48 protein-coding genes, 1 tRNA gene and 1 other RNA gene (1 of these 50 running past the window's edge) are annotated in these 57671 nt (G+C 49.7%); 34 read left to right on the top strand and 16 right to left on the bottom strand.

What is annotated here, in order from left to right; translation table 11 throughout:
* Positions 1 to 235, top strand: partial view of a cyclic nucleotide-binding domain-containing protein gene (locus tag AB1656_14295; GenBank protein MEW6236552.1) — the final stretch only. The gene continues 359 nt to the left of window position 1, outside the view; 235 of the gene's 594 nt are visible here — the last part of the coding sequence; the start codon falls outside the window, past its left edge; it ends in the stop codon at positions 233 to 235.
* 184 nt (positions 236 to 419) lie between these two features.
* On the opposite strand, the gene AB1656_14290 is transcribed toward AB1656_14295, so the two are convergent.
* A complete protein-coding gene (locus AB1656_14290) occupies positions 420 to 1160 on the bottom strand; it encodes a carbohydrate-binding family 9-like protein (GenBank protein ID MEW6236551.1) in 741 nt (246 codons plus the stop codon).
* Between the two features lie 198 nt (positions 1161 to 1358).
* Here AB1656_14290 and AB1656_14285 point away from each other — a divergent pair, with 198 nt between their 5' ends.
* The 3 genes from AB1656_14285 to AB1656_14275 all read left to right on the top strand — a co-directional run bounded on the left by AB1656_14285 (position 1359) and on the right by AB1656_14275 (position 6235).
* Positions 1359 to 2693 carry a right-handed parallel beta-helix repeat-containing protein gene (locus AB1656_14285; GenBank protein ID MEW6236550.1) on the top strand — a complete coding sequence of 445 codons (1335 nt, stop codon included), beginning with the start codon at positions 1359 to 1361 and terminating at the stop codon, positions 2691 to 2693.
* Positions 2694 to 2885: 192 nt separating this feature from the next.
* Positions 2886 to 4541: a DUF262 domain-containing protein gene (locus tag AB1656_14280; GenBank protein MEW6236549.1), complete on the top strand. Its 1656-nt coding sequence runs from the start codon at positions 2886 to 2888 to the stop codon at positions 4539 to 4541.
* A 71-nt stretch (positions 4542 to 4612) separates the two neighbouring features.
* The gene (locus AB1656_14275) at positions 4613 to 6235 is read left to right on the top strand and encodes a sodium/solute symporter (protein ID MEW6236548.1); all 1623 of its coding nucleotides are present in this window, start codon (positions 4613 to 4615) and stop codon (positions 6233 to 6235) included.
* Positions 6236 to 6291: 56 nt separating this feature from the next.
* On the opposite strand, the gene AB1656_14270 is transcribed toward AB1656_14275, so the two are convergent.
* The 5 genes from AB1656_14270 to AB1656_14250 all read right to left on the bottom strand — a co-directional run bounded on the left by AB1656_14270 (position 6292) and on the right by AB1656_14250 (position 10378).
* Positions 6292 to 6933 (bottom strand): peroxiredoxin family protein, encoded by a 642-nt coding sequence (locus tag AB1656_14270; protein MEW6236547.1) that lies wholly within the window; start codon positions 6931 to 6933, stop codon positions 6292 to 6294.
* A 113-nt stretch (positions 6934 to 7046) separates the two neighbouring features.
* A complete protein-coding gene (locus AB1656_14265; GenBank protein ID MEW6236546.1) occupies positions 7047 to 7490 on the bottom strand; it encodes a DsrE family protein in 444 nt (147 codons plus the stop codon).
* A 55-nt stretch (positions 7491 to 7545) separates the two neighbouring features.
* Entirely contained in the window at positions 7546 to 8190 is a 645-nt protein-coding gene (locus AB1656_14260) for a flavodoxin family protein (GenBank protein MEW6236545.1), read from the bottom strand.
* A gap of 24 nt (positions 8191 to 8214) precedes the next feature.
* Positions 8215 to 8823 (bottom strand): TetR/AcrR family transcriptional regulator, encoded by a 609-nt coding sequence (locus AB1656_14255; GenBank protein MEW6236544.1) that lies wholly within the window; start codon positions 8821 to 8823, stop codon positions 8215 to 8217.
* A gap of 226 nt (positions 8824 to 9049) precedes the next feature.
* Positions 9050 to 10378: a Gfo/Idh/MocA family oxidoreductase gene (locus AB1656_14250; protein MEW6236543.1), complete on the bottom strand. Its 1329-nt coding sequence runs from the start codon at positions 10376 to 10378 to the stop codon at positions 9050 to 9052.
* Between the two features lie 379 nt (positions 10379 to 10757).
* Between AB1656_14250 and AB1656_14245 the strand changes: the two genes are divergently transcribed.
* The 4 genes from AB1656_14245 to AB1656_14230 all read left to right on the top strand — a co-directional run bounded on the left by AB1656_14245 (position 10758) and on the right by AB1656_14230 (position 14045).
* On the top strand, positions 10758 to 12116 hold the full coding sequence (locus AB1656_14245) for a cytochrome ubiquinol oxidase subunit I (GenBank protein MEW6236542.1): 1359 nt from the start codon (positions 10758 to 10760) through the stop codon (positions 12114 to 12116).
* Positions 12113 to 13231, top strand: coding sequence for a potassium-transporting ATPase subunit F (locus tag AB1656_14240; protein ID MEW6236541.1), 1119 nt, complete (start codon positions 12113 to 12115; stop codon positions 13229 to 13231). The genes AB1656_14245 and AB1656_14240 overlap by 4 nt, the downstream gene beginning before the upstream one ends.
* A gap of 242 nt (positions 13232 to 13473) precedes the next feature.
* Positions 13474 to 13755, top strand: a complete 282-nt coding sequence (locus AB1656_14235; GenBank protein ID MEW6236540.1) for a type II toxin-antitoxin system ParD family antitoxin — start codon at positions 13474 to 13476, stop codon at positions 13753 to 13755.
* Positions 13756 to 13781: 26 nt separating this feature from the next.
* Entirely contained in the window at positions 13782 to 14045 is a 264-nt protein-coding gene (locus AB1656_14230) for a type II toxin-antitoxin system RelE/ParE family toxin (protein MEW6236539.1), read from the top strand.
* 126 nt (positions 14046 to 14171) lie between these two features.
* Here the strand turns inward: AB1656_14230 and AB1656_14225 are convergent, their stop codons facing one another.
* Genes AB1656_14225 through AB1656_14210 form a run of 4 tightly spaced genes read right to left on the bottom strand, consistent with a single transcriptional unit; the run spans position 14172 to position 16881 of the window.
* Positions 14172 to 14354 carry a hypothetical protein gene (locus tag AB1656_14225; protein ID MEW6236538.1) on the bottom strand — a complete coding sequence of 61 codons (183 nt, stop codon included), beginning with the start codon at positions 14352 to 14354 and terminating at the stop codon, positions 14172 to 14174.
* 1 nt (position 14355) lies between these two features.
* Positions 14356 to 15420 (bottom strand): GDP-mannose 4,6-dehydratase, encoded by a 1065-nt coding sequence (locus AB1656_14220; GenBank protein ID MEW6236537.1) that lies wholly within the window; start codon positions 15418 to 15420, stop codon positions 14356 to 14358.
* Positions 15421 to 15441: 21 nt separating this feature from the next.
* Positions 15442 to 16530, bottom strand: a complete 1089-nt coding sequence (locus tag AB1656_14215; GenBank protein MEW6236536.1) for an EFR1 family ferrodoxin — start codon at positions 16528 to 16530, stop codon at positions 15442 to 15444.
* 27 nt (positions 16531 to 16557) lie between these two features.
* Positions 16558 to 16881 (bottom strand): 4a-hydroxytetrahydrobiopterin dehydratase, encoded by a 324-nt coding sequence (locus AB1656_14210; GenBank protein MEW6236535.1) that lies wholly within the window; start codon positions 16879 to 16881, stop codon positions 16558 to 16560.
* Between the two features lie 192 nt (positions 16882 to 17073).
* Between AB1656_14210 and AB1656_14205 the strand changes: the two genes are divergently transcribed.
* The 5 genes from AB1656_14205 to AB1656_14185 all read left to right on the top strand — a co-directional run bounded on the left by AB1656_14205 (position 17074) and on the right by AB1656_14185 (position 26861).
* Entirely contained in the window at positions 17074 to 18516 is a 1443-nt protein-coding gene (locus AB1656_14205) for a sulfatase (GenBank protein ID MEW6236534.1), read from the top strand.
* A gap of 34 nt (positions 18517 to 18550) precedes the next feature.
* A complete protein-coding gene (locus AB1656_14200; protein MEW6236533.1) occupies positions 18551 to 20809 on the top strand; it encodes an alpha/beta hydrolase in 2259 nt (752 codons plus the stop codon).
* Between the two features lie 170 nt (positions 20810 to 20979).
* Positions 20980 to 22263, top strand: a complete 1284-nt coding sequence (locus AB1656_14195) for a Gfo/Idh/MocA family oxidoreductase (protein ID MEW6236532.1) — start codon at positions 20980 to 20982, stop codon at positions 22261 to 22263.
* A gap of 438 nt (positions 22264 to 22701) precedes the next feature.
* On the top strand, positions 22702 to 24117 hold the full coding sequence (gene cysS / locus AB1656_14190) for a cysteine--tRNA ligase (GenBank protein ID MEW6236531.1): 1416 nt from the start codon (positions 22702 to 22704) through the stop codon (positions 24115 to 24117).
* A gap of 263 nt (positions 24118 to 24380) precedes the next feature.
* Entirely contained in the window at positions 24381 to 26861 is a 2481-nt protein-coding gene (locus AB1656_14185) for a transporter substrate-binding domain-containing protein (protein MEW6236530.1), read from the top strand.
* A gap of 115 nt (positions 26862 to 26976) precedes the next feature.
* Here AB1656_14185 and AB1656_14180 read toward each other — a convergent pair.
* The 3 genes from AB1656_14180 to ssrS form a co-directional block, all read right to left on the bottom strand.
* Positions 26977 to 27049 (bottom strand) — tRNA-Asn (locus tag AB1656_14180).
* Positions 27050 to 27298: 249 nt separating this feature from the next.
* The gene (locus AB1656_14175) at positions 27299 to 28579 is read right to left on the bottom strand and encodes a hypothetical protein (protein MEW6236529.1); all 1281 of its coding nucleotides are present in this window, start codon (positions 28577 to 28579) and stop codon (positions 27299 to 27301) included.
* Positions 28580 to 28675: 96 nt separating this feature from the next.
* Positions 28676 to 28854, bottom strand: a non-coding RNA gene (ssrS, locus tag AB1656_14170) — 6S RNA.
* A 373-nt stretch (positions 28855 to 29227) separates the two neighbouring features.
* Between ssrS and AB1656_14165 the strand changes: the two genes are divergently transcribed.
* The 9 genes from AB1656_14165 (at position 29228) to AB1656_14125 (ending at position 40252) form a co-directional block, all read left to right on the top strand.
* Entirely contained in the window at positions 29228 to 29740 is a 513-nt protein-coding gene (locus AB1656_14165) for a phage tail protein (GenBank protein ID MEW6236528.1), read from the top strand.
* A 36-nt stretch (positions 29741 to 29776) separates the two neighbouring features.
* Positions 29777 to 31021, top strand: a complete 1245-nt coding sequence (locus AB1656_14160; protein ID MEW6236527.1) for a hypothetical protein — start codon at positions 29777 to 29779, stop codon at positions 31019 to 31021.
* A gap of 234 nt (positions 31022 to 31255) precedes the next feature.
* Positions 31256 to 32503: a hypothetical protein gene (locus tag AB1656_14155; protein ID MEW6236526.1), complete on the top strand. Its 1248-nt coding sequence runs from the start codon at positions 31256 to 31258 to the stop codon at positions 32501 to 32503.
* Positions 32504 to 32542: 39 nt separating this feature from the next.
* Entirely contained in the window at positions 32543 to 34051 is a 1509-nt protein-coding gene (locus tag AB1656_14150; protein ID MEW6236525.1) for a menaquinone biosynthesis decarboxylase, read from the top strand.
* Complete coding sequence (locus tag AB1656_14145; protein ID MEW6236524.1) at positions 34051 to 34650, top strand: NUDIX domain-containing protein; 600 nt, start codon at positions 34051 to 34053, stop codon at positions 34648 to 34650. Before AB1656_14150 ends, AB1656_14145 begins: the two co-directional genes overlap by 1 nt.
* A 4-nt stretch (positions 34651 to 34654) precedes the next feature.
* Positions 34655 to 36109 (top strand): NADH:flavin oxidoreductase, encoded by a 1455-nt coding sequence (locus AB1656_14140; protein ID MEW6236523.1) that lies wholly within the window; start codon positions 34655 to 34657, stop codon positions 36107 to 36109.
* A 91-nt stretch (positions 36110 to 36200) separates the two neighbouring features.
* The gene (locus AB1656_14135) at positions 36201 to 37649 is read left to right on the top strand and encodes a hypothetical protein (GenBank protein ID MEW6236522.1); all 1449 of its coding nucleotides are present in this window, start codon (positions 36201 to 36203) and stop codon (positions 37647 to 37649) included.
* A gap of 91 nt (positions 37650 to 37740) precedes the next feature.
* On the top strand, positions 37741 to 39333 hold the full coding sequence (locus AB1656_14130) for a hypothetical protein (GenBank protein MEW6236521.1): 1593 nt from the start codon (positions 37741 to 37743) through the stop codon (positions 39331 to 39333).
* A 127-nt stretch (positions 39334 to 39460) separates the two neighbouring features.
* Positions 39461 to 40252 carry a ThuA domain-containing protein gene (locus AB1656_14125; GenBank protein ID MEW6236520.1) on the top strand — a complete coding sequence of 264 codons (792 nt, stop codon included), beginning with the start codon at positions 39461 to 39463 and terminating at the stop codon, positions 40250 to 40252.
* 76 nt (positions 40253 to 40328) lie between these two features.
* Here AB1656_14125 and AB1656_14120 read toward each other — a convergent pair whose 3' ends face one another.
* Complete coding sequence (locus tag AB1656_14120) at positions 40329 to 41174, bottom strand: hypothetical protein (protein ID MEW6236519.1); 846 nt, start codon at positions 41172 to 41174, stop codon at positions 40329 to 40331.
* A 574-nt stretch (positions 41175 to 41748) separates the two neighbouring features.
* On the opposite strand from AB1656_14120, the gene AB1656_14115 reads away from it, so the two are divergent.
* The 3 genes from AB1656_14115 (at position 41749) to AB1656_14105 (ending at position 43979) form a co-directional block, all read left to right on the top strand.
* On the top strand, positions 41749 to 42942 hold the full coding sequence (locus AB1656_14115; protein ID MEW6236518.1) for a DegT/DnrJ/EryC1/StrS family aminotransferase: 1194 nt from the start codon (positions 41749 to 41751) through the stop codon (positions 42940 to 42942).
* A gap of 204 nt (positions 42943 to 43146) precedes the next feature.
* Positions 43147 to 43446: a BON domain-containing protein gene (locus AB1656_14110; protein MEW6236517.1), complete on the top strand. Its 300-nt coding sequence runs from the start codon at positions 43147 to 43149 to the stop codon at positions 43444 to 43446.
* On the top strand, positions 43443 to 43979 hold the full coding sequence (locus AB1656_14105) for an O-acetyl-ADP-ribose deacetylase (protein MEW6236516.1): 537 nt from the start codon (positions 43443 to 43445) through the stop codon (positions 43977 to 43979). The genes AB1656_14110 and AB1656_14105 overlap by 4 nt, the downstream gene beginning before the upstream one ends.
* Before the next feature lie 333 nt (positions 43980 to 44312).
* On the opposite strand, the gene AB1656_14100 is transcribed toward AB1656_14105, so the two are convergent.
* Positions 44313 to 44627, bottom strand: a complete 315-nt coding sequence (locus AB1656_14100; GenBank protein MEW6236515.1) for a putative quinol monooxygenase — start codon at positions 44625 to 44627, stop codon at positions 44313 to 44315.
* Positions 44628 to 45098: 471 nt separating this feature from the next.
* Here AB1656_14100 and AB1656_14095 point away from each other — a divergent pair, with 471 nt between their 5' ends.
* Both AB1656_14095 and AB1656_14090 read left to right on the top strand, forming a co-directional pair.
* Positions 45099 to 47351 (top strand): hypothetical protein, encoded by a 2253-nt coding sequence (locus tag AB1656_14095; GenBank protein ID MEW6236514.1) that lies wholly within the window; start codon positions 45099 to 45101, stop codon positions 47349 to 47351.
* A gap of 90 nt (positions 47352 to 47441) precedes the next feature.
* Positions 47442 to 48014, top strand: coding sequence for a prepilin-type N-terminal cleavage/methylation domain-containing protein (locus AB1656_14090; protein MEW6236513.1), 573 nt, complete (start codon positions 47442 to 47444; stop codon positions 48012 to 48014).
* A 75-nt stretch (positions 48015 to 48089) separates the two neighbouring features.
* On the opposite strand, the gene AB1656_14085 is transcribed toward AB1656_14090, so the two are convergent.
* On the bottom strand, positions 48090 to 48659 hold the full coding sequence (locus AB1656_14085) for a prepilin-type N-terminal cleavage/methylation domain-containing protein (protein MEW6236512.1): 570 nt from the start codon (positions 48657 to 48659) through the stop codon (positions 48090 to 48092).
* A gap of 160 nt (positions 48660 to 48819) precedes the next feature.
* Here AB1656_14085 and AB1656_14080 point away from each other — a divergent pair, with 160 nt between their 5' ends.
* The 7 genes from AB1656_14080 to AB1656_14050 form a co-directional block, all read left to right on the top strand.
* On the top strand, positions 48820 to 50697 hold the full coding sequence (locus tag AB1656_14080) for a CHASE4 domain-containing protein (GenBank protein MEW6236511.1): 1878 nt from the start codon (positions 48820 to 48822) through the stop codon (positions 50695 to 50697).
* A gap of 26 nt (positions 50698 to 50723) precedes the next feature.
* Positions 50724 to 52364 (top strand): ATP-binding protein, encoded by a 1641-nt coding sequence (locus AB1656_14075; protein MEW6236510.1) that lies wholly within the window; start codon positions 50724 to 50726, stop codon positions 52362 to 52364.
* A 154-nt stretch (positions 52365 to 52518) separates the two neighbouring features.
* Positions 52519 to 53967, top strand: coding sequence for a leucyl aminopeptidase (locus tag AB1656_14070; GenBank protein ID MEW6236509.1), 1449 nt, complete (start codon positions 52519 to 52521; stop codon positions 53965 to 53967).
* A 550-nt stretch (positions 53968 to 54517) separates the two neighbouring features.
* Positions 54518 to 55444, top strand: coding sequence for an ABC transporter ATP-binding protein (locus tag AB1656_14065; GenBank protein ID MEW6236508.1), 927 nt, complete (start codon positions 54518 to 54520; stop codon positions 55442 to 55444).
* The gene (locus tag AB1656_14060) at positions 55441 to 56136 is read left to right on the top strand and encodes an ABC transporter permease (GenBank protein MEW6236507.1); all 696 of its coding nucleotides are present in this window, start codon (positions 55441 to 55443) and stop codon (positions 56134 to 56136) included. The genes AB1656_14065 and AB1656_14060 overlap by 4 nt, the downstream gene beginning before the upstream one ends.
* A complete protein-coding gene (locus AB1656_14055) occupies positions 56129 to 56740 on the top strand; it encodes an ABC transporter permease (protein MEW6236506.1) in 612 nt (203 codons plus the stop codon). The genes AB1656_14060 and AB1656_14055 overlap by 8 nt, the downstream gene beginning before the upstream one ends.
* Positions 56740 to 57671, top strand: a 932-nt coding sequence (locus AB1656_14050; GenBank protein MEW6236505.1) for an ABC transporter permease, incomplete at its 3' end; no start/stop codon positions are given. The genes AB1656_14055 and AB1656_14050, both read left to right, overlap by 1 nt.

The following is a 57671-nucleotide window of genomic DNA, read 5'->3' as shown; positions in this document are numbered from 1 at the left end:
CAAAACCCAAGCCCGTTACGATGCGTTTATCAAGCCGATGGCCCAAGACGCCCCGCCGGCGATTCGTTTCGAAGAGGAGCCGGAATTGGAACGGGAGCCAATAGATTTGGAACCGGAACTGGAATCAATAGAAATAGAGCCAGAATTGGAGCCGGAGCCAATAGAAGAAGAGCCGGATAAAGGAAAAATCCGGCGCATGGTTTCCATCGAGCGGCGAGAAAAGGATAGCCGGTGAAGCATTCTTCTATTAATATCTCAATGTTGCGCACGATGAAAGAAAACCCGCCGTTAAAACAGCGGGCTATTGTCGTTTGCCCCTTTAAAAGGGGCATTTGACAATAGCCCAACCTTTTAAGGCTGGGATGAAATTCTTGAACGATTTTTTCAATGATGTGAACGAACTGGCTGCGTAACATGAATTAATATTTCAAAAACGGTATATTCGCAGGCCGGTCGCCGAACTCGATATAGCCGAAGCGGCTGGGTTCGTGGAAGGAGGGCGTCAGCGTCGGCGACCAGGCGAGCAATTCCAGCGCTTTTCGGGTTGTTCGGTTATAGCGGTAGAAGGCGCCCCGCCATACGTCGCCTAATACCGGAGTTTTCGTTTGCAGGTCGGAAAAAGGAATCGCAACCTCCACTCTCCATTCTTTATCCTTCACGTTGGGATCGTTGATTTTTCCATCAACAATCACCGCCGATTTCATTTCCTGGGCGGTAAAACTATGATCCCCGTTGATTTTTATCGATAAACCATTTGAACCGACTTGATTCGTGATAATGGCGTCGAAGATGGTCCCTAATGGATTCCATTGCAGCTCGAAGTAGCGGCAGGGATCGTGGGGAGCGAGGAAGGCTTCGGCGACTTCTTCGTCCCAGAGACTGGCGTCGCGCTGCGTCAATGTCGCCTGGATATCGCTGTCGGTGCAGGTCCAGCCGAGATATAAACGCTTGTCGTCGTAAAAGAGGCGCAATTCCGTGGCTTCGGTTCCTTCTTTGGTTCCATTGTTAAGATAAAAGGGGGAGATAATCGCCGCCTGTTTCCATTGCGGTTCGTCGAAGACGGCGTCGATTTTCATTTCTCCTTCCTGATAGGGAATCACGATGCGTTTCGGTTCTTGATTAACGGGCAATACGGCTGCTTGAGGTTGATTCGAATTCATGGCGCGATCCTCGGCGATCATGGCGTGTAATTGGTATAGGCTTGATTTTATCGTATCAAATCGATTGCCGTTTGACAATGACGGGATTGTAAGCATCTATATGCCGCTTGACGGCGAATAAAGATCAAAGGTATTTTGATGAAATTCCGTTCTATAAATTGATTTGCAATGCTCACAAAACCGATTAGGAGGAAAATTATGATCCGTCGTTCTTCAAATTTTCTATATGGATTATTATCTCTCTTCATTTTCCCTTTGACCATTGTTGCGTCGGAAGATCGCATCGATTATTCGCCTCCTCAAGACGAACAACAGCTGCCCAAAGCCATGCGATCGGCGATGAAGGAGACTCCTTCTATTACCGTCGGCCAGGAAAACGCCGATCTCGTAGGACGCGACCAACGAGCGCTGCAAGCGGCGGTCGATTACATCGCCGGACTGGGCGGGGGAACTGTGGAGATCGGAGCGGGGGAATTCGTCATGTACGATTCTCTCCATCTGCGCTCCAACGTTGCCGTTAAAGGCGTAGCGGGAAAGACGATTCTGCGCAAGGCGGACGGCGTCTCGTCGCCGTTGGCCATCGATGGGGATTATGGAGAAGAACAGATTACGGTAGAAAATCCCGCTGGCTTCGAAGTGGGTTTTGGCGTTGCGATCACCGACGACAATGCTGGCGGCTTCCATACTACCGTGGCTAGAATCATTGGCCGCGACGGAAATCGTTTGGCCATCAGCAAGCCTTTGAACGCCGACTGCATGGCGAACAACAAAGCCTACGCCGCGACGGTCTATCCCGTCGTCAGCGGTTACGATACGGAAGGCGTTCGAATTGAAGGTTTGACGATCGACGGCAATAAGGAGAAGAACATCGCTCTTAACGGCTGCCGGGGAGCGGGAATCTTTCTCTATCGCGGCTTCGGGACGGTGATTCAGAATTGCGTCGTGCGCAACTACAACGGCGACGGCATTAGCTTTCAGCAATCCAACGACGTTCAGGTGATTGGCTGCGTCAGCGAGGAGAACGCCGATCTCGGCTTGCATCCCGGCAGCGGCTCCCAACGTCCAGTGATGCGCGATTGCGTCGCCCGCCGCAACGGCAACGACGGCTTGTTCCTGTGCTGGCGCGTGCGTCACGGCCTCTTCGAAAATATCGTTTCCGAAGAGAATGGACGTTACGGCATTTCCATCGGCCATAAAGATTCCGACAATTTGTTCCGCCATAATACGATCCGCCTCAACCATGAAGAAGGCGTTTATTTCCGCAACGAAACATTGGGCATGGCCGGCCATCGCAACCGCTTGGAAGAAAACGTCATCGAAAATAACGGAGAAAAGCCGGGAACGGCGGGCATCCGGGTGAGGGGTGAAACCAACGGCCTCGTCTTTAGCAAAAACCAAATCCGCGATACGCGCGCCAAAGATAAACAAACTCAAACCGTCGGAATTATCATCGAGGAAAAGGCGGGGGAAGCGGCGTTGGAAGACAATGTCATCGAAGCGGAAACTCAAATCGACGACCGAAGGAAGAAATAATAATTCGGATTGGGTGGCAAAGGCAAGACGAAGTCTGCCTTTGATCGATTTCTCAAGGGGTGGCAAAGTCCTAGCCCTTGCCACCCCGGTCGTAAAACAAATTACCTAAGATTTTTTTAAATTAATGGGAATGATCAAAGGCAGAAATAACCTGCCTTTGCCACCCTGTCAATCCGGGAGGAAGAACAAGTCATGAATCTGCCCGAACCTCAATCTTTAATATTCACATCATTAATGAGCGACATTGAAAAAGGTATTATCAAAATTCCTCAATTCCAACGAGATTTTGTTTGGAGTAAAGATAAATCAGCTAAATTATTGGACAGTATCGTCAAAGGATATCCGATCGGTACTTTCATATTCTGGAAGACCAAAGAAGAACTTCGGGCATTACGTAATCTTGGTGGATTGGATTTACCTGATACGCCGGAAGGGGATTATGTTCAGTATGTACTTGATGGACAACAACGCCTTACTACGCTATTCGCCAGCATTAAGGGATTGAAGATTTATCGCGAGGATCATGAAGATGATTATTCTGAGTTCTTTCTTGATCTCGAATCGAATGAAGATGAATCAATCGTCCTTACGGCCAGGGATGAAAACAATCATCATCATGTCATAAAACTACACGATCTTTTATATGGAAAACTTAAAGATCTTACGGCTTATCCTGAAACCTGCCAAGACAAGATACAGAAATTCAAGGACCGTATTAATGCTTACCAATTCTCAAGCGTCTTGATCAAAGAGGCTTCCATCGACGTCGCTACTGAAATTTTCACCAGGCTTAATGTGAGCGGAAAGCCACTATCTGTTTTTGAAATTATGGTTGCGAAAACATTTGATTCTATACAGGATTTCGATCTAGCTGAGAAATACGATGAACTCATCAGCGAACTAAAGGATGTAGATTATGGCACAATTCCTGATTCAGTGGTCTTACAAACGGTATCAATCCTTTTAATCAAAGAATGCAGGAAAAAAGAAATTTTGAGATTACCTCGTAATAAAGTAATAGATATTTGGCCTGATGCGATGGACGCCATAAAAAGCGCTGTCGATTTTTTTCGTAATACATTTCGCATCCCCGTCTCGCGGCTTCTGCCATATCCCAATCTGATAGTTCCGTTTGCATATTATTTCTATAAAACAAAACGAAAACCGATTGGACAAGCCTTGAATTATATGCAGGATTTTTTTTGGCGCGTTTCACTTGGAGGTCGATATTCACAAAGCGTAGATACCAGATTGTCTCAAGATATATTAAAAATGGATGCTATTATCCAAGGAGAACTACCAAAGTACGATTGGGCTGTTGATACAAGTGATGATTTCATTAATGAAAATGGGTGGTTTTCCGTTGGAAGGTCTTATATAAAAGCACTTTTGTGCATTCTTGCTTTTCATGAACCAAAATCTTTTATTGATAATTCAGTGGTTCGCTTGAGTAATGATTGGTTAAAGCAAGCCAATAGTAGGAATTTCCATCATTTCTTCCCCATATCATTTATGGAGAAAAAAGGAGAAGAATACAGATTTATTAATCATATAGCCAATATTACTATCGTTGATGATTACTTGAATAAAAGAGAAATTCGAGCACAAGCACCATCAAAATATATTAAAAAATTCTCAAAACAGAATAAGAATTTGGATATATGTATGAAAACACATCTTATCAATATAGAAAAATATAATATATATAATGATGATTATGATTCATTCTTTTTTGGACGTTGCAAAGCTTTCAGTCTTGAATTGAAGAAAAGAATCATTGAACAAGATATTGATTCTAAACAACCTGCTCTTTCAGCGAGTGAAACTCAAGAAATAGAATCAGAATGAATGAAATGATCCTATGAATTTTTCACAATAAAAAATAACTGCATTCGATTCTATCAGAAAAGAGTTTGGGTATGGACATCACCGTTTTAGCCGTAACCGCCGCTTATTTCATCGTCTCGCTGGGCTTGGGTTTTTGGGTGGCGAGGAAAGAGAAAAACGTCGCCGACGATTATTTTCTGGCAGGCCGCAAACTGCCTTGGTACGCCATCTCCATGTCCATGACTGGCGCCAACATTGGCACGGAGCATTTTATCGGCATGGTGGGAACCGCCTACGCCGTCGGACTGGCGCCCGCTACCTTCGAATGGGGAAACTTCATTCCTTATTCCATTTTGGCTTGGATATTCCTGCCTTTCTTCTACCGCAAGCGGCTTTATACTATTCCCGAATTTTTGGAACGGCGCTATTCTCCGGCTACTCGCTCCGTCTTCGCCTTGTTCAGCCTATTTCACATGGTGATGGTGGTTCTCGCTCCCGCTTTGTATGCGGGCGGACGAATCATCTACGAGATGACGCTGCAACGCCCCGTAGAATCCTTCAACTCCTTTTTTATCGGCGGCATATTGATGATATCGGCGGCGACGGCGGCTTACTGCATTTATGGCGGGCTGCTTTCCGTGGTCTGGACGGACGTTTTACAGGTGGTCATTCTTGTCCTTGGCGGCGCGCTGCTGCTCTTCATCGGTCTTCACAATGCGGGCGGTTTTCATAAGGTGATCGAAACCAACCTGGCTTACGACGCTTCGCGCTTCAGCCTCATTCAATCCGCCAATCATCCCGTCTCGCCGTGGCCGGGCGTGGCTACTTTCTGGCTGACCTTGTCGCTATGGTACGTCGGCGCCAACCAGTTTTACATTCAACGCTGCCTGGGCGCGAAAAGCGAATGGGACGCCAAGATGGGCGTCATCGGCTGCGCTTACATCAAATTGATTCTCCCTTCCATCATCGTATTCCCCGGCCTCGTCGCCTTCGCCAAATTCGGGCCGGGTCTGAAAGAAGACGCCGTTTACGTCAAAATGATTAACGAATTTCTGCCTCCGGTAGGGAAGGGAATCCTGCTGGCGGCGCTGATCGCGGCGATCATGAGCACTGTTTCTTGCGTCTTGAATTCCGCCTCCACGATCTGGTCGATGGATATCTATAAACGATATTGCCGCCCTAATGCAACCGATGCGGAATTGGTTTCGACCGGACGCTGGTCCACTTTCATCGTCATCCTCATCGGAACGGCGTTTGCTCCGCTGCTCCTGATGTGGGAAGGCGGGATATTCATTTACATTCAAGACATGGCCGCTTTTCTGGCGCCGCCGGTTACCGTTATCTTTCTGGCGGCATTCCTCTGGCGAAAGGCGCACGGGCGCGCGGCGGCGTTTACGCTGATTTTCGGAATCTTCAGCGGCGTATGCCTGAAAATCTTCGCAGAAACATGGGGGACGCAAGGCGTCGCGCAACTCAAGCCGTTGTTGAACCGGGCGGCGGTCAACTGGGCGATTTGCCTGGCGGCGCTCACGCTCGCCACTTATCTTATTCCCAAAAACGCGCAAGAGATGTACGATCCCGACGCCATCTGGAACGCCCAATGGGGAAGGCTGCCCGAATCAGAACGAGTTATGAATCGCGGCCGTCGCAACCTGATGCTCTGGTGGGCGGTGATGGTAGCATCGTCCGCTAGTCTGTTTATTATTTTTAAATAGTATTCGAACGTTTTTTAGGACGCCTTTACCATCGCAACGTTGTAGTAATATGGATTCTATTCTTTCATTTCAGCAAGAACTTTCAGTACATCGTCGGCGCTGGCGCGATCCCCGTGGGTTTTACTTACTTTTTCGAAGCGGATCGCTCCTTGTTGGTCGATGATAAAAGTCGAGGGATAAGCGGTTTCCTTTGGGGCGTTCCAACGCAAGCCATAGCTGACGGTAAACTTGAAATCTGGGTCGATTAGGAAGAAGAAGTTATCGGGGATGTTTTGTCTGCTGAAGAACTCTTCGGCATGTTCAACAAGATGGTCTGCTGGTCCGGGATAAACGAACGCAACGCGCGCATTGACAGATCTAAAATCATCGGCGCGAGCAATGAACTTTCCAACTTGCGTCGCGCATATCGGACATTGATAACCAGGCCAACCGCGTAGTATCACGAGCGCCACAGGTCCTTTAGTTAACTGCTTTGAAAGTTGAAACGTTTTTTTGTCGAGTGTGGGCAACGAAAAATCCAACGCTTTTTCTCCCACAACGGGCGGTAGCGATCGGTTGGGCGATGATGTTTCCATAATCTGTTCGGCTGCGCTACTCGTTTGAGGGGAAGCATGTTCGCTGGAATTAGGCGATTCGGCGCAAGAAGAGAGAAAAACGAGGGAAAATACAATCACGGCATTGAGAATATTATGAGTCATCGAATATTATCCTTTCGCAATTGGATTTGTTGAACGCTTCTTTCTTTGGAAAGCGGCAAAATTGACATAAGAACTCCCTTTAGCAAATAGTCCCTATCATCCAGAGGCGGGATTTAAAATGTCAGTATTTTATAGTTTTCTTTTAGAAAACTCGTCAAAGGTTGGCCCATCGCCTTCACTTCAATCCCCAATCCACGTAGCGTTTCAGTAACGCCGTAAGAGTCGGCGCATACGATGCAAGCCTGAACAATCACGCCATCCTCCATCATCTTTTTAATTTTGGCTTGAAGATCCTTGTCTCCCGCCAGGAGTCTGGCCGAGGGTCCCCATACGATCAATCGCACTTCGTCGAACCATTTGTTTTGCAAGGCGGCATGTGAGTACATAAGACAAACCCGGTGGGCTACATCCGGATCGCCGCTTGTCCATACCACCGCGAGACGAGAGTCGTTTGGGTTTGGTTTTGAAGATGATTCCTTCACTTGAGCGAAAGAGGAGACGATATAAAACATGGCTAGGATCGTCCCGCTAAGATAGAATAGTTGTTTTTTATTCATGGAATTGCCTCCTAGAGAATAATTTGGATTTAAATCTATTCCTGAGTCCGCCACGTTACATTCCCATGACGGGAGTATGCAAGCGTTCGCTTAGTTTCATGCCCAACTCGCGCGCCGCTGTCCGAGATTGCGGCTGTTTGGTTAGCGATGGAGTAATTTCTTCGGTAATCTTCGCGCCCGGACCATAGAAAAAGTGAATAGCGCCGGATTGGCATGTCTCTCCATATCCGCAGATGAAACAGGAGGCCGCTCCTTTAGCCTCAACCTCCCCGACGCACTCGATTTGGTTATATTTATAGAAGTTGCGGATGACTTCAATAACTGGCTTGGGATCGTTGCTGCCAACGCCTACAGCCACGCCCAACTTGCCTGCCATAACTTGACTGTCGCGGTGACGGAATTGATACCACCGTTCCATGAAACAGTGAGTAAGACTGTTAAGATTGTTGAAGTAATTCGCTCCGCCAATGACATATGCGTCGGAATCGACGATCGTCTGGCGCATTGGCGCCAAATCGTCTTTAAGACGGCAAATGTTCGTCTCGACGCATCCCAAACACGCTAAACACGGTCCGATTTTTTTTCCGGCCAACGAAACGAACTCGGTTTCGCACCCTTCCACTCCGGCTAGAACTTCTTGTACCAACTGGTCGGTAGTTGATCCTTTGCGAGGACTGCCGCTGATTCCTAGTACTTTCATAAAAGTTCCTTTCGTACTATTCGATTATTGAGATGAATTGCTAGTTTGTCGTTGTTCTGCTCTGAGGAAAGTCATGAGCGTTTCAAGGCAGGTCTTTAATGGGCCTTCCTCCTTTTTTAGCCGCGACATCATGATCCCGCCTTCGATGGTTGACACAAACACTTGCGCTAGATCGGCGGCTGGGATGTCCGAACGGAATTCCCCAGCCTGTTGGCCAGACAAGATTACCGCTTCGATTCTTGTTATCCATTCTTGGAACAGGTCGCTCACGCATACGGCATATCGATTGTCGGCGTCGCTCATCTCAAGAGCCGTATTGCCGAACAAGCACCCGCCTGTAAATCCCTTCTTGCGATGTCTATCCAACACAAAGTCGAGAAACTTGTGTATACTAATTGTTGGCGTTGAAGTGAACAACAATTCATCGAGCGATTCCAGGAATCTTGTCTTGGCGCGTTCCAACACGGCCAGTCCAAGATGATCTTTATCGGTGAAGTGATAGTAAAGCGACCCCTTCTTAATACCAGCAACGGCCAAAAGTTCGTTGAGGGAAGTAGCGCCAAAGCCCTTCGTTTGAACGAGTTTGGTCGTTTCATCCAAAAGTCGTTCTTTTGTCAATTTTCCGGAGCGCATTATTTCCTCTTTAATATAAACCGACTGGTCGGTTTATAAATAATATACGATTTTTTGTGTTCATGCAAGGAGAATTAATAAAATTATTCTTCCTTTTTTGCGTTTTCTTTGATTAAGCGATTTTTCCAAAAAATAATGGAGGGCGGTGATTACGGTGTTATCCGTTTTTTGGTTTTGCCACTTTGCTTTTTCATAGGAGTGGAGAGTAATACTTTGGCAATTGGAATTACAATTCGTACAGCTTCCACGGCGAGCGCAGGGGGCGGCATAGCAGGCGATTGGCGATATCGTTGCCGGAGAAGCGTTCTTCTTTGGGGTCCCAATACAGTTTCTTACCTGTCTGAATGGCGATGTGGCCTAGTTGGCAGAGCGACGTCGTACGGTGGCCTACCTCGGCGTCCTCAAGAGTTTGGCCGCGCGATTTTACGGCGTCGATGAAATCCTGCTTATCGCTCTTGAGGGGCAAGTGAATTTCGCCGTCTTCGATTTTGGATTGAAGGATGGCCTCCGAGGACGCCGTCAGTTTCTGGCCGGTATAATCGGCCTGTATCCAGCCTTCCGAACCTTCGAAACGCACGAAAGGTTGGCTCGTTTCGTATGTCAACTGAACGCCGTTCGCAAATTTATAGACCGCTTCGAAACTTAAAAGCACGTTCCACAAGCCTTCGGCGGGATATTCGCCGCGTCCTTCCACTTCCACCGGCCCCGTGCGTTCCGTCCCATTACCCCATTGGGCGATGTCGTTGAGATGGGCGCCCCAATTGGTCACCATGCCTTCGCAATAGTCGCGCACGCGCATCCAGCCGGGGCGGGAATAATCCTTACGCGGATGGACGCGGTTCAGCGTGTAGGGGGCGCGGGGCGCCGGTCCCAGCCACATCTCGTAATCCAGTTCGTCCGGAACGGGCATATCCGGCTGCGGCGGACAGGCGGCATCGCCCTTGGGAACGCCGGTTTTGATTTTCTGCACTTCGCCGATGCGTCCATTGAGGACCAGTTCGCATTGCCGATGAAAAACCGGCAGCGAGCGGAATTCGCTGTCAGTGCGGAACACGCGCTTCTTTCTCGTTACGAGATCGCTGAGATATCGCCCTTCCTCGATGCTCAGCGTGAGCGGCTTCTCGCAGCATACATCCTTGCCCGCGTTGACGGCGGCTACGGATATGGGGACGTGCCAATGATCCGGCGTCGAGATCATCACGGCGTCGATATCCGGTCGCGATAGCGCGCTGCGGAAATCCCTATAAGCGGCGCAGCCTTTATAATCGGCGTTTTTAGCTTCGGCGTAATGCTTTTCCACCGTCTTAAGTGCATTGTCCAACCGCCAGGAGTCCACGTCGCAGACGGCTGTTACTACCGTATCGGGCGATTCCAAAAAAGGCTTCAGGTTGGCGTAAAGCGCCTGCCGTCCCATGCCGATCATGCCGATGGAGATGCGTTCGTTAGCGCCTGCCCAACCCCGGCTAGGAAGAATGAGGGGCATCGTCAGTCCAGCGGCGCCAGTAGCGCTTTGATGCAAAAAATTTCTACGAGATAAAGGAGTGTTGGCGTTCATTTTTTGTTGGCTCGCCGTGATTCTAGAAATCGCTCTATTTTATTGGAGAGTAAAAGCCTGTTTCATTTTCATTGGCTGCCATCCATCTTCTTAAATAGCCGCCGATTCGTCAAGAGAGATGTCGGTTTGGCGGCGCGCATCACATTTTCCCTGCGTTTAGTCTGAGTCGATCATCGATAAAGAAGTTAAACGAACTGACAATCGAAACGTTGCCACGACCGAGAACCTTTCAAATAGAGCCGCGTTCCATTCTTGGTTTTTTTCCGCCATCCCGGTATTATCAATATAATTATGCCGTATCGAATCGATTTTCAGACAAGAATAAATACTTCTCCTAGATTTGCGATCTTATCGTATTCTTGCCGGAAAGGAAAAGAGGATGCAATATCCCATTTGGGACGTACCCCTTTTGGGCGGAGGGATGGTCATCGCCATCGTCGCCATCACGCACGTCATGGTCGCCCATTTCGCCGTCGGGGCGGGGCTGTTCACCGCGGCGACCGAATATCGAGCCTATAAGCAGAACCGTCCTCTCCTAATCCGTTTTCTCAAGGATTACAGCCGCTTTCTCGTTCTGCTTTCCTTCGTATTCGGCGCGATTACCGGCGTGGGGATATGGTTTTCCATCGCTCTGGTCAGTCCGGAAGCGACTTCGGCGCTGATCCACCAATACGTTTGGGGATGGGCGACGGAATGGGTTTTCTTTATCGTCGAAATTGTTTCGGGATATGTTTATTATTACACTTGGGACCGCATGGATCCTAAAAAGCATTTGATCGTGGGATGGATTTACGCCATCTCCGCCTATATGAGCCTGGTCATTATCAATGGAATTCTCTCCTTCATGCTTTCCCCCGGCCTATGGCTGCAAACGCATTCGTTTTGGGATGGATTTTTCAATCCCACCTATTGGCCTTCGCTGGGATTGCGTACGATCAGCGCTTTCGCCATCACCGCCATCTTCGTTGCCATCGCCGTGAATATGAATAAAGGCTACAGCCGCGAGGAACGGCAGGAGATTATCAACGAAAGCAGCCGCTGGCTGGTTCCGCTGGCTTCGATGCTTCCGATTTCGTTATGGTATTTTTACCAGGCGCCGGATGCGGCGAGACAATTGGTCATGGGCGGAGCTATCGCCATGACGCTGTTCTTTTTGTTCGGCATAGCCGCCTCGACGCTAGTGGGTTTGTACGCCTATATTGGACTGGTTTTAAAAAAACGGTACATCAACCTGGAAACATCGATCCTGTTGGGCGCGATCGCGTTTATTGCAACCGGCTCGATGGAATTCGTTCGCGAAGGCATCCGCAAGCCTTACGTTATTTACGATTACATGTATTCCAACGGGATTCTCAAAGCGGACGAAGCGGCGCTCAATGAGAAGGGGGTGTTGGGATGGGCGCCTTGGACGGCCGTCGCGATGGGCGTGGAGGCGGGAACGATGACGCCCGTCCAACGCGGCGAGGCATTATATCGGGCGCAATGCCTGCGCTGCCATACCGTGGATGGAACCAACGGCATTGTTCCTCTCATCAAGAACTGGCCGGAAGAGTCCATAACGCACGCGCTGGAAACGCTGCACGTGGAGCAGTATTATATGCCGCCCTTCATCGGACCGGAAAAAGACAAAAACGATTTGACGCTCTTTCTGCGGGAGTTGGCGGAAAAAGGTTCCGCCGTCCTTTCCCGCAACGCTGGCGCAACGAAAGCGAACACGAATAAGGAGGACCGCTCATGAACGTTCCCGTACCGCCGCCCGATGCGTTGGGAATTCCTTCTCCGGCCTTTATCTTCCAATTTCTGATGTTGTTGACGTACACGCTGCACGTTGTCTTTATGAATTTCGTTCTCGGCGGTTTTCTCATCATCACGATCAATGAATGGATTTTCGGCAAAAATCCCGCCGCCGCCAAAGCGGATTCCCTGCTTTTGAAAATGATGCCGGTTGCGCTTTCGCTGGCGATTACGATGGGCGTGGCGCCGCTATTGTTCGTGCAAACGCTCTATGGAAACTTTTTTTATTCCGCCAACGTCATCATGGGATGGCATTGGATGAGCATCTTGGCTTTGGTTATGATCGCGTTTTACTTGATTTATATCGCCATCGCCAAGAGACCGGAAGGCGCGACGAGTTCATTATGGACAAGCCTCATCGCAATCGTCAATACGATACTCTTTTTTATGGTCGCTTTTCTTTTCACCAACAACGCCGTTCTTACGGAGAATCCAGCTTATTGGGCGAACATCTATTCAGGCGCGAAAAGCGTCGCCGCGCCCGATTCCAGTCTCTGGCAGCGCTATCTGCATAATATCTCCGGCGCATTGGCCGTAGCGGGAATGTGGTGCGCGGCGGTTGCGCGTTATCGCCGCCGATACGATCCCGCAGATGCTGAGACTACGCGCTGGCTGCATCGTTCGGGGCTGTTATGGGCTATCGGCGGGACGCTGGCGGCGATGGCTACGGGCTTTCTTTACCTTGTCTTCCTTGGCGGCGACCGCATCAAAGCGTTTATGAGCATAGACGCGTTGTTTATAGGTTGGGCGATTTCCGTTGTAGTTACTTTCGTATTGCTCGTATTCTTGATAATGGCTTTGATGCAGCCTGAAAAATCCATCTTTTTATGGAGCGGCGTAGGATTAATGTCTGCGGCGCTTTTCGGCATGGCGATGGGCAGGGAACACTTGCGGATGGTTTCGCTGAAGCCCTATTTTACGATGGATCAACTAACCTTGAATCCCAGCTATTCCAGCCTGGCAATGTTTTTGATTACGTTCGTTTTGGGACTATTGGTTTTGGGGTATTTGATTCGACTTGTCTATGCGCTGCCGGAAAGTACGGAAGATGATACATAGATCGTAGGATGGATCAAAAAACGAGACTTGGGGACAGGGAGACAGGGGGACTGGGGGATTTGTCGCCCCGTCGCCTCTGGTTACGATCTAGTCTCCATGTCTCCATGTCTCCTTGTCCTTTCGCCTGCAACCGGAGCTTCAATGCAAACGGCTTTGAATAGAAAAAATCTTGCAGGTTAGTAATAATGGTTATATACTATTTAATATTGGACTACATATAGTTAGGTTGAAGAGGACATGACATGGCTGCTACTCGAAGTTTCGCTTTAGGAGATAATTACGACCGTTTTATCGATGCTCAAGTGAAACAAGGCCGTTTTGGCAACGCTACGGAAGTGGTTCGCGCCGGTCTGCGCATGTTGCAGGACTATGAAACCCGCATGCGTGAACTTCGTCTGTTGATTGATGAAGCCGATGCCTCGCTTGCCGCTGGGAAGGGAAAATCCTATGACGATCCTGTTGAACTTATCGAAGCCATCGTGAAAAGAGGACAAGCAAAATCGAAAACAGCGACTGGAAAGTAATTTTCGCGCCGGAAGCAGAGGAGGACTTGGCAAACATCTATGAAGAAATTGCAAAGGATAGTCCGATCTATGCGGAACGCTTTGTCGATGACCTTGTTCGGCAGATTTACAAACTAGCGCACATTCGCATGGCAGGCGCGCCCCGGGATTGGATACGCCCCGGTTTACGGGCTTTTCCCTATAGGAAGCGTTGTTTTTATTTTCGGATTGAAGGGGAAAAACTGATTCTTCTTCGCGTCTTGCATGGCGCACAAGATATTGAAAATCAGTTTGGCGAAGAATATCGTTAATCAATCTGGCTAAATTGCGATGAAGAATCAAGACGATGCAATCCTCTCGCCAACCGCATGGAATTTATCTCATAGGTGAAGCCGGTTGACTAGGGTGAGTTCAAAGTGAAGCGCAGCCCGCCATTACTATTCTTCATCCAGCTGATCCCAGGTAAAAAATCTGGAACTGGCGACGTATTTCTGTTCGCCGCGCGATGCGATGACGCGCCAGACCATGAATTTTTTAAAGCCCTCGGCGATCCAGCCGATGCGGCCCGCCGTTATCATGAAGAACCGCAGCAGCACCAGTTTCATCGTGGTCATGCGCATGTTATTGTCCCTCCAGCGTCCGCAGGTCCGCATCCACCATCATTTTGACTAAATCCTCGAATTTTGTTTTCGGCTGCCAGCCAAGTTCGGCGGAGGCTTTGGAGCAGTCGCCGCAGAGCAGATGGACTTCGGAGGGGCGGAAGAATTTTTCGTCCTTGACGACGTAATCCTCCCAATTCAAGCCGACATGAGCGAAAGCGTGCTGAGCGAATTCCTTGACGGAATGAGTCTCGCCGGTAGCGATGACGTAATCGCGGGGGCGATCCTGCTGCATCATGAGCCACATCGCCTGGACGTATTCGCCCGCGAATCCCCAATCCCGCTTGGCGTCCAGGTTGCCGAGTTCGAGTTTTTTCAGGCGGCCCAGTTTGATCTTGGCGACGCTATGGGTGATTTTGCGGGTAACGAATTCGTAGCCGCGGCGGGGGCTTTCGTGGTTGAAGAGAATGCCGGAAGCGGCGAAAAGGCCGTAAGCTTCGCGGTAATTGCGCGTCAGATCGAATCCAGCGACTTTGGAGATGCCGTAGGCCGAACGGGGATGGAAGGGCGTCTCTTCGGTTTGCGGCGTTTGCTTGACGCTGCCGAACATTTCGCTGGAACCGGCGAAATAGAAGCGGCATTCGGGGACCAATTCCTTGATGGCCGACAGCATGAAATGGGTTCCGTGAATGTTGGTGTGAATCGTAGAAAATTCGTCCTCGAAAGAGTAACTGACGAAGCTTTGAGCCGCCAGATGGTAGCATTCGTCCGGCCTTATTTGCTGGACGATTTTAAAAAGGCTGGCATAACTTTCCATGGACGCGCCGTGCAATTGCAAGCGGTCCAGAAAATCGCGCAGCCGCCATAATCTCCGTTCGGGGTCTTCAAAAGCCACGCGGCGGACGAGGCCGTGCACTTCATAGCCCTTTTCCAATAATAATTCCGCCAGGTAAGAACCGTCCTGGCCTGTAATTCCCGTAATCAACGCCTTTTTATTCACAACGGCTCCCGATGCGATTGGTTTTTTATCATTAGGATGGGAAACGATGGCAACAGTGTAGTAAACCCCGCCGTCTTTTTCAACCATGAGGAGAAGCAAATCAACGAATCATTTTCGCGTCGCGGGCGCGATGTCTTTTATGGACGTATGCGGTTCGCGATAACGGCGATAGAGACGGGTGAGCGTCGTATAGGAAAAGAGATTATTTATAAAGGAATTGCGAGTGAGAAAGTGGAATCCATAATAGCCGACAATTAAAGCGAGATAGAGATTCAGTAAATCGAAGACTTGTTGAAAAAAGGAATTATGAAGAAACCACTCATTGACGGGAGACCATCCAAACCGTCGCAATAGAATAAACACAAGCGGAATCGAAGCGATTTTATAAAGAACGACGGCCCAGGAATGGCTCGCTTCGACGGCTCGTTCGGGACAATACGCCATACAGCGCATGCAACTTTCGCATTTGTATTTCCAAAACGGGCGGGGTTGAGAGGCGCCAACCATTTTGATCGCTTGAACGGGGCAGCGTTCGGCGCACAGTCCGCATCCGTTGCATCGATTGCTGGCGAGAAAGAGTTTGGCCAGGTAGAATCGTCCGGCTAATAAGTAGATCAGAGAAATCGGAGATAAAAGGATTCCCCAGATTAATTCATAGAGATTGTTCCAGGTAAACCATACTTTCCGGCAAGAAAAAATTTTATCTGCGAATCGAAGCGCCGTTGGTTCGGCGCGTTGGATGATGGCGTCAACGCTCGACGTCTTCAAACCAGAATGGAAAGCGATCCAGTTGGAAGGCATATCCAAACTCAACGAGCCGCGGACGCGATAGCCTTTAAAGAAGAGAATCAAGGCGAGAAGAAACGTTCCCGTTCCACTAATTCCGGGCGTAAAAACGGGGCCGAATTTCAGCCCTGCCCGCGTGGCCAGGCAGAAGGCGTGGGCGCGCTTTTTTCGGGGCAAACGGGCGGCGAACCGCAATGCCAGCCAAGGAGTGGTGAAGCCGTGCGTCGGCGCGGCTACGCCGACCAGCGTTTCCGGATCGTCATCGATTTCGTCTTGGGGACGCAGGCGATCGATGAGAACAAGGCGGGATTCCATCCCTCGCGCTTCGGCGGCTTGGCGAATCCAACAGGCGGCGCGGTAGGTGTTGCCCGTGCCGCTGAAGCAATAGAGGAGCAGTCGTTTATAGGACATGATGATTTCGATTAAAGTCAGCTGGCGTTATCTTGGCAAGGCGTCGATTTTGGCGGCGAGAATAAAATCGCTGACGCTAAGGCCGCCGATTTTATGCGTCCAGACGGTTACATCGACCTGGTTGTAATGGACGCAGAAATCGGGATGATGTCCAGCGTCTTCGGCGAGGTCCGACATTCGGTTTACGAATTTCATCGCTTCGATGAAGTCATTAAATAGAAAACGTTTGTGAATTTTTTCGTCGCGCTCGTCCCAGCCAACGATTTTTTGCAGAAATTCGGCGATGCGTTGTTTCTCCATTTTGGGAATATTGCCTTGGCAGGGTGCGCATTTTTGATCTTTCAGTTCCATCCGCTGCATCCTTTTCTATTAATCGATGACGATTAGTATATCTATCCCCGATGAACTTGATAATGGACAGGAAAAATCGGAAAGAAGTAAATCAAAATCTTATTGTCCATTAACGAAAAAAACATTTTGTGATAGTAATGAATGAGTATCTCCAATAGATTTTTTTCCTTACCAGGAAAGGGGAGATAGAAGATGGACAAATCCTCTTCAATTTTCTCGCGGCGGCGGTTCATAAAAACAGCGGGCGCGGCGTTGCCGTGCATAGCCGTATGGGGAAAAGCGGCGGCTGACGCGCCTTCCCGGCCTAATATCGTTTTCTTGCTGACGGACGACCAGCGCTGGGATGCGCTGGGCTGCATGGGGAATTCCATCATTCAAACGCCAAACCTGGACCAATTGGCCGCCGAGGGGACGCTCTTTACCCATAATTTCTGCACCACGTCCATCTGCATGTCCAGCCGGGCGAGCCTGTTTACCGGCCTATATACCCGCTGCCACGGCATTGACGACTTCTCTTTGCCCTTGCCGCCGGAGCGTTTCGCCTATACCTATCCGGCGCTATTGCGCAAAGCGGGCTATCGAACGGGATTCATCGGCAAATGGGGATTGGGAGGAAAACTCCCCGCCGAGGAATTCGATTATTTCGAAGGCTTCGAGGGACAGGGGAAATATTTCCACGAAATCGACGGGAAACAAGTTCATTTAACCAAAATTTTAGGAGATAAAGCGCTGGATTTTATAAAGGGCTGCTCTAACGATAAGCTGTTTTGTCTGTCGGTCAGTTTCAAAGCGCCGCATGTGCAGGACGAAGATCACCGCCAGTTTCTATACGAGCCGGATTTGGAAGAACTCTATCAAAAAGATCAAATTCCCCTTCCAAAAACCGCTGATGATAAATTTTTCCAAGAACAATCCGAATTCGTCCAAAAATCGGAAGGGCGCATCCGCTGGGACAAACGCTTCGCCACCCCGGAGATGCGCCAAACCTCCGTCAAAGGATACTACCGCCTCGTGACCGGCGTCGATCGCGTTTTAGGAAAATTGAGGGCAGCTTTGCAGGAAGCGGGATTGAGCGATAATACCGTCATCGTCTTTACCTCGGATAACGGATTCTACCTCGGCGAGCACGGCCTGGCGGGCAAGTGGCTGATGCACGAGGAATCGATTCGCACGCCGTTGATTATTTTCGATCCGCGTCAGGACGCCGAGCAGCGCGGGCGGAAAATATCTGCCATGACGCTGAATATCGATGCTGCGCCCACGCTGCTCGATCTGGCGGGCGTGGAAATTCCCTCTTTTCTGCAAGGGCGAAGCCTATTGCCTCTTTTGCGCAACGAGAAAATGGATTGGCGGCAGGAATGGTTTTACGAGCATTTCTTCGGTTATCAAGGAAAAATTCCGCGCACGGTGGGCATTCGCACGGATCGCTGGAAATACGTTCGTTATATCGATCCCGATCCGGCGGTGGAAGAATTTTACGATATTCAAGACGATCCCTTGGAAGAGAATAATCTCATCGCCGTATCCGAATATCAACCGCTGATCGGAGCGATGCGGGATCGCGTTCAAGCGTGGGAGAAGCAGCTGCAAAATTGGAAATTGGACCCATCCTATCATTGGGGGGATCCTTTATAAATTTTAATTGCAATTAAGACGAGGGGAGCCGATCATGAAAAGATTATTGTTTTGGAGGACGATGGTTATTCTCTGCCTTCCGGTCATTGCGTTGGCGGGGGAGGAAGCGGTGGACGCGAAGCGCAAAGAGACGCTCGATCAAATGTTGAAGATGTTTCCCAAGAGCGAAGCGTGGGAAAAGTGGCTGCAAGCGAGCGGCGAGCTGCCGCCTGATTTCGACGCGTTGCCCACCCGCCCCGATCTTCCCGATCCTCTGCGGTTCGAAAATGGGGAAGAGGTAAAGACGCCGGAACAATGGCGGCAACGGCGGGAAGAGACGCTGAACCTTTTTTATCATTACGTCATCGGAACCGTTCCCCCGCCCCCCGGCGAAGTGCGCGCCGCCGAACAGAAACTGCGCCATGAAAATAAGGCGTCCATTCTGGATTTAGTTTTAGAATTCGGCTCCGAATTCAAGGCCAAACTGCATGTGGAGCTTTTCATTCCCGCCGGCAACGGGCCATTTCCTGTTTTCATCACCCAAGACAATCATCGCCGTTGGGCGCAAATCGCCGCCAGCCGGGGCTACATCGGCTGCGTCTACGCCGGGGCGGATTCGAACGACGACACCGGCGCGTTTATCCCGCTATGGCCGGAATGCGATTGGACCAAGTTGACGCGGCGGGCGTGGGCGGCGAGCCGCTGCATCGATTACTTGTACACCATGCCAACCGTGGATAAAGGAAAAATTGCCCTAACCGGCCACTCGCGCAACGGCAAACTATCCCTCATCGGCGCCGCTTTGGACGAGCGCATCACGGCGGTTATTTCCAGCAGTTCCGGCGCGGGAGGCGCTTGCTCCTATCGCTTCTTTTCCGAAGCCCAATTCGGCGAGGGCATCGAATTCATTACGCGCAGTTTTCCCGATTGGCTGCATCCCCGGCTGCGATTTTTTGCGGGCAGGGAAGAGAAATTGCCCATCGATCAACATCAACTATTGGCCTGCATCGCGCCTCGTCCCTGCCTGATCGCGACGGCGTTGAATGATGACGTGGAGAGCGTTTGGGCCATCGAGCGGAATTTTTATTCCGTAAGGCGAGTTTATTCCCTGCTCGGCGCGGAAAAAGCCTTGGCGCTGTACTACCGGCCAGGGACGCATGAAACCACGGCGGAGAACATCGAGCGCTATCTGGATTGGCTCGACGCCCGCTTCGGCCGCGGCCAATTGGATGTAGCGGACGCGCCCATCTACCCAGTGGGCAAAGTCAGCGCCAGCGCCATTTTCCCGGCAACCCAGCCCGCCAATCTGCCACTGTTGCAAACCCTCGACGGGAAGGCCATCGCCGCTAAAGAAGAATGGGGCGAAAAGAAAAAGGGGATTATGGCCCGCATCCTTTCCTTTATGGGCGAAGCGGCTCCTTACGCCAATCAGCCAGCAGGGGAATATGGATCGGAATATGCCTATGTCGCGCAAAAACTGGGGCGTCATAGTCTGCCGGAAGGGATCGAAAAAGTTAGTTTGAATTTCGGCGATTATATTGCAGGTGACCTCTATTACCCGGCGGATGCGAAAACGAATGCCAAAACCATTCCCGCTATAGTCTGGTTGCATCCTCTCTCTAACTCCAATGGCTATGTGGCAGGCTACCGCCGGGGCGAGAACATTCATCTCAAACTGGCGCAAGCGGGTTTCGCCGTTTTTGCCTTCGATCATATCGGCAACGGCGAACGTCTGATGGAGGTTTCCCATTTTTACGACCGTTATCCCGAATGGTCCTTGTTTGGAAAAATGGTGCGCGACGCTTTGTCGTCTTTAGATGCTTTCAATGGATTGGATTGGGTGGACAAGAGAAGGATATATGTTTTTAGTTATGGTCTCGGCGCAGCGGTAGGGCTTCACGCCGCCGCCTTGGACGAGCGGATTGCAGGCGCGGTATCCATCGCTGGGTTTACGCCAATGCGCTTGGATACGGTGGAGAAGGGAACCGGCGGTTTGGCGCGCTGGTCGCAATGGCTGCCGCTGTTGCCTAAAATGGAAGCGTTCATTGGACAAGAGACCCGCGTTCCCTACGATTATCATGAAGCGCTGGCGTCGATCGCTCCCCGGCCGGTTCTGGCGGCGGCGCCTCGGATCGACGGCCAGCATCCCATCGCAGACGTAAGGGCATGCGTCGAGGAGGCGAAGCAGGTTTATACCCTGTTCGGCGTTCCCGATAATTTGCAGCTAATGGAACTGGACGACTACAACCATCTATCGCCGGAAATTCAAGATGCGGTTATTGTGAAGTTTAAACAGATGATTGGCATGGAATAAGGAAAGTAATTCATTATCGGATAAGGAGACTCATTGTTGTGATATTTCTTGAGAAATGCCGCTCAGACAACTTGCCGATTCGATAGCGTCGTTTGAGAATAGCGGAAAGCATAATTTCGGATTTTATGGGGAGTCGCCCTTAAACGAATATCAGGAAGGGAAAAAGTGAAATGACGATGATTGAAGAGAAAAATATTTCGCGAAGAAGATTTATGAAGAGAGGCGCAACCGCTGCGGCCGCCGTCGCCTCCTTCAATGTGCTGCCCTCGAAAGATGCGCGAGCGGTGGAGCCTATTACCGTCGGCCTTATCGGCTGCGGGGGACGCGGGAAAAGCGCCATCAAGGAATGCCTGGGATCGGCGGACGAAGTAAAAATCGCCGCCGTAGCGGATCTCTTCCCCGATAATCTGGCCAAAGCCAAAGAGATTTTGGAGGAGATGGACAGCAAAGTTCCGGACGACCGCTGTTTTACCGGCTGGGACGCTTATAAAAAAGTAATGGAAACCGACGTTACTTACGTCATTATCGACGTTCCTCCCGTGTTCCGGGCGGAAATGCTGGAAGCGGCTATCAACGCCAAGAAGCATGTCTTCATGGAAAAACCCGCCTCCGTCGATGCTCAAGGCATCCGCCGCATCATCGCCGCCGGCGAAAAAGCCAAAGAACTGGGGCTTTCCATCGCCGCCGGAACTCAGCGCCGCCATCAGGGCGATTACATCGAAACTATTAAGCGCTTGCATGATGGCGCCATCGGCGAAATCATGGCCGCCCAGGCGTATTGGTGCGGAGGTCCCATTGGTTTCAGGGAACGCCAACCGAGCTGGTCGGATGTGGAATTCCAGATTCGCAACTGGTATCACTTCTTATGGCTGTCAGGCGATCATATCGTCGAACAGCACGTGCACAACCTTGACGTTATCAACTGGATTATGGGAACGCATCCTATAAAAGCCTACGGCTGCGGCGGCTGCGCCTGGCAGAAGCGGGGAAATATTTGGGATCATCACGCCATCGACTTCGAATACCCCAACGGCGTTCATATGACGAGCCTTTGCGGCCAGACGCCGCGTCCTGAAGGCCAAAGCTGGGTAAAGGAATCGGTGCAGGGAACGAAAGGCGTCTCCAATTGCGCCAACTGGATCAAAGGATTGAGCGAATGGAAGTATGAAGGGCATCATCAGAATGCGTATATCCAAGAACATACTGATCTGATCGCCAGCATCCGCTCCGGCAAGCCGATCAACGAAGCCCGCAACGTAGCGGAGAGCACGATGACGGCGATTATGGGACGCATGGCCGAGTATCAGAACAAGGAAATGACGTGGGAAGAAGCCATCAATTCCAACGAGAATTTGATAATCCAACCGTTGGAACTCGGCCCCAACGAACCCACGCCCGTCGCCATTCCCGGCGGCAAGGAATATACGGGTAAAGAAGGATGGAATCCTGGATGATCGCCGTATGATAATGGTTTATACAATGAGGCTCATGCAATATTGATAAAGTCCGTTTTTAAATTCTCCCCCCAAGCTGGGGGGAGTTAGAGGGGGGTTGATTTTATTAGACTTAAAACAACCCCCTCCTAACCTCCCCCAGGCTTGGGGGAGGAATAATGGAATTTTGCATGAGCCTCAAATACTATTGGAAAAATGCGGGGCGGAATTCAATCCGCCCCTCGTTTTTTCCGCGATGCTTTGCGCATCGCTCCCAGGCGCCTATAATAATAAAATTCCTCTCCCAAGATGGGGAGAGGTTAGGTGAGGGTTGATATAATTAAACTTATTATTCCCTCACCCTGGCCCCTCTCCCAGCGGGAGAGGGAAATAATACATAACAATCTGAATTGGAAGCATTATTTTCATTATCCATATTCCATATATCCGAGAGGCATCATGTCCCAACCTGTATCCGCCATTCATTTTCATAATACCGAATCCAATCGCAAGGAGCCGTTTCAGCCTCTCGAACCGGGCAAGGTTCGCATGTATACCTGCGGGCCGACGGTTTACAATTACGCTCATATCGGCAACTACCGCGCTTATCTTTTCGAAGACCTCTTGCGGCGGTATCTGAAATACCGGGGATTTCAGGTTAATCATATAATGAATATTACGGATGTGGAGGACAAAATCATCCGCGAATCCGGGGCTAAGAACGTTTCGATATTTGAATACGTAAAGCCTTTCATTCAAGCATTTTTTGAAGACCTTGACGTTCTGAATGTCGAACGAGCCGAACATTATCCCCACGCTACCGATTTTATTCCCCAAATGACGGAGATCATTCGCGTTCTGCGGGATAAGGGATATACCTACGAGAGAAACGGTTCTATCTATTTCAAAATTTCCCAATTCGAAAAATACGGACGCCTGTCCGGCGTTAAGCCCGATGGGGTGATGTCGGGCGCTCGCGTCGATTCCGACGAATACGAGAAGGAGGACGCGCGCGACTTTGTCTTATGGAAAGCCCGGAAAGAAGGGGAGCATTTTTGGACGACGGAATTCGGCGAGGGGCGTCCGGGATGGCACATCGAATGTTCCGCCATGTCCATGCACTATCTCGGCGAGCAGTTGGATATTCACTGCGGCGGCGAAGACAATATCTTTCCCCATCATGAAAACGAAATCGCCCAAAGCGAGGCCATGACGGGCAAGCCTTTCGTTCGTTATTGGCTGCATTGCCGCCATCTGTTAGTGAACGGCGAAAAAATGTCCAAATCGAAGGGGAATTTTTTCACGTTGCGCGACCTGCTCGTGCAGGGGCATCATCCAATGGCGATTCGTTATTTCATCGTCGCCAGCCATTACCGCAGCCCTATCAACCTTTCCGAAGAAGCATTGAAAGGCGCGCATTCCGCCTGGTCGCGCATTATGGATTTCCGTAACCGGATGAAAGAGACGATAGAAGGTGGAGAGAATGGCGTTTTCTCGCAACCGTTGGAGGCGGAACTCCAAACCTGCATGAACCGATTCGAGGAACGCATGGACGACGATTTGGATTCGCCGAGAGCGGCGGCGGCGGTATTCGATTTCATCCGTGAAGCCAACAAAATCTTCGACGACGCTCCCATCGCCAAAGAACAAGCGCAGAAGGTGTTGGAAGCGATGAACCGCATTGACTCCGTCTTCGGCGTAGCGAGAGAAGATGAGGCCGTTCTCAACGAAGATATCGATCGGATGATCCAGGAAAGGCAGGAGGCGCGAAAGCGAAAAGATTTCGCCGCCGCCGACGCCATCCGTGACCGACTGACTGGCATGGGGATCATTCTCGAAGACACCCGTGAAGGGGTGCGCTGGAAACGACGGTAACGCTGGATCACACTTATGTACTTTTTTCCAGTTTGATGGATACCGTTTCGCCAAACGTGTTCGGAAATGACGTGAGAGTTTATTTCCTTCGGTTCAATTACATGAAGCCCATCCCATATTTTTTGCTTTTGAACCAATCGCCATGTTATAATTGGTTATATGGCGCCGGTTGATTTATGGGGCTTCGAAAATGGATTTTCCGATTCTTCATGCCTTTCGTATGGTTTTCATCGTTAAGGTTTCTTTGAAGCGAGCAATGAACGATGACTAATCGAATAACTCATTTTTCCCTGATGACGGCATTGTATGCGTTTTGTTTTGGCGATCTCTCAATTGGCGTTGAAATTCCGTCGGCTTCGCCGTCTCCCCGGCTTCAGGTTCAAGGCGATTTTAATTTTCCTCCTTATGAATTTCTTGACGATAAGGGGGAGCCAACGGGTTTCAATATCGATTTAATTCGAGAAGTCGCCGAGGTTATGAACTTGGATGTGGAAATTCATCTTGGTTCTTGGAACAGCGTCCGGGAAGCGTTGGAAAAAGGGGAGATTGATATTCTGGCGGGAATGTTTTATTCCCCACAAAGAGACAAAACGGTTGATTTTTCCATCCCGCATACGATTGTAACCCACGCGATTTTTATTCGAAAAGATTCGCCTCCCATCCGAACGGAACAAGAGTTGAATGGAAAAGAGATCGTCGTACAACGCGGCGATATCATGCATGATTATGCGTTGGAAATGGGATTCGCCGATCGTCTTACCGCTTTGGAATCGCCTGGCGATGCGCTTAAACAGCTGGCGTCCGGGAAATACGATTGCGCCTTAGTAGCGAAATTTCAGGGATTGCATCTAGCCAAGCAATATCGAATTAAAAATATTGTAACCGTAGGTCCTCCTCTTTGTTCGAGGGAGTATTGCTTTGCCGTGAAAGAGGGCGATACGGCCTTATTGGAGAAATTGAACGAGGGATTGAATATCCTCAAATCGACCGGCGTATACAAAACTATTTACAGTAAGTGGTTTTCGATACTGGAACCGGCGGGGATTTCTCTCTGGAAAGCCGTCGAATACGCCGCTATGGCGTTGATTCCCCTCCTCCTTCTTCTCATCTTCGTTTTTCTCTGGTCTTGGTCCTTGAAAATCCAAGTGCGGCAGCGCACGAAAGAATTGGAATTGGAATTGAAGGAACGGAAGCGGACGGAAGAAGCCTTGTTTGATGAAAAGGAACGGCTCGCCGTCACTTTACGGAGCATCGGCGATGGAGTAATCGCCGTCGACACAATAAAGAGAATTGTTTTGCTCAACAAAATGGCTGAACAATTTACGGGATGGCGTGAAGAAGAAGCGAAGGGAAAGGATATCGACGTTGTTTTTCGCATTATTCACGAAAAAACGAGGAGGCGCGGCGTCAATCCCATCGATAGCGTATTGGATAAGGGGAGCAATGCGGGATTGGAGAATCATACAATTCTTATCGCCAAAGATGGAACCGAGCGAGTCATCGCCGACAGCGGCTCTCCGATCAAAAATATGGCGGGAGAAACGATTGGCGTCGTGCTTGTCTTTCGCGACGTTACGGAAGAGAGAAAAATGGAGGCGGAACTATTCAAAGCGCGAAAATTGGAATCCATAGGCCTCCTGGCGGGGGGAATTGCGCATGACTTCAATAATTTGCTTACCGCAATTCTCGGAAACCTATCCATTGCTAAATTAGATATCGATTCCTCTGATAGAATCTATAAACCGTTAAGCGACGCGGAAAAAGCATGCCTTCGCTCCCAAAATTTAACCCGGCAGCTTCTGACTTTCGCCAAAGGCGGCGCGCCTATACGAAAAACATCATCGATCAAGGAACTGGTAGAGGATTCCGCCACTTTCGTTTTGAGCGGTTCGAATTCGCGTTGCGAATTCTCCGTCGCCGATGATTTATGGACGGTGGAAGTGGATGAAGGCCAGATTAGTCAAGTCATTCAAAATATTGTCATCAATGCGGATCAAGCCATGCCGAATGGCGGCGCGATTCGCATTCGGTTGGAGAATTATTCTTTCCACTCCCAAGGCAAATCTTTGTCTTCGCTGATGCAGGAAGGGGATTATGTGAGAATATCCGTAAAAGACAATGGCATCGGTATTCCACAAGAGTATCTCTTTAAAATCTTCGATCCCTATTTCACTACGAAACAAAAAGGGAGTGGTTTGGGTTTAGCCACAGCTTACTCGATTATCCGTAAACATGACGGCGCCATTACCGTCGATTCGAAACCAGGCGATGGAACCGAAGTCGTAGTTTATCTTCCCGCTTCTCCGCAAGCGATTATCGCCAAAGAGACGGTCGAAGGATCGCTCTATCGCGGAGAAGGGAAAATTCTCGTTATGGACGACGATGCATCCATTCAAGATGTCGTAAGGCAAATGTTGGAGCATCTCGGCTTTGAGACGGATGCCGCCGATGATGGAAAAGAAGCGGTGGAAAGGTATAAGAAGGCATATGATTCCGGTCGTCCCTTTGGCGCTGTGATTTTGGATTTGACGATTCCGGGCGGGATGGGAGGGAAGGAAACCATTGAGAAACTGCGGGAAATCGATCCTGGCGTGAGGGCCGTCGTTTCCAGCGGATACTCAAACGATTCCATAATGGCGGAATACGATCGGTTTGGTTTTTCCGGAGTCGTCTCCAAACCGTATAAACTGGAAGAATTGAGCGAAGTCATGCGGCGTTTATTTCAACTGAAAAACGCTATATAGGAACGATTGAGCAAACGATTCACGCAATTCAACTATGGATTCCACAAAGCGGTGATGAGTTTATTGTTTGTCTGTGTTTATGGGGATATAGAGAAGAAAAGTCGTAAAAGAAAAGCTCCTCCGGTAGGACTCGAACCTACAACCCATCGGTTAACAGCCGATTGCTCTACCGATTGAGCTACAGAGGAACAAAATTTCGGTTTCAAATTGACTATGTTATACAGGTGGAAAATTATAGGTTTTCCCATCTTTCAGTCAAGACTCGGAATGGCCGATTCCCGCATTATGAGAAAAGTTCTTGAAATATTTTTCAAGCGAATTTTATTCGATGGGGATTGTCGTCATAAATCGAATAAAATTAACGTGATAATTTTGGGTTATGGATATTCGGCGCTCCAATATTCTTGAAGAGACAGCGCGAAAATCCTTCTCTTTTATTACCTCGTTCCAGTTATTTTTTTGTAGAGCCTGAATAACGGATTGGAACGGATGGAATCCAAATCATGGCGCAAGGCGGCGTTATCGTGTTGCAGTCGGTTGATTTCTTCTTGGCTTTCTTTTAGGCGATTTTCGCGGTCTTGGAAGCGGGCTTCGAAGAAAGGTGGGGAAGCGCTGCGTTTTTCAGGCCGTTGCAGCCAATTCAGCAGTGGTTTTATTTGATCGTCATTGGAGATGAGTAAAGACGCTTCTTTCGCTCCTCGGCGCTTGGCGGCGATATCCACTCGTTCCAGAACGATTTCTGTAATTAATTCTCTCAATCCTTTCTCGTCCTCGTAATCCAATACCCAACCGGCGTTGTGTTTATGAATCCATTCGGCCCAAGGCGATTGGGGGGTTGTCAAACAGGGAGCGCCCGCCCATAGCGCCGTTCCCGTACGCAGATCGGAAGACAAGCGCCGTTCTTCCGTAGGGCGCGAGAGGTCGATGGCGACGGCGGCGCGCTTTAGTTCGGCGGCGTATTCGCTGAAACATAACCGGCCCAGCCAGGAAACGTGAGGATGATCGGCGTATTCGGCGTATACGGAATCTTTCTCGCCGCCCCCGGTTCCTCCTGAGATGACGAGTTGCCCGCAGCGCAGGCGCGTCAGAACGTCGAGGATAATGCGAAAGGGGGTGGTTCTTTCTTGCCAGGGCCAGAACATGCCGCCCCAGAAGAGTTGCGGCTCGTCTTCGACATGGCCTTGGCGCGATGTCGGCATTTCGTGGAGGAGAAAAGGGACGACGGCGAGGCGGTCTGCGTTCGGCGATAGTCCCGCCCAGGTCAACCAGGCGGAATAATAACTCCGTTGCCGTTCCAGAGCGCATAAAAAATAATCGGCTTGGGATAGAGTATCGACTTTCTCGACGATGTGGTTATAAAAATTTTCGCGGTCTCTCCAGTAATATTCCAGAATTAAGGGACCGGGCAGATCGACGATGACGGGGATATCCAGCGGCTGCTTCAAAAAGGTCAATGGCTGCCACTGCTCGAACAGCGCCGCGTCGCAGCGCTGGTTTTGTATTTCTTGATGCAAAAATTCCGGCTTGAAGAAGCGGATGGGAACCTGACTTTGCGCCATATCGGGATGGCGCAGAGATTCAGGCAAAAAATAAAGGCAAGTAAAACCTTTACGGCGCAGAGCTTCGCCGAGACCCCAGACGCGGACACCGCCCCCGGCGCAGGGACGGCTGAAACAGGGCAGATTTTCCGTAGTAACGATGGCGATATTTTGAACCATGAATTTGAGCATCTGGGCGTTGGTATGGATTCATCCTAATGCAAAGCGCAGAATAAGAAAAGCGGCGCCTCCTTTATAAGAAGGGCCGCTTTTCGTAACCGGTCCGCTTATGCCGTGCGTTGAGGTTTCTTGAGACCTGTCATAAACAGGTGGGCTCCCAAAGACAACCGCTCCGTCTTCCCGCCAGGGGCCTGACGTATGGTTTCGACAGGGATCCCAAATTGTTTCTATAGCCTCGAAGACATTCTCGAACGTCACGAACACAGCAGAGCCTGTTTATCTCTGTCGCCGCGAATTCTTCTTTTATTTTATCACGTTATATAGTTCTATTCAAATCATTTTGCGCGAGCAGACGCCGATTCGATAAAAATTCATGGCGCGTCAATGGAGTCGAAAAAGTTGCCGCCTGAAACGCTCTCGTTCCCGATCGCTGCTTCATGAATTCTTATTGGCTTCCTCTTTATGTAATATTCTTTATTATAGGGACTTTGCCGAGCGATGGGAGCATAGGCGATTTCGATTTATTTTCGCCTTTTACTTCGTTTTACGAAATAGGATGGACAATCTTGGAAATTCAAGACTAAAATCTATAGAAAGTGCTTTAAGTCGAGAACTAAAAAGAAGTTTTCATTTGAAAGGAGACGGGAAATGTCTAGAAAAAAATGGTTGTTTGCGTTTGGCGCGTTGTTGGTTGCCGCTATGATGGGTGCGTGGGCTATGGAATCGAATGTCGCGCCGCAGGAATTCAATCCCAACGATCCCAAAGATTATCCCGTACTGACGAATATCACGATCGATATTAAGGGCATTTCCGAAATCGGCCAAATTTTCATGTTGGAAGGAATCGAGAATACGACTTCGGCGGTGTACGGCAAAACGGGATGGGATGCCGGCGACACATCGTACGCCCGTTTGGTTTTGCACGGCGTATTCGATAAAAAAATCCGCGATTGGCGCAACGGCGTCATTGATGGAACGGTTACGAAAAGAGATATTTGGTTGGATTTAACCAATTCGAAAAATCAAAAGATCCTTCGCGTTATATTCAAAAACGCTTTTCCCGTTAAATATTCTCTGCCGCCATTCGCCATCGACAGCACGACCCGCTACATGGAACGGCTGGAACTCGTTTACGATTATTTCACGATCACGAGCATCTAATAACCGATAGGAATCCAAGGGGAAAGAGGCTCAACTATGAAAAACTATTATCGTATCTTCCAATGCGCTTGCCTGGCGATTATGGCTGGGACGGCGGGTGCAGCTGCGCCCACCGCCGTGGATATGGAAATCGTCAATGGCGAATCGGCGATCTATATTCTGTACAGCGATGGAGTAATGCAGACGGTCGGTAAAGTCATTAGTTTAGGCTATCCCGGCTCCATCAAGGCGGTGGATTTCGAATTGACGAAAACGGAAAAGGGTTATTACATCCTTGAGGAGGACGGGACAGTCTATCCCTTCGGAGACGCTATCCTTTACGGTTCCCCCAGTTCGACGAAGAAAAAATTCGTCGATATGGAATTGCCGCCGGAGCGGGCGGGGTATTTTCTGCTGCGGGAAGATGGCCATATCGAAGCCATCGGCGATGCGATTTCGTATGGGGAACTACTGCTAAATAACGCCGCCGATCTCGAACTCGCTCCCGATGAACTTGGGTACTACGTTCTTTATCAGGATGGAACCATCGCGTTTTTCGGGACGGCCGTCAATCGAGGCTTCGCGCAAGAAGGCGGCGCCAAAGCGGTGGATTTGGAAATCGTCTCCGATGGATATTACGTCCTTTACAATAATGGGATCATTCATTATTTCGGGCAGGTGGATCCTTTGCCGTCCGAATTGCCGCAATCGGCGAAATACGTCGATATGGCTTTGACGGCACAAGGATACCGCACGATAACGGCGGATGGCGATATCCAAAGTTATTTCCGGTTGGACGGCCAGGGACAGATCAGCTGGTATGCGAAAGCGGAAAAGCGCGTCGTCCAGCCATTGGCGACTTCTACTCCTACCCAAACGCCAACAGCCACGCCTACGCCGACGAAGACGCCCAAGCCGGGCAGCAGCTATTTCGACCTGAAGATAGCGGGATTCAGCGAACAACTCTTGGCGAAACTGCCGCAAGGAAGCGCGATTCCCGCCGCGATGAACACCGGCCAGGCGAGCTTGGCGGGAGGCGGAACTTTTCTCGCCGCGTCGGATAGCGAGGAACTGCCAGCGCGCAGGATTTTATTCTTCAGCGCCAACGATTTTTCCAATAGCAATAAAACCGGCGCGGCCTTCGCCGAGTTGGTTTCCGCGCGCGGCGCTGCTGAGATTCGCGGGATATCGTTCAGCAAGTTGGGAATGATCGTAACCGTCAAGGATGATTCTTCCTATTCGCTCATATTGATCGCCGGCCCCTATGAAAGTTCGACGGTGCAGGATTTTATGATGAACTGAATACGAATGAATGATGAATGATGAATGATGAATGATGAATGATAATCGCCTTTGACAAGAAAGCATTTCGGGGAATGCTGAAATAAATAGGGGTGAACGAGGAATATGGATGGAGTAATAATGCGGCTCATCCTGCCATTATAAGTTTTTTTCGAATTGAATCAGGAAGGTAGGATGGGTCGCGTTTTTCGACCCATCGTTTTTTTGGAAATATACTATTTTTAGGAGTGAATAATGAAATCAGTATTCATTTTAGGAGCTGGCGCTTCCAGAGAAGCCGGGGGGCCTTTAATGAATGATTTTTTTGACAAGGCGGAAGGCGTCTATGCTAAGAACTTATCCAATCCACAATTTGAAGAGTCCAAACGTTTCTTTGAGAATGTGTTTAATGCTCTAAATCAATTAAAAATAATTTATGCCAAATCAAATATTAATATACATAATATTGAAACGGTTTTCGGTTTACTTGAAATGAAAAGCGTGTTAAATGAATGTTGTGAATGGGATATAGATACGAATGAACTGCATGATTCATTGATTGCTCTAATTATAAAAACTCTTTCTGGCACGATTATATTTAAATCTAAAATTAATCCAGGTGATAATCGTGGGAAAGCATATTTTCCTCCTGACCCATATATAGGATTTATTGGAACGATAATTCATGCGGCAAAAAAATATAATTCTGAATCATGGTATGATGATATTTCATTTATTACATTTAATTATGATCTTTCTTTGGATTTTGCATTAGCATGCGAACTCAAAAAGGATTATCTTAGCAATTTTAATGTAAAATATGAATATCATTTAACAAATTCTATAGAGGGAAATAAAATATCATTACTGAAACTTCATGGTTCAATGAACTGGATACCTTGTCGTGAATGTTACAAAGACAAGGTATCTAACTTTATCAATATAGTCGATCCACAAGAGATTATTACACATAATTATAAATCTGAGGGCAAAAATATAAAAACAATTTCGAACGAATTCTTTGAAGGGGAATATCTAAAAATAGATGATTTTTTGAAACGTACTAAAAATATTACTTGTAACCATGAACAGTCATCTCCATTAGTTCCCTTTTTGATCCCACCAACATTAGAGAAGATTTCTTTTCACAAACAAATATCTAATGTATGGAAAAAAGCCGCTAGCGTTATATCAAAAGCCGAAAATATTTTTGTTATTGGTTATTCATTGCCTGAGACAGATACTTTTTTTAAATATTTGTACGCCTTGGGTTCTATTGGCAAAACAAGAATAAAAAGATTTTATGTTTATGATCCTAACCCAGAAGTTCACGAAAGATTTAGGTCTCTTATTGGCGAAATGGTTTCGGGAAGATTTAAAGGAATAAAATGTAGTTTTCGGGAATCAATTCATCATATTGATCCAAGAACTGCGTATGATAAAGATAAAAAAATCAATGAAGATTCTATTGAAGATGCTTTAAAAAAAGCCTATAACTTGTAAATTTAAATTTTAGCGAAAAAGTATCAGAAAGGTTAGGCGATGGCCTATAGCAATCTTAAAGATTTTGTTCTGCGCTTGCATCGGGAAGGCGAGTTGGTAGAGATCGATTATCCCGTATCGCCTCGGCTGGAAATCACAGAAATCACCGACCGCGTTTGCAAGGCGGGCGGACCGGCGCTGTTGTTTACCAATCCCGACGGCTATGACATTCCAGTTCTCATCAACGCCTACGGTTCGGAAAAGCGCATGGCGATGGCGTTAGGCGTGAAGCGCTTGGACGAAATCGCCGAACGCATCCGCGCCTTGACGCTCTTCAAGCCGCCGCAGCGGTTCGCGGAAAAGGTCGCCGCTCTGTTTCAGCTGAAGGAACTGGCGGATTGCGCTCCCCGGCGGGTAAATGACGGACGCTGCAAGGAACTTGTTTTCAAGGAAGACGCCTCGCTGGAGAGGCTGCCCATTCTCACCTGCTGGCCCAAAGACGGCGGACCGTATATCACGCTGCCGCAAGTGTATACGCGCGATCCGGAGACAGGCATCCGCAACGTCGGCCTCTACCGCGTACAAGTCTTCGACGGCAAAACGACGGGGATGCACTGGCAAATTCACAAAGTTGGCGCGTCCCATTTCCGCAAGCATTTCAAAAAGAACCAGCGCATGGAAGCCGCCATCGCTCTAGGCGGCGATCCGGCGCTGCTCTACGCCGCTTCCGCTCCCTTGCCGCCCAATGTGGACGAACTGTTCTTTACCGGCTTCCTGCGCCAGGCGCCGGTGGATTTGGTTCGCTGCGAGACCGTGGACGTGGAGGTTCCCGCCGATGCGGAAATCGTCATCGAAGGCTATATCGATCCGCTGGAAAAGCGCATGGAAGGGCCATTTGGCGACCATACGGGCTACTATTCCCTCGCCGAACCTTATCCCGTCTTTCACGTTACCTGCATCACAATGGCCAAAGATCCCATTTACCCCACAACTGTTGTGGGGATGCCGCCGATGGAGGACGCCTTCATCGGCAAAGCCACCGAGCGCATTTTCCTGCCGCTCATCCAGATGACTTTTCCCGAAATCGTGGATATGAACCTGCCCATCGAATCGGGCTTCCATAGCCTGGCCATAGTCTCCATCAATAAAGCCTATCCCGGCCATGCTTTTAAAACCGCCCATGCGATATGGGGAACAGGCTTATTATCGTTGACGAAAACGGTGATCGTCGTCGATGCTCACGTCAATGTACACGATTACGCCGAGGTTCTCTGGCGCGTCGGCAACAACGTTGCGCCGCAAAGGGATTCGCAATTCGTTCAAGGGCCGGTGGACGCGCTGGACAATTCCTCGGAAGCCCCTTGCTTCGGTTCGAAAATGGTAATCGACGCCACCCGCAAACTACCGGAAGAGGGATTCTCCCGCGCTTGGCCGCCCGATATCGTAATGACGAAAGAGGTGAAACAGAAAATCGACTCGATTTGGGAGGAACTGGGGCTGCCGATTTCCCTCAACGAATCGAAGCGAAGAACTTTCCGCATCACTCCAGCGGACGAGGCGGCGGATTGATGGCGGCGGAAAGAATCCTCGTAGTCCCGCGTTCCTATCTGGGCGAGTTTCTCGCGTTCCGGGGTTTTCGTCCCGCCTCGGCGGCGAGTCCGGAGGCGTGGATGGAAGCGGCGCTCTTCCTGCCGCGCCCGGAAATGGAGACCGATCCTTCTTATAAGCAAATCATCCCTTATATTCTTCTGCGCCATGAGGAAAGCGTATTTCGCTACCGCCGCACCAAGCGGGCGGGCGAAAGCCGATTGCATCATCTCTATTCCATCGGCGTTGGCGGGCATATCAATCCCCGCGACGAAAACCTTTTCACCGAATCTCATGAGGTTTTGGAAGAAGCGGCCATGCGCGAATTGCATGAAGAAATGGAGGTTGGAACCGCGCCATCGCTGCGTCATGTCGGCTTCATCAACGACGACGATTCCGAAGTGGGGCAGGTTCATCTGGGCGTGGTTTACGAAGCCCTGCTGCCCAATAAGCAAGTAAAAATTAGGGAAAGCGCTCTCAGCCGGGGGGAATGGGTGGAGATTGGGCGCTTGCAGGATGGGGCGGAATATGAAACCTGGTCGCAGTTCATCATCAGCGATTATTTGCTGCGGGAGAGATGAGTACATGGCCGCCGCGCCTCATTATCCTAGAGTATCGCGCTACAAAACCGCCGAAGCGTTTCGTACCCATTTGCAGGAATTGAGTATCGAGCTGCCGCTCGACGAAAAAATCCTGACCGCCGCCGAAGGTTCGCCCTTAGCTCAGCCGATAGAAATATTTGGTAGACTCATCGGTAACCGCTGGTGCATTCATCCGATGGAAGGATGGGACGGCGAATCAAACGGAATGCCCTCCGAGCATACCTTGCGCCGCTGGCGGCGTTTCGGCGAGTCGGGAGCGAAAGTGATTTTTGGCGGCGAGGCTTCCGCCGTCTGCCATCAAGGCCGCTCCAATCCCTATCAGCTTCTCGCCGTTCCCGCCAATAAGAACGGATTCGCCGCGCTGCTCAATGTTCTAAAGCAGCAGCATAAACAGTTATATGGAACGGCGGACGATCTGCTGATCGGTTTGCAGTTGACGCATTCGGGACGCTTCAGCAAACCCAATTCCTCAGATCGCCCGGAACCGCGCATTCTATTCCATCACCCTATTTTAGATAAAAGAGTCGGCGTCGCGCCGCATGACGATTCCGCGATCATGACGGATGGCGAAATCGAAGAACTGATCGAACGTTACGCCGATGCGGCGAAGATGGCTTACGATGCCGGCTTCGATTTCGTCGATTTGAAGCATTGTCATGGCTATCTGGGCCACGAGTTTCTCAGCGCCCATACCCGCGAAGGGCAATACGGCGGCGCCTTCGCCAACCGCACTCGCTTTCTGCGAAACTTGGCGCAAAGAATTCGCGCCGAAGTTCCAGGTTTGCATTTGGCCGTGCGTCTGAGCGCCTTCGATCTTATCCCATTCCGGCCAGCGCAGGACGGCGTTGGCGTTCCCGAACCCTACGAACACCTTCTTCCCTACCGTTACGGTTTCGGCGTCGACGTCTTGAATCCTCTACAATACGATCTGTCGGAAACTTTCCAATTTTTATCGGAAATGGAAGAGTTAGGGATCGAATTGGCGAATATTACCGGCGGCAGCCCTTACTATAATCCTCACATCCAGCGCCCGGCGTTGTTTCCGCCATCGGACGGCTATGAACCGCCGGAGGATCCGCTGACCGGCGCGGCGCGATTGATCCAGGTTGCGCGCATAATCAAGGCAAAGTTTCCTCGTATGAAAATTATTGGAACGGGATATACCTACTTGCAGGAATTTTTGCCCCACGCCGCCCAAGCCGCCGTACGCGAGGGATGGACGGATATGGTTGGCATAGGCCGCATGGCGTTGATCTATCCCAATCTGCCCGCCGATTGCCTCACTCGCGGCGCTGTGGACAGCAAGCGCCTCTGCCGCACGTTTTCCGATTGCACCACTGCGCCCCGGCACGGTATGATTTCCGGCTGCTACCCGCTGGACGAGTATTATAAAACCATGCCGGAAGCGGCGAGAGTAAAAGCGATCAAGAAAAAATAATTCATTCATAGAAAAATTCCGTCTTATGCTCCTAATAAAACAAAGCGTGGAAGAGGCTTCCAGCCTCTTGAATAAACAAAAAAGAGCCAGGATGGCTCTTCTACTATTCTCCTTATCATCGCTGAAAGACTCGTTAAGGCGGCTTTTCACTCGTCACTCGTCACTCGTCACTGCTTTTCTGCGCTATCCAACCGATATCTACTTATGCCTTTTTCTCTTTGGAGGACTTTGCCTGAGCTTCGCCGGACACGGCTCCTTTGTCGATGAAAATCTGGTTATTCAAACGGTGAAATCGATGGCCGAAAGAGGCGAGTTTTCCGTAATGAATATGTTTCAATCGCTGCCAGGGCCGGACGGCCAGTATTACAGCCGTTACGGCATCGGCTTTCCCTTGTTGTTGCTGCCTTTCTACTACCTCGGTGATTTACTGAACCATTGCTTTCCCGGCGCGAATGTTTTTATGGGCAACACTCATTTTTTCGCCTTATTATGGGCGAATATATTCATTGCTACTCTCGCGGGCTGGGGGATGTTTCGTCTTTGTTTGCAAATGGGAGCCGACAAGTGCGTTTCCGTTTTTCTCTCCATTGGATTGATCTTCGCCACGCCTTTCTGGCCATATGCCAAGACCTTATTCCGCCTGACGGCGTCGGGAGCGGTTTTGATTTTCGTTTTCTGGATAACAGAGATTTTGCGGAAATCGCCTTCTCGCCGAGCATGGATCGCCTTAGTTTTCTTTTGCGCTTTAGGCATCAACCTGCGCGAGGATTTAACGATCGCTCTTACAGCGATAGGTCTTTATTCTATGCGGCAACGGGTGGGGCGCTGGCAGCGGTTTGGATCGTTCACCGCAGGCGCCATTGCTGGAATGGCGATATGGGGATGGCATAATTACATTCGCTTCGGTTCTTTTTTCATCGAAAATTACGAAGACCTCTCTTTCCATTATCCCCTCATTCTCAGCCTGCCGGAATTGGTTTTTGGCCTGCGCCGGGGATTGATCGCTTATGCGCCGCTTTGCTTGCTGCTTCCCTTCTCCTTTTTCGCCTCGCGGCGCAAAAAGAAGATGGACGCCTGGCTTCTCTGCGTTTTCATTCTCTGCGTCTATTTTCTTCTCTACGGAAAATCGAGCATGTGGCATGGAGGAACATGCTGGGGTCCAAGACATATGTATTTTCTGTTGCCCTTCGCCTTGCTGCCGGGGATTTGGCTGTTGGGCGAGGGACGGCGCGGTTGGAGCCTATTCGCCGCCGCCGCTTTATTATGGGGTATTGTGATGAATTGGCCGGGAGTTTACGCTCACCAAGGTTTTTGCCAATCGTTTTTTAACCGCCCGCCTTTTTGGGAATACTTTTTCAAACCTATAGTTCATCCCATTTACATCACGTTCGAGGAGCTGGATTTGTGGTGGATTCGCATGATTAAATTGAATGGGACGCCGTGGCTCGCCGCCTTTCTGATTATAATGGGTCTGACGTTGTTTTGGGGTTGGCGGTTATGGCGAAGCGTGAACGTAGAATCCAATGAACACCCATCCTGATTCCTGCCCGTCTCTTCAAGCAAAGCCTTCTTTGGGACGAAGCGTATTCCTGCTTTGGTTATGGCTCCCTTGGCGGCAAGGACGAAACCGTTTGCGGAGAATAACGTTGGACGGCGTTTTGAAGGGCGTAATTTTAACCAGCTTTGCAGTTGGAGTAGGGTGGTCGGAATACGCATTATTTTCACGCTTTCTTTCCGTATTGGGCCGCGTCCCGTTGGGGTATACGCTGGCGTTGCCGCGTCTCTTATCCATCGTAGGATCGTTTCTATTCGCCTTTTTAATGTATTCCAGCTTGCTGACGGCGTTTTCGGCTTTTTACCTGGCGGACGATCTCCCGTTGCTTTTAGCCGCTCCCGTTCGCCGCAGCGCCATTCTGATCGCAAAATGGTTCGAGACCATCGTCCGCAGCGGATCGACATTCGTTTTACTTGCCTTGCCGCCGATGGCCGCCGCTGGGCGCTTCTTCTCGCTAGGCTTGGCGTTTTATGGAACCTATCTTATAGCGCTGCTCGCGCTGGCCTCCTTAGCCGTCAGTTTGGGCGTTGCAGCGGCAATGCTGCTTATGCGCTTTTTTCCCGCCAAACGGCTGCATCAAACCATCGCCATTATGGGCTTGAGCTTGGCGGTATTTCTAATCGCGGGATTGCGTTTTTTACATTTGGAAACGCTATGGAGCGACGATCCCTTATCCAGCCCGCTTATGCAATATTTGCATAACGGTTCCCAAGATTGGCTGGACTATGCGCCCGGCGCCTGGTTCGCTCAGGCCGTTGCGCCTTGGTTATTGAACGCGAAAGGCAACGCGCCGTTCCTGGCGCTGGGAACGTGTGCAGCGTTCGCCTCTCTGTTTTTCGTATTGCTATTTGGCCGCCTTCTCTACATGGCGGGATGGTGGAAAAGCCGCGAGTCCAACGATCCTTCAGTGCGGGACGCCGGTTCGAAAATCGGGATGCGATGGCGATGGATTCCCGGATCGCGGGCTTTTTGGATTATGATGTGGAAAGATTGGCTGATTCTGCGCCGCGATCCCGCCGTCTGGACGCAGTTGTTCATGATGCCGCCCCTGGCGGCGCTTTATCTCCTCAACCTCGCTTTTCTTCCGCGTGAAACTCAAGAACTCGCTCCGTTCTTCGCGGCGGCCAATGTGGGACTGATCGGTCTGATCGTTTCCGCCGTAGGAGCGCGTTTTTTGTTTCCCGCCGCCAGCCGCGAAGGACGAGCGGCATGGCTTCCCCTCGCTTCTCCCGCCACTTCCTGTCAGCGCCTATTGCAGAAATCGCTGTTTTCGATTCCGCCTGTTATGGCTCTTAGCCTGCTTTTGTTGTTGACGTCGGGATGGATATTGCATTTGAGTCCTAGCTTATACGCCTGGTGCGCCGGATACGGCTTCCTCCTCACTCTGCAATTGGGCGTTATGGCCGTGAGCTTGGGATTCGTCTTTCCCTGCTTCCAATATCGCCATTTATTGGAAGTATCTTTGGGAAAAGGGGCGTTTATTTATATGATCCTGGCTTTGTCGCAAACGGGCAGCCTGGTCTATCTCGCCTTGCGCGGCCTTTTGGAATCGCCGGACGCCCTTATTCCTTTTGGAGATGTACGCTTGTTGCTATGGTTGGCGGGGTGGAGCGCCGCGAATGGATTTTGCATTTATTGGGGAAAAAAGAAAATGACGGCGTTGGAGTAATTCCTGCTTGCCGATCCTGGCGGTTTGAACTTGCCGGAACTTCCGTGTAGGATAAAGCGCTTAAACCATGCCGCGGACGGTTCGCTGTCCGCGCGCAATATAAAAAGAAAAGGGAGGATTGCAGAATATGAAATTACGAATCGTCGTAACCGCCTTATGTTTTCTGATGGCGGCGGCGCCGTCGTTCGCCGCCGAAAAACCGATCCGCGTACTTTACTTGACGAAGTCTTCGGGATTCGAACATTCCGTCATACATCGGGAAAAAGGAGAACTGGGCTTATCGGAAAAAGTCATGCTCGATCTGGCCGAGAAGAACAACTTTGCCCTCGTCGTAACTAAAGACGCAGGCATGATTAACGAGCAACAATTGAAATGCTTCGACGTTGTACAATGGTACACGACGGGCGATCTCTGCCAACCCAGTAAAGACGGCGGCGCGGCGATGTCCGAAGCGGGACGCGACGCCTTTGTTAAGTGGGTGAAGGACGGCGGCGGCTTTGCTGGAATGCACACGGCGGCCGACACTTTCCAAAGCGGCGGCAAATCTATTTACGAACCCTATCGCGAAATCGCTGGCGGCGTATTTCTCACGCATAAAAACCAAGAGGAAGCCAAGCTGCTCGTCCAGAAGCATCCCATTACTTCCCACCTCGATCCCGAATGGACGATTTTAGACGAATGGTACATCTTCACGGATGTAACCAAAACGTTGAAGCCTTTAATTGTCCTCGATACCAAGTCGATGAAACAGGATGAATACAAGCAGCGCGATCCCTATCCCATTGCCTGGCTAGACGAAATCGGCCAGGGCCGCGTTTTCTGTACGGCCATGGGCCACCGCGAAGACGTATGGACCAATCCCAAATTTCAGGAATTGATCGTGAAAGGCATCAAGTGGGCCGCCAAAAGGCTGGATTGATGGTTCGGCGATTTCAATGGAGTCAACGATTAGAAAAAGAGGCGGATTTTCCGCCTCTTTTTTCGTGGGAAGGGATTTATTTTTTTACGGGTTGAGGAGGACTCTTTTTCTTCGCCTCCATTCTGTCTTCCAAAAATTGGATGCCCTTTTTGAGAACGGTGCGGAATTTGGCTAAGCCGTCTTTATCGTTGCGCGATTTGGGTTGTATGGAATCGGGAGTAAAGAGGCAGGCGAGAAAATATTTTTCCGGGGGATTTTGGGCCGCTGTATTGATCAATCCCGCCGCCTTTAAAAAGAGGCCAAGGGTTTTTCTCGCTCCTTTTTTTAATGGGTCCAAGACATCTTCGCTTTGCAATAGAATGTTGCCCAGATGGATCAATATGCCGTTTTTCGTACCGTGGGCGCCCAATGGCTTAACTTCGCTGGGAGGAAGATCTTCTTCGATCTCAAAATGGGAAGCGATCTCTTCCAACTTCATGGTACGTTCCGTTGTTTTGCCGAACATGCCGACTTTTTCTTTGATCGTCGGCATTTTCCCGTCGTTTTTTTGTTTAACTCGATCTTTGAAAATATCCAAGATCGACCGCGCCTCCATTTCCATGTTGGCGCTTTTCAAGATTTTTACCAAATGAACGATTTTCGATTTTGGAAAAAATTGGTCTTTCTTGTCTAGAGAAAAAACCATATCGCCTAATTTGATGAGAAAATCGTTAAGCAATTTGCACAAATCCTCGTAGATTTGGTCTTCCGATTGACCAATGCCGCTGAGATTTTCCAATGGAACGACGCCCGGCCCCATTTCGGCGAATGTTCGGGGCGAATTGTTCATGTCTTTCCTGATTTTTGCCAATTCGTCCGCTGCACTCGCCGTTTGAAGGCGTTGCATGATTTCTTCTTGGGTTAGTTTTGATTTGGTTTTCATTGTTTTTTCAATAAACCGTTCAAGATGCGCCCGCCATCCTCAGAAGAAAATCAAAACATAATCCCTATCCGACATTGATGCTTGATTTAACGATAACATCGGAAGATCGCATCGATTATGAAACGGTAAAACCTTATTTGCATCAACGCGTTACGTAATAATTTTTATTTTTTTACGTAATTTTCTTTTCAATTTTATCCTCATCTTGCGTTATTAGTAGAGGTCTCCACACCAAAAATCTAACTATATTATATCGGCTTAATTATAAGGTTTATAAGTTTTTATTGGAAGAAGCGATTGCAAGACGGATAATGAAAAGACGTTTGAGGTTCATGCAAAAATGATAATATCGAATTTTTATTTCTTCCTCCAAACGCAAGTGAAGTTTGATATACATTGATTTTATTAGGCTTATATTAACTCGCTCCAAACTACTCCTAAACTTGGGGGAGGAGTAATGGCATTTTTTGTTGGAAACTCGTTTTTTTTCTTATTCCCGTTATTCCCATTCCATAATGGAGATAACATCCCATATAATACTTATCTCATATTTTAAGGAAAAGGCGTAAGTTCTATGGATAATCGGCCAGCGATTCTTGGCGGGGATATTATTTCTCCCCACAGAATTCCTTTTGTGCGTCCCTCTCTTCCTCCTTTGAACGAAATAAGCGAGAAAATCGAAGAAGCGTTGACCAGCGGCATGGTGACGACAGGGCCGTATGCGGAACAGTTGGGCGAAGAGATGGCCCATTACATGGGCGTGAAAAACGCCGTAGCGGTTTCCAGCTGCACGACGGGTCTTATGCTGGCGATTCAAGCGCTTGGCTTGCCCGAAGGCTCGGAAGTCGTTCTGCCCAGTTTTACGTTCATCGCCTCCGGGCTGGGGCTGGTTTGGAATCGGCTGAAACTTCGTTTTGCGGATGTGGACGTTTTGACCATGAACATCGATCCCCAATCGGCGGAAGAGGCGATTACGGCGAATACGTCCGCCATTTTAGGCGTGCATCAATTCGGCAATCCCGCTCCCATTGAGGATTTGCAGAGGCTTGCGGATCGGCGCGGATTGCGGTTGTTTTTCGATTCGGCGCATGGTTTAGGCTCCTGGCGCGATTCGAAGCCTCTTGGCGGATTCGGATCCGTGGAGGTCTTCAGCCTTTCTCCGACGAAACTCACCATCGCCGCCGAAGGGGGAATCGTCGCGACGAATGACGACGATATCGCTCGCCATGTCCGCCTGGGACGCAATTACGCCAATCCTGGAAACTACGATTGTCTCTTTCCTGGCATCAACGCCCGCATGAGCGAATTGCATGCCATATTGGCTCTTTCCTCCTTCAAAAAATTGGGAGAAGCCTCTCAAAGACGCAATCAAGCGGTGAAATTGTATAGGGAGCGTCTTGGACGGATTCCCGGCCTTTCTTTTCAGAAAATCGCCGAAAACGACCGATCTTCTTATAAGGATTTTTCCATCGTCGTCGATGAAACGGAATTCGGACTTACCCAACGCCGCCTGGCGGGAGCGCTCTTGGCTGAAGACATCCAAACCCGCATCTATTATTCGCCGATCCTGCACCAGATGACGGCCTTTCGCTCCTTTGCGGATAAAGACGCCGATGCGCGTCTGAAGAATTCCCTTTACCTGGAAAGTCACGCGTTGAGTCTTCCGCTTTTTTCCGATATGAAAGACGACGAAGTGGAAATCGTCTGCGCCGCGATCGAGAGGATTCATTCGCACGCCAAAGCGGTTAACTTCACCTTTTCGGATTGATGCGCGGCTTTTCTGACGAAATCGACGTAGAAATAAGTGAATATTGGAGTTCTGGAAAGAAAAAGAATTAAAAAACGCGCAAAATGGATTGGATATTATTTCTCGTCTTGCCAGATAAGCCAAGCATACGTATCATATCCTGACATTATACTCTCTTCTTAGAAGAGAGAAACGCGGAAAACGCTCATTCTTATGGAGGATGAAATGAAACATCAACGTCTCTTAGCAGTCGTCATTATCGGTCTTTTCTGCATTGCCTCGATCGGTTGCGCTTCGACTTCGAAGAAGGTCGCCAGCGATCAATCTCTCGCGGATCAGATTAAGAGCCAATTGGAAGCGCCCACAGGACCCGCCGGGCCTTTCAAATTGGACATTTTCGTGAAAAAAGGCGTCGTCAACCTCGATGGCGAACTGGCGACGGCGGCGGATAAAGAAAAAGCCCTGAGCATCATCACCGCCACGCCCGGCGTTAAAGACGTAAAAAGTTTTGCCGAAGTGAAATGAAGCAAGTCCTTGGTCAAAACGTCCTGGAATTGCGGCAAGGCGATATCGTCCTCGAAACGACGGATGCCATCGTAAATGCCGCTAATCGCACCCTTTTAGGCGGCGGCGGCGTGGACGGAGCCATTCATCGCGCAGGCGGTCCTAGCATTTTAGAAGAATGCCGGCGGCTCGGCGGTTGCGATACGGGCGATGCGAAGATCACCACGGGCGGCAACCTCCCAGCGAGATGCGTCATCCATACGGTAGGACCGATTTACGGCCAGGAAGGTAAAAACGAGCCTGCGCTTCTTGCCAGCTGCTATCGCCGCAGCCTTGAGATCGCCGCCGGAAATGGAATTAAAACCATCGCTTTTCCTTCGATCAGTACGGGCGCTTACGGTTATCCCGTCAATGAAGCAGCCGAAATCGCCTTGCGAACCGTCGGACGCTTCTTGGAGGAACGCGCCGAGATTGTTTACGCCGTTTTCGTTCTGTACGACGAAAGAACTTACGAAGCCTACGCTAAGGCGATGAAAAAAATTTGGGAACAATAACTTATGTTACGCGCGATGGAAAATGAATCCCTCCACGAACCCGCCGTTGAAACGGCGGGCTATTGCCGTTTGCCCCTTTAAAGGGGCATTTGATAATAGCCCAGCCTTTCAAGGCTGGGAGAAGAAATTTCGCGGAATTCGACCCTTTTTACGTTTTCGCGATTCGAAAAAGACATCATCGTGGAAACATCAACGCCATTCTTAAACGTTTTTTTCCGATGACGCGACAGAACTGGTTGCGTAACGTGAGTTAATAATCCTTCATCAAGCCTAATCGCAAGAGGCGGTCATCGCGACCGCCTCTTTTTTTGTATTGAGCAAATTCCCCATTCATCATTCCAATATCCATTCGTCATCGTTGGGATAAAGGTTGACATGCTTGACGCCTTGGCGCTTTTCCGCCATCCAATCCTGGACGGCTTCCCGCCAAAGGAGGTAATGGTTGGTTTGTTGATGCGCAACGAAATCGTTCGGAGATTTATAAACTTCATAAAGAAAAAAACGGTTTTCGTCATCTATCGCCCGAAGAACGTCGAAACGGACGTTTCCCGGTTCAAGCCGGGTTTGTTTGGCGTTGATCATCGTGGCGGCGATAAAATCCTCCGCATAGCCAGGAACAACATGGACGGTAACGCAAACAACGTACATAGCGAATTCTCCTTCTTCGAAGTTAATGTCTCTTGTTATGTTTAGGGGATAATGAGCATCATCCGTCGAACGAGTTCGCCAAAGACGCCCGCCTTCCCGATCCATCGAACCTTAATACCGCATCTTTTTCTATCGGGGATTCTTCCATAGATAAATTGGTTGATTGCCTGATAGCATCCTTTTTTTGAATTCTTTATAATGAATCTGTTTTTTACGCGTGAATCCATTCGTTGAAGAAAATAAGGAGATTTCCCGGTTATTTTTAATTTCCTTCTGACGGAAGAATTAAGATTTATTATATTTTAATAAGAAATGACAAGATAATTTTTTCAATGATTACAAGTAGTTTTTCGTTGTTTTTTATAAATTGGACGAAGCGTGAAGTTCGTCAAGGCAAATGAATTTTATACTTCGCCAAGGAATAAGGCGCGCGAAAAACTGCGCTATTTTCATTCTACGGAGGTTTTTTTTATGCGACGATCTATTTATCTCCTCATGATGGCCCTGTTCGCCGGCATCGCCTGCGCTCAGGATATCGTCGTCGATAGCTTCGAGGGTTACGCCGACGATTTCGCTTTACAAGACGCCTGGAAATATTCCCGGGCGGGCGGACCGCAAGGCCTTTTCATCTATTTGGACGACCAGAACAATCCGCCGGATGGGTCGAAGTGCCTTTTCATGGACGTGGATATGGCGGAAAAGTGGTGGTACAACACCGAACGCAAGGAATTGGACAACGCCCCGCTGGACGTCTCCAAATACCTTTCCGTTCAATTCATGTTCTTCGGCGATGCGGATGTCGTTCCGGGAAAAGTCTCCTTTACGGTCTTTCTCTATGACAGCGTAGGCCGAGCTATGCGCTTCGGTTTGCCAGCGGAGTACGTTACCAATCCGGCATGGCAGAAGGTAACGTTGTCCATCGATTCCTTCAGCCAGGAAGAGTGGGACGCAGGATACGGCACGGATGCGCCCGACGCTGACAAGTCGGACATCATCGCTATCGGTTTGATGGTCGTAACCGACGACGTCAACCAGCTTGCCCAGTTCTACGTGGACAACATCGTATTCAAAGAAAAGCCGGAAAATCTCCTCATCGACGATTTCGAAAGCTACGCCGACGATTTCGATCTAAAGGACGCCTGGCCTTATACCAAGGCGGGCGGACCGGATGGACTTTTCGCCTACCTCGATCAAAGCAATGCGCCTCAAGGCTCTAAATGTCTCTTCATGGATGTGGATATGCCGGAAAAATGGTGGCACAACATCCTTAAAAAGACGATTCCGGAAGGACCTCTGAACCTCTCCAGCTATTCGGCGGTGGACTTCATGTTCTATGGCGATGCGGACGTCGTTCCCGGCCAAACGATCTTTACCGTCTTCCTTTACGACAGCACGGGTAGAGCGCTTCGTTTCGCGTTGCCCAACGATTACGTTACCAATCCTTCCTGGCAAAAACTCACGCTTTCTCTTTCTTCCTTCAGCGAAGAGGAATGGGACGCCGGATACGGCACGGACGCGCCCGATGCGAACAAAGGAGATATCGTATCGATCGGTCTGATGATGGTTGGCGACGCCGTCAATCAAGTGGCGCAGTTCTACGTCGACGATATTCAATTCGTCAGCCAAACGGCGGCCGCTACGGTGACGGGAACTATTATGGAAGGCGATGCGCCATTGGAAGGAGTGACCGTCTACGCCATCGATCAAACCTCCATGAAAGACGCCACAACAGGCCCTGACGGCGTATACTTGTTCTCCGATCTGTCTCAAGGCAAGCAATATCGCCTGATTCCGATTTTGAAGGATTATGATTTCACGCCGAACGCCGAAACGCTCACTCTCTTCAACGATTCGTACACCCAAGATTTCACGGGCGCTCCCAGCGCCTACAACGCCTTGGAAAAAACCGCACTTCAGGATCAGTTCGATGAAAGCGGATTGAACGCTTCCATCGTCTATCGGGGAGCGCGGGAATGGTTTGATGCGCAAGCGGGCGACGTTCGTCCCATTATGGACGTTACGGTGGACAAGACCTACGACGTAGCATTCCCCGACGCGGCGGGCGGACAAGCGACGCTTTTCGCCATTCAGCCAAACTCGCAGGCGGGCGCGTCCAGTCCCAAATTCGCCTTGGAAGTCGGCTCGAGCTACGGCTGGGATATGTTGGCGTTCGGACGCAATACGGATGCGAACTACTTCGTGGAAGTCGACGCCTACTGCGACGTGCGTTATGATATTCCTCTAGGCTCTGGCTTCGACCGCATTTCGTTGGGCGTCCATTGCAGCATCTACGATCCCGGCAAACCGGCGCTAGACGCTTACGCCGACACTAACGCCTACCGCAATTCCGGCGGCTACGCCATCTCCTTCGAGACCGACACCGGCGACATCGCGGCCCGCAAATACGGCCCCTCCAACGACAAAGCGCACGCGAAAACCCGCATGGAAGGCTTCGCTACGGAGTACGGTAAAGTAACGATCGCCGACAGCGGTTGGCATCGCTTCCGCATCGAATGCCTTAACAACCATATTACGTTCTTCGTCGACGGCAAGAAGATCGCCGAAACGGATGACGAAGAATTCCCCTTCGGACCGGCGGGTCTCCATTATCGCGCCTGCTTCAGCGATGGCCTGGCTGACCTCATGAATATCAATCACGCCCGCTTCGACAATCTCAAAACCGGCCCCACGGCGGCGGGAATCGATGACTGGATGTTGAACTAATTCGTTTTATTGCGAATTGCTGCGAGAAGGGGCGAAAACGTTTCGCCCCTTCTCCATTCTCCTCCCCAATAGAGATGTAAGGAAATCATCATGCGCGATAAAAATGCCTTTACCTTAATCGAGCTGCTTATCGTAGTCGCCATCATCGGCATCTTAGCCGCCATCGCCGTCCCCAACTTTCTCAACGCCCAAGTCCGGGCGAAATATGCGCGATGTTTGGCGGATATGAAAGCCTGCCAAAGCGCTTTGGAGATGTATCAGATCGACCGCGGCGCCTATCCCCCCGTCGGCTTCGACGGTCCGACGAACAGCTGGGGGCTTTCCAAAGTATTGACGACGCCGATCGCCTATATCGCCTCCATCCCTTCGGACCCCTTCTTCAGCCGCAAGAAGACGGCGCAGGAGGATTTCTACGAAGCCTATTTCGATCCCAAAGGCGAAGGCAAATATTTTTATCAGGAAGGACGCAACGTCTATCGGGACAATATGGCGGATCCCCGCCGGCCGCAGAATTGGGTCTATTGCTTCCAAGGACGCGGTCCCGATTCGGATATCAGCAGCAAAGAGAACGGCTTCGCCCTCGAAGTCGATTGGCCCTATACTTACGGCTACGATCCTACAAACGGCGTAGTCAGCGATGGCAACGTCGCATTCCCCCGCTAATAGAAAAAGCCCCCAAGAATCCCGGTTTAGGCGTATCCTTGGGGGCTTTTTATCTATCTTACTGTAACAGCGCTTTTACGGTCTTACCCAAACAATATCCCCAATGCTGAGCGTGCCGTTGCTGGCATCGTAATAAAGAAAGCCTCGAGCGCCGAAATCGTCGTAATCGAGCCGTTGATTGGGGCCAACGCTCCATAATTCATAAGCATGGGGTTTGCCCGCTTTGGCTCGCTCGACGTCGGCGGGATTGTTTTGCAGCCGATAAACCGGATCGTGCATGATAGAGCCGTCGGGATTGTAGATCGGTTCGCGGTGATAACCGCCGTATGTCAGAACCCATGACCGCTGATCGGGATTTTTGGAAGAAAGGAAAATGTCTCTGGGCATGGAAGCAACATAGGAAATAGGGGTTGTAAGAAATTTGTTCTGCCAGGGCGTATGGAAATGCGGCGGATAGCTGTTGCAATCCAGCCGGTACATCTCCTGGGCGGTTACGAAATTGCGCATCTCGCCCACGGTTTTGGATACTTTAGCCCGGATTTGCGCATTCAAGAAATTGGGTACGGCAATAGCGGCGAGCACGCCGATAATCGCCACGACAATCAGCAGTTCGATTAATGTAAAGGCGTGGTTATTTATTTTCATTTTTTTATTTCACTCCACCATTCTCAATCGCCGCTCATTTCTCTCCACAAGCGCCAAGGTAACGAAGAAATTAAAGAAAGAAAAGGGGAAATTCCTTTTTCATCAAGACTTCCCCGCTTTTTTAGATATAATTGGTTCACTATCTGAAGGAGAGCATTTTATGCGCGCATCCCTAAGAACCCGAATTTCCGTTATTGTCTTATCTACTTTAGTTTTATTTGCCGTTATTGTTTATGGAATACAAAAATCCATCCTCTATCCCAGTTTCCTCAACCTGGAGCGGAACGAAGCGCAACAAGACATCGATCGCTGCGCCGGAGCCTTGGATCGCGAAATTCATCATCTCGATTTGTATGCTTACGATTGGGCCGCCTGGGACGATACCTATCGATTCGTAGAAGACGCGAATAAGGAATATCTCCAATCCAATTTAAATACGCCGACGTTTACCGATAGCCGCACCAATCTTATTTACATCTTCAATAACGAGGGAAAAGTCGTATTTGGAAAAATCATCGATTTGGAGACGGAAGAACCGATAGAAATCGCCGAGTTTCCCACCGGGCAATGGCCTTCAAGCCATCCGTTGCTCGGCCATAAAGACCTAGACAGCGCTTTTACGGGAATCTATATGACCCAAGCCGGCCCCTGTTTGATTGCTTCGCGTCCGATTATCACAAGTAAAGATGAAGGCCCCATCAAGGGAACTTTGATTATGGGACGTCTGCTTACGGCTTCAATCATCGAAACTATCCGAGAACAAACGCGCGTCGATCTTCAACTCTGGCCGATTCGGGAAAACCAGGCGCCGGTGGAAGCGAAAGACATTCCTAATTTCCTTACGCCTCAAAATCCCTATTATGTTCTAGAACGAAACGCCGATTTCTTATGGATTTATACGTCTTATTCCGATATTCAAAAAAATCCCGCTTTACTGTTAAGGGCTGATATTCCTCGTACGATTAGCCAAAAAGGCCGAGCTTCTCTCAGTTTCGCTCTATTCTCCCTGCTGGCCGCCGCGCTTGCCGTCTTGATTATTATATGGCAATGGCTCAACCGAACCGTCGTCAAACCGCTCGGCCAATTGGCGAATCACGCGACGAGCATCGGACGCAGCGGCGACCTCGCCGCACGGCTCGAAACGAACCGCCGGGACGAAATCGGCCTTCTGACGCAGGAATTCAACCAAATGGTCGGCCATTTAGCCGAGGCGCGGAGAAATTTGATGGATCAATCCTATTATGTAGGTATGGCGGAAATGGCGTCTGGCGTTCTGCATAACATCCGCAACGCCATGAGTCCCATAACCGTAAAAATCGAAGCCCTGCGCCAGGGTATTCAAAAATCGCCTCTTCATCGCCTAGAAAAGGCTCACAGCGAGTTGGATGCGAACCATATTCCGCCAGATCGGGAAAAGGACCTTAGCGAGTTTATCCGCCTTGGCGGCAAAAACATCATCGGATTGGTGCGGAATCAAGAAAATCGCTTAGAAGAGATTTTGGGGCATATTAAAAAGATCGAAGAAATTCTCTCTGATCAAGATAAATTCAGCCGCGCCGAAAAACCGGCGGAGACGTTGAGTTTGATGGAATTGGTCAACGAATCAATGACGTTCATTCCCGACGATCTCCGGAAATTCTTCATCCTCGATTTGGATCGAAGCCTACAGGAAGCGGATTCAATAAAAATTCATCGGATATCCTTCGTCCAAGTGCTTTCCAACATCGTAAGAAACGCGGCGGAATCTATCCAACGGACGAACGCCAATGGCCGTCTCTCCATCTCCGCCCGATCCGAAAATCAGGACGGCGTTGAAATGCTGCATCTGATCTTCGCCGACAACGGCGAAGGAATCGCTCCAGAAAATTTACCTCGCCTCTTCGAAAGAGGATTCAGTTCTAAAGAAAAACCATCGTCCGGCCTTGGACTCCATTGGTGCGCGAATACAATATTATCCTTGAAGGGACGAATTTATGCGGAAAGCAAAGGAAAAGGTTTGGGAGCCAGCGTTCATCTTTTGATACCGAAAAACGGATAATATTTCTTGCATCGGGAGAGCTCAACATGATTACGCCGGACAATCGATTGCGCATTCTCGTCGTCGACGACGAACAAGACATCCTTAATTCTTTTCAACAAATTCTCTGTCCACAGAAGGAAGCCGGCGCCAATTCGTCTCGAATGGACGAGTTGGAATCCCGTCTTTTTGGGAAAAGCCAACCGCAAGAAGCGTCCCTGCGATTCGATTTGTCGTTATGCCGCAATGGAGAAGAAGCCCTGAGCGCCGTGCAAACGGCGATCGAAGAGCAAAATCCTTTCGCCGTCGCCTTCATCGATGTGCGTATGCCGCCGGGACCGGACGGCGTTACCGTGGCGGGAAGAATCCGCCGCATCGATCCCTTCATGGAGATCGTCATCGTCACCGCTTATTCCGACATGGATCCCAAAGACATCGTACGTGTGGCGCCGCCGTCCGACAAATTGTTCTATCTCCGCAAGCCTTTTCATCCCGAAGAGATCGAGCGATTCGCTTCTGCATTGGGAACGAAATGGCGGACGGGGGAAGTATCCCGCAAAAGCGCTCAATTTTACCTTCAGGCGGAAGAGAAAGCGGGCATCGCGCCCTATTTGCTGAATTACATTACGAACCAATACGATTTCCTTTCCTCCTCCATCGAGGAGTTGACGGGTTATCGCGCCAACGAATTCACGCCGGAACTTCTCGATCTGATAACGGAAGAAATCGTCCTGTTGGGTGAAGCCAAGAACCTGACGTTGGAAGAAGCGAAACAGAGATTTCACTCCGAAGATGGCGCGGGATGGCGGGCGGACTGCCGGATTCGCGCCCAAAACGGCGAATTCCGCTGGTTGGCGAACGTCGCTGTGCAAGTGAAAGATAGCCTGAATAACGTTATCGGCGAATTCGGCCTCTTCCATGACATCACTCAATCCAGAGAAAACGCGACGGATGGATTGCAGAAATCATCCGCTATGTATCATGATAATCTGAATTTTATCGCCTCGAAGTTCTTGCTCAATTTTGGGAAAACCGCCTCCGAAATCTTGCATGAGGCCAATGCGGCCTTAACCATCATTCCTTTGAATTCTCTTTCCCGGCCTTTCTTGGAAAAAATTGAGATCGCCGCCATGAACGCCATGACTCTTACGGAAGAATGGGGATTGTACTCCGGCGAGAATACGGATCTCTTCCAATCTTTCAACCTCTCCAGCCAAATCGCCGATATATCCCAATTTTTAGATTTTTGCAATCTGTATGGCGGAAATATCGAATACGCTCTCGAAAAAAAACTTCCTCTTATCTATGGAAGCCCCATGCAGATCAATCAATTATTGACCAACCTCGTTCTCAACGCTTGCGAATCTCTCGTTGAGGGAAGAGGCGACGTAACGGTGCGCACCGGTTTGATGTACGCCGATCTTGAATATCTTTCGGCTTGCCGGTTGGGAGAGAATAAATCGGAAGGTTTTTTTGTCTTTCTGGATGTTTCCGACCAGGGCTGCGGAATGGACGATATGACTAAATCCCGTTTATTTGAACCCTATTTTTCTATGAAAGACGCCTGCCGGGGTATGGGTTTATGCGTCGTCGAAGGCATCGTGCGGCGCCATCAGGCTTGCATCCATATTGAAAGCGATCCGGCGAAAGGAACATCCGTCCGCGTACTCTTCCCTGTTAAGAAGTAAATGGATTCTATGGAGTCAACCTATTTTTCCTTTACAACCCTCCCCATTGTCTCATGGCGGTATGTATCTCTCTCTCTCTTTGCCCGCAAGGAAATGGATGCAACCATAAACAAGATTGAATTCCCTTGAAAAGTATCGGAAAGGATTCCCATCCATGAAAATATCGGCGTTGAGGCCTTTGCCTGGTTCACTCGTTCAATTCATTTTGTTCGTCCCCCAAACGCAGACCTTCGCCATCCCCGACGCGGAGCTGCAACGGCTTGCGGTCGAAGCCGTCTTCGCCAAGAAATTCTCCGGCAAAAAAGACGAACTCGTCCCTTTGATTAAAGGCGAAAAAGTCTGCCTGCTTGCGGGATTGGGCGATAAGCGCGAAGCCGTCAACATGCGCAAAATGGGACTGATTGCCAAAAACGCTCTGCAAAGCAAGCATCTCGACGTAAATAAGCCCGTTGGACTTATCCCGTTATGGGATTCGGAAGCCCATATCAAAGCCATCGTCGACGGCGCCAAGCTGGGTTTATATAAATGGAATAAGTACATCGCCCAAAAGGAAGACGAAGCCGATTATTCCAGCCTGGAAATTCTGATCGATACGCCGTATGCTGAGATGGCGGAAAGAGAAGCGGCCGTTTGCGATGGCGTCAATTTGGCGAGAGATTTGGGCAACGAAAACGCCGATGCAGCCGATTCCCTCTATTTGGAAAAAGCCATACTCGACATCGTTAAAGACGATCCCCGATGTATGGTGAAAATATTGAATCGAAAAGAATTGGAAGAAAAAGGTCTGCGACTTCACCTTGCCGTCAATCAGGGCAGCGCCAAAGAACCGAAACTTATCATTGTTTCCTACAAGGGCGGAAAGGACGGCGATCCTTTCACCGCCCTTGTCGGCAAAGGCATCACCTTCGATTCCGGCGGCCTTAACCTTAAAACCACGGCCAGCATGGTGGATATGCGGTTGGATATGTGCGGCGCGGCGGCGGTGATCGGAACGCTGCGCAACGCCCTGCAACTCAACTTGAGGCGCAACGTCTATTTCGTCTGCGGCCTGGCGGAAAACGCCATCGGCCCCAAAGCCTACAAACCGGGCGACGTCGTCGTCGGCTATTGCGGCAAGAGCGTGGAAATCCTCAACACGGACGCCGAGGGGCGGCTAGTGCTGGCCGACGCTCTTAGCTACATGGCGCGAAACTACAAGCCGGACGCCCTCATCGACATCGCCACGCTGACGGGCGCCGTCGTCGTCGCTTTGGGTTACGAATATACCGGCTTGATGACCTCCGACGACAATCTGGCGAACCAACTGTTGGCGGCGGCGGAAGCCACGGACGACCGCGCCTGGCGGCTGCCCATTTATCCCGAACTGCAGGAACACGTTAAAAGCCAATTCGCCGACATTAAAAATATCGGCCAACCCAGCTGCGCCGGATCGATATCGGGCGGCGAGTTTCTGCGCCAATTCGCCCAATGCGATTCGGAATCGCAAAAATGGGCGCATCTGGACATCGGCGGAACCGGAACGCTGGAGAAAGACCTCGCTTACTTTAAAGTAGGCGCATCGGGCGCGGGAGTGCGCTTGTTTACGGAATTTCTATCCCGATAAAAAAAAATAATGCAACGAAATTCCATCCATAGGCGTATTAAAAATTGATTATTGGTAAATCATTGAAAAGGGAAAAGTTCAATCGAAGAAGATGTTTTATTGTATAAGCTCATATTACGCAGCCTGTACTGTCGCGTCATCGGAAAAATCGTTCAAGAGAGGCGTCGAGGTTTCCACGAGTATGTCTCTTTCAAATCGAGAAAACGCGAAGAGGCTCGTATTCTGCGAAATTTCTTCTCCCAGCCTTGAAAGGCTGGGTTATTATCAAATGCCCCTTTAAAGGGGCAAACGAAAATAGCCCGCCGTTTCAACGGTGGGTTTATGATAGGTTTCCTTTTTCGTGTTTTTCTTTTCATTTCGCGTCTTCGTGATTCAATCGACGAGAGTAAGAGATTCCTATAATTATCTATTGAGCGTAACATGAGTGAGGAATATAGAGGGTAAAATAGGCGTCTCGCCTGTCTTTTTGTTGCAGGCGAGACGCCTGCTTTACCCTTATTCAGAAAAAAGAATTGGATTTTTACTCATTCCAAACTAAAAGGCCGAATCCATGATCGAAGTCGAACGCCTTTGCAAAAGTTATGGAAGCCTGCGTGCGGTGAACGATATCTCCTTCCAAGTTAACGAAGGGGAATTGTTCGGCTTTGTGGGACCGAACGGCGCTGGGAAAACTACAACCCTTTCTATGATCTCCGGTTTGTTAAAGCCTGACTCCGGACGCATTCTCGCCGACGAGTTCGACGTATGGCAAACGCCCATTGCCGCCAAGCGCATTATGGGACTGGTTCCGCAAGACCTGGCCATCTATGAAGAGTTGACGGCGCGGGAAAATCTACGCTTTTGGGGCGGCCTGTATGGCCTTGCTCACGCAGAGTTAAAAGCCAATATCGAACAATGGTTGGATCGCGTGGGCTTGTCCGACCGGGCCAACGATCCCGTTTCCAAATATTCCGGCGGCATGAAGCGGCGTTTAAATCTGGCCATTGGTTTGGTCCATAATCCTAAAATCGTCTTGTTGGACGAACCGACCGTCGGCATCGATCCGCAAGCGAGAAACAATGTATTGAATCTGATCCGCGAAATCGCTCAGTCTGGAACCACGATTCTCTTCACCACCCATCATCTCGAAGAAGCGGAAGCCCTCTGCCAACGCATCGCCATCATGGATCATGGAAAAATCCTCGCGACCGGTTCCGTGGACGAGTTGGCGAAAGTGGTGGGGGATGGGGACATCGTCTCTATTCACGGACAGTTTACGGCGATTCATTTTAAAACCGCCCTGCAAAACGAACCGATCTCTTACGTAAACCTGACGGATGGAACGGCGATTCTTAATCTGCCTCCGGATGGCTTCCACGTCGCCGCCTTAGTGCAGAAATTGAGCGAAGCCGGCGTCGAAATCGCCGATTTATCCGTGCAGAAACCTACTCTGGAAAATGTATTTCTCAAATTGACCGGAAGAGAGTTGCGAGATTGAATATCGTTCTATCCCTTCTCAAAAAAGACCTATTACGGGATTGGAAGCATCCGTGGGGAACGCTCATCATGATCTCCATTCCTCTCCTGATGGGATCGATCATTTCCATTATGTTCGGCGGCTCAGGAGAAAAGATGGCGAAGAGAATCACGGTTCCCATCGCCATCATGGATGAAGACGACAGTTTTTTTTCCGGGATGCTGCGATCGATAAGTTCACAGGGAGACGCCAACCAACAGATTCAATTGCGTCTCGTCGATAAGGTGGAGGATGGAATTGCCTTGTTGGAAAAACGCCGCGCCGCCGCTTTTCTTGTCTTGCCGAAAAATATGACGAGCGATTTGCTCAATGGCGCTACGGCGGCCATTCAACTCTACAAAAATCCCGCCCAGGCCTTACTGCCTAAAATCGTCGAGCAAGGCGCGGATTTGTTGGCCGTCGGCATTTCCGAAGCCATCAATCTGGTCGGTCCAGAATTGCAAACGATGAAAGATTTTATCAATAGAGACGTCTTTCCCACTACGGAAGAAGCCACTGCCAATTTCGAGAAGACGATGGATAAAATGCGCGGCGTACAAACCTATTTTTTCCCCCCTATTATCACTTTCCGCGTCATCGCCGCCGACGACTATATCGCCTCCGTTTCCAAAATCGAAAACGCATCGCCATCGCTGGAGAACGTCCATGAATGAAAATATCTTCGTATACATGTTCCCCGGCATGATGCTGATGTGGGTTTTGTTCATCGCGCAAAACGCCATGGCGGATATTTACGGCGAGCAGGAAAAAAAAACATTACAGCGGATGCAGACTTCTCCGACGACAGTCAATCAAATCGTTATTTCCAAAATCCTGCGCTGCTTTTTGCTTTGCTATATATCGGAAGGTTTGCTGATTCTATTTACGACGTTCGTCTTCGGAATGAGTTGGGGCAATCTCTTTTTCCAGATTTTGGTGATGGGAGCCGTAAATCTCGCTATCACGGGCCTTTTGTCATTGGTTTACAGTTTGGCGAAAAGGAAAACTCAGGCGGACGCCATATCCCTCGTTGTCATCCTTTTTTCTTCCATGCTGGGAGGCGGCATGGTTCCTTTCGAGGAGATGCCCGTTTTTATGAAAGCCATTGGGCAATGGACAATTAACAGAATGGGAGCGCAAGGCATTCAAGCCATTATTCGCAGCGAACCGCTGACGAAGATCGTCTTTCCGTTTCTATATTCAACCGTCTTTGGATTGATAAGCGTTATGGCTGGAATGCATTGGTTCAAACGGCGTTTGGAGAGAGGAGAGGCGTAATGAACGTCTTGCGAATCGCCTTGAACGATCTGCGCCGGATTCTGAAAAACCGGATGATTCTTTTTTGGTGGCTGGCCATGCCGCTAGGCTTCGTCTTCTTTTTCGGGGGCTTTTTCAACGATCCCAACCAACGTTCCACATGGATGCCCATCTTCAATCGCGATCCTCATGAATTATCACGTCTTTTTATCGATCAGTTGAGAACGAACGGCTACTCCATCGATGTACGCTCGGCGACGGAGACCGTATTTAATAACCACTGGGCGCAAGCGGTAATCATTCCCGCGACGTTTTCGGCAGATCTCCTTGCGGGGAAAAAAATCGAATTGACGTTTCTGCCAGGCAACGAAGATCCCGAGCGTGTACTCGCCGCCCAGGCTCGTCTTATTCACGCCATCGTAAAATTTACCGGCGCCTTGGCTGAAACCAACGTCGCTGAACAAGAATGGTCGGACGCCGTCCGGGATAAATTCAAAGAGAATTTAGCCAAGCCGCAACCGCTTACCATCGAAGAAAAGAAGCATTCTTCTCTGCGGCCGCCGCCCATAAAATTCGCTTTCGCTCTTCCCAGCTATTTGATTATGTTCGTTATGATGAATACGATTATGGCGGGGGGGTTGACTTTGACTCACGATCGAATGCTAAAGCAATTGGCGCGATTGATGTGCGCACCCGTTTCGCCCTCGGAAATCTTCATGGGAAAAATATTGGGGAATTTGTTGCAACCCGCCCTGCAATCCGTCCTGCTTTTAGCGGCGGGATACTATCTTTTCGATGTGCCTTTGGGAGACCACCCTCTCGCTTTGATTCCCGTATTGCTTTGTTTGGGATTATTCTGCGGGGCCTTTGGCCTTTTGGCGGGCTCCATCTGTTCCACGGAACAACAGATATCCAGTTTAGGAATGCTTTCCATGATGCTGCTTTCCGCTTT

The organism is Candidatus Omnitrophota bacterium, from assembly GCA_040755155.1.
GTDB lineage: Bacteria > Hinthialibacterota > Hinthialibacteria > Hinthialibacterales > Hinthialibacteraceae > JBFMBP01.
This window is presented reverse-complemented; position numbering and strand designations above follow the sequence as displayed.

Bases quoted from the DNA above. Each gene is read 5' to 3' on its own strand.
- AB1656_14280 (MEW6236549.1), top strand. From the start codon at position 2,886: ATGAATCTGCCCGAACCTCAATCTTTAATATTCACATCATTAATGAGC.
- AB1656_14150 (MEW6236525.1), top strand. From the start codon at position 32,543: ATGGCCTATAGCAATCTTAAAGATTTTGTTCTGCGCTTGCATCGGGAA.
- AB1656_14080 (MEW6236511.1), top strand. From the start codon at position 48,820: ATGCGCGCATCCCTAAGAACCCGAATTTCCGTTATTGTCTTATCTACT.
- AB1656_14070 (MEW6236509.1), top strand. From the start codon at position 52,519: ATGAAAATATCGGCGTTGAGGCCTTTGCCTGGTTCACTCGTTCAATTC.
- AB1656_14210 (MEW6236535.1), bottom strand. From the start codon at position 16,881: ATGGAACTGAAAGATCAAAAATGCGCACCCTGCCAAGGCAATATTCCC.
- AB1656_14205 (MEW6236534.1), top strand. From the start codon at position 17,074: ATGGACAAATCCTCTTCAATTTTCTCGCGGCGGCGGTTCATAAAAACA.
- AB1656_14235 (MEW6236540.1), top strand. From the start codon at position 13,474: ATGGCTGCTACTCGAAGTTTCGCTTTAGGAGATAATTACGACCGTTTT.
- AB1656_14215 (MEW6236536.1), bottom strand. From the start codon at position 16,530: ATGTCCTATAAACGACTGCTCCTCTATTGCTTCAGCGGCACGGGCAAC.
- AB1656_14110 (MEW6236517.1), top strand. From the start codon at position 43,147: ATGAAACATCAACGTCTCTTAGCAGTCGTCATTATCGGTCTTTTCTGC.
- AB1656_14115 (MEW6236518.1), top strand. From the start codon at position 41,749: ATGGATAATCGGCCAGCGATTCTTGGCGGGGATATTATTTCTCCCCAC.
- AB1656_14140 (MEW6236523.1), top strand. From the start codon at position 34,655: ATGGCCGCCGCGCCTCATTATCCTAGAGTATCGCGCTACAAAACCGCC.
- AB1656_14290 (MEW6236551.1), bottom strand. From the start codon at position 1,160: ATGAATTCGAATCAACCTCAAGCAGCCGTATTGCCCGTTAATCAAGAA.
- cysS (MEW6236531.1), top strand. From the start codon at position 22,702: ATGTCCCAACCTGTATCCGCCATTCATTTTCATAATACCGAATCCAAT.
- AB1656_14135 (MEW6236522.1), top strand. From the start codon at position 36,201: ATGGCTCTTCTACTATTCTCCTTATCATCGCTGAAAGACTCGTTAAGG.
- AB1656_14165 (MEW6236528.1), top strand. From the start codon at position 29,228: ATGTCTAGAAAAAAATGGTTGTTTGCGTTTGGCGCGTTGTTGGTTGCC.
- AB1656_14220 (MEW6236537.1), bottom strand. From the start codon at position 15,420: ATGGTTGAAAAAGACGGCGGGGTTTACTACACTGTTGCCATCGTTTCC.
- AB1656_14175 (MEW6236529.1), bottom strand. From the start codon at position 28,579: ATGGTTCAAAATATCGCCATCGTTACTACGGAAAATCTGCCCTGTTTC.
- AB1656_14055 (MEW6236506.1), top strand. From the start codon at position 56,129: ATGAATGAAAATATCTTCGTATACATGTTCCCCGGCATGATGCTGATG.
- AB1656_14100 (MEW6236515.1), bottom strand. From the start codon at position 44,627: ATGTACGTTGTTTGCGTTACCGTCCATGTTGTTCCTGGCTATGCGGAG.
- AB1656_14155 (MEW6236526.1), top strand. From the start codon at position 31,256: ATGAAATCAGTATTCATTTTAGGAGCTGGCGCTTCCAGAGAAGCCGGG.
- AB1656_14250 (MEW6236543.1), bottom strand. From the start codon at position 10,378: ATGAACGCCAACACTCCTTTATCTCGTAGAAATTTTTTGCATCAAAGC.
- AB1656_14245 (MEW6236542.1), top strand. From the start codon at position 10,758: ATGCAATATCCCATTTGGGACGTACCCCTTTTGGGCGGAGGGATGGTC.
- AB1656_14255 (MEW6236544.1), bottom strand. From the start codon at position 8,823: ATGCGCTCCGGAAAATTGACAAAAGAACGACTTTTGGATGAAACGACC.
- AB1656_14185 (MEW6236530.1), top strand. From the start codon at position 24,381: ATGACTAATCGAATAACTCATTTTTCCCTGATGACGGCATTGTATGCG.
- AB1656_14200 (MEW6236533.1), top strand. From the start codon at position 18,551: ATGAAAAGATTATTGTTTTGGAGGACGATGGTTATTCTCTGCCTTCCG.
- AB1656_14265 (MEW6236546.1), bottom strand. From the start codon at position 7,490: ATGAATAAAAAACAACTATTCTATCTTAGCGGGACGATCCTAGCCATG.
- AB1656_14095 (MEW6236514.1), top strand. From the start codon at position 45,099: ATGCGACGATCTATTTATCTCCTCATGATGGCCCTGTTCGCCGGCATC.
- AB1656_14075 (MEW6236510.1), top strand. From the start codon at position 50,724: ATGATTACGCCGGACAATCGATTGCGCATTCTCGTCGTCGACGACGAA.
- AB1656_14145 (MEW6236524.1), top strand. From the start codon at position 34,051: ATGGCGGCGGAAAGAATCCTCGTAGTCCCGCGTTCCTATCTGGGCGAG.
- AB1656_14270 (MEW6236547.1), bottom strand. From the start codon at position 6,933: ATGACTCATAATATTCTCAATGCCGTGATTGTATTTTCCCTCGTTTTT.
- AB1656_14195 (MEW6236532.1), top strand. From the start codon at position 20,980: ATGACGATGATTGAAGAGAAAAATATTTCGCGAAGAAGATTTATGAAG.
- AB1656_14285 (MEW6236550.1), top strand. From the start codon at position 1,359: ATGATCCGTCGTTCTTCAAATTTTCTATATGGATTATTATCTCTCTTC.
- AB1656_14260 (MEW6236545.1), bottom strand. From the start codon at position 8,190: ATGAAAGTACTAGGAATCAGCGGCAGTCCTCGCAAAGGATCAACTACC.
- AB1656_14125 (MEW6236520.1), top strand. From the start codon at position 39,461: ATGAAATTACGAATCGTCGTAACCGCCTTATGTTTTCTGATGGCGGCG.
- AB1656_14240 (MEW6236541.1), top strand. From the start codon at position 12,113: ATGAACGTTCCCGTACCGCCGCCCGATGCGTTGGGAATTCCTTCTCCG.
- AB1656_14120 (MEW6236519.1), bottom strand. From the start codon at position 41,174: ATGAAAACCAAATCAAAACTAACCCAAGAAGAAATCATGCAACGCCTT.
- AB1656_14275 (MEW6236548.1), top strand. From the start codon at position 4,613: ATGGACATCACCGTTTTAGCCGTAACCGCCGCTTATTTCATCGTCTCG.
- AB1656_14085 (MEW6236512.1), bottom strand. From the start codon at position 48,659: ATGAAAATAAATAACCACGCCTTTACATTAATCGAACTGCTGATTGTC.
- AB1656_14225 (MEW6236538.1), bottom strand. From the start codon at position 14,354: ATGCGCATGACCACGATGAAACTGGTGCTGCTGCGGTTCTTCATGATA.
- AB1656_14090 (MEW6236513.1), top strand. From the start codon at position 47,442: ATGCGCGATAAAAATGCCTTTACCTTAATCGAGCTGCTTATCGTAGTC.
- AB1656_14065 (MEW6236508.1), top strand. From the start codon at position 54,518: ATGATCGAAGTCGAACGCCTTTGCAAAAGTTATGGAAGCCTGCGTGCG.
- AB1656_14105 (MEW6236516.1), top strand. From the start codon at position 43,443: ATGAAGCAAGTCCTTGGTCAAAACGTCCTGGAATTGCGGCAAGGCGAT.
- AB1656_14160 (MEW6236527.1), top strand. From the start codon at position 29,777: ATGAAAAACTATTATCGTATCTTCCAATGCGCTTGCCTGGCGATTATG.